This window comes from Enterococcus sp. DIV1368f, assembly GCF_051712245.1.
In the GTDB taxonomy this organism is placed as follows: domain Bacteria; phylum Bacillota; class Bacilli; order Lactobacillales; family Enterococcaceae; genus Enterococcus; species Enterococcus faecalis.
This window is the reverse complement of the sequence record NZ_JBIOON010000001.1, coordinates 2,038,259-2,095,929: the sequence shown is the minus strand read 5'-3', so window position 1 is coordinate 2,095,929 and position 57,671 is coordinate 2,038,259. Positions and strand designations below refer to the sequence as shown.

General features: G+C 35.5%; 54 protein-coding genes, 1 tRNA gene and 2 other annotated features (1 of these 57 cut by a window edge). Of the genes, 45 read left to right on the top strand and 10 right to left on the bottom strand.

What is annotated here, in order from left to right; all coding sequences use genetic code 11:
* Window positions 1-16: 16 nt before the first annotated feature.
* The 10 genes from IGL07_RS10205 (at window position 17) to IGL07_RS10160 (ending at window position 8,920) form a co-directional block, all read left to right on the top strand.
* Entirely contained in the window at window positions 17-712 is a 696-nt protein-coding gene (locus tag IGL07_RS10205) for an ATP-binding protein (RefSeq protein ID WP_195526175.1), read from the top strand.
* A gap of 90 nt (window positions 713-802) precedes the next feature.
* Window positions 803-1,525: a hypothetical protein gene (locus IGL07_RS10200; protein ID WP_195526176.1), complete on the top strand. Its 723-nt coding sequence runs from the start codon at window positions 803-805 to the stop codon at window positions 1,523-1,525.
* Window positions 1,526-1,737: 212 nt separating this feature from the next.
* A complete protein-coding gene (locus tag IGL07_RS10195) occupies window positions 1,738-2,373 on the top strand; it encodes a hypothetical protein (RefSeq protein ID WP_010817539.1) in 636 nt (211 codons plus the stop codon).
* A gap of 532 nt (window positions 2,374-2,905) precedes the next feature.
* The gene (locus IGL07_RS10190; RefSeq protein WP_002356618.1) at window positions 2,906-3,490 is read left to right on the top strand and encodes a thymidine kinase; all 585 of its coding nucleotides are present in this window, start codon (window positions 2,906-2,908) and stop codon (window positions 3,488-3,490) included.
* Between the two features lie 11 nt (window positions 3,491-3,501).
* Window positions 3,502-4,575 carry a peptide chain release factor 1 gene (prfA, locus tag IGL07_RS10185; RefSeq protein WP_002356619.1) on the top strand — a complete coding sequence of 358 codons (1,074 nt, stop codon included), beginning with the start codon at window positions 3,502-3,504 and terminating at the stop codon, window positions 4,573-4,575.
* A complete protein-coding gene (gene prmC, locus IGL07_RS10180; protein WP_010817538.1) occupies window positions 4,568-5,401 on the top strand; it encodes a peptide chain release factor N(5)-glutamine methyltransferase in 834 nt (277 codons plus the stop codon). The genes prfA and prmC overlap by 8 nt, the downstream gene beginning before the upstream one ends.
* A gap of 43 nt (window positions 5,402-5,444) precedes the next feature.
* Complete coding sequence (locus tag IGL07_RS10175) at window positions 5,445-6,467, top strand: L-threonylcarbamoyladenylate synthase (RefSeq protein ID WP_010817537.1); 1,023 nt, start codon at window positions 5,445-5,447, stop codon at window positions 6,465-6,467.
* Between the two features lie 75 nt (window positions 6,468-6,542).
* On the top strand, window positions 6,543-7,781 hold the full coding sequence (glyA, locus tag IGL07_RS10170) for a serine hydroxymethyltransferase (protein WP_002356623.1): 1,239 nt from the start codon (window positions 6,543-6,545) through the stop codon (window positions 7,779-7,781).
* A 131-nt stretch (window positions 7,782-7,912) separates the two neighbouring features.
* The gene (gene upp / locus IGL07_RS10165) at window positions 7,913-8,542 is read left to right on the top strand and encodes a uracil phosphoribosyltransferase (protein ID WP_002356624.1); all 630 of its coding nucleotides are present in this window, start codon (window positions 7,913-7,915) and stop codon (window positions 8,540-8,542) included.
* Window positions 8,543-8,647: 105 nt separating this feature from the next.
* The gene (locus IGL07_RS10160; RefSeq protein WP_002356625.1) at window positions 8,648-8,920 is read left to right on the top strand and encodes a membrane protein; all 273 of its coding nucleotides are present in this window, start codon (window positions 8,648-8,650) and stop codon (window positions 8,918-8,920) included.
* Between the two features lie 73 nt (window positions 8,921-8,993).
* Here the strand turns inward: IGL07_RS10160 and IGL07_RS10155 are convergent, their stop codons facing one another.
* Complete coding sequence (locus IGL07_RS10155) at window positions 8,994-9,230, bottom strand: hypothetical protein (RefSeq protein WP_002381528.1); 237 nt, start codon at window positions 9,228-9,230, stop codon at window positions 8,994-8,996.
* A gap of 158 nt (window positions 9,231-9,388) precedes the next feature.
* On the opposite strand from IGL07_RS10155, the gene IGL07_RS10150 reads away from it, so the two are divergent.
* Window positions 9,389-9,461 (top strand) — tRNA-Thr (locus IGL07_RS10150).
* A gap of 49 nt (window positions 9,462-9,510) precedes the next feature.
* On the opposite strand, the gene IGL07_RS10145 is transcribed toward IGL07_RS10150, so the two are convergent.
* Both IGL07_RS10145 and IGL07_RS10140 read right to left on the bottom strand, forming a co-directional pair.
* Window positions 9,511-9,837 carry an AzlD domain-containing protein gene (locus tag IGL07_RS10145; protein ID WP_010817536.1) on the bottom strand — a complete coding sequence of 109 codons (327 nt, stop codon included), beginning with the start codon at window positions 9,835-9,837 and terminating at the stop codon, window positions 9,511-9,513.
* On the bottom strand, window positions 9,824-10,531 hold the full coding sequence (locus tag IGL07_RS10140) for an AzlC family ABC transporter permease (protein WP_010817535.1): 708 nt from the start codon (window positions 10,529-10,531) through the stop codon (window positions 9,824-9,826). Before IGL07_RS10140 ends, IGL07_RS10145 begins: the two co-directional genes overlap by 14 nt.
* A gap of 213 nt (window positions 10,532-10,744) precedes the next feature.
* Between IGL07_RS10140 and IGL07_RS10135 the strand changes: the two genes are divergently transcribed.
* The 25 genes from IGL07_RS10135 (at window position 10,745) to IGL07_RS10015 (ending at window position 42,625) form a co-directional block, all read left to right on the top strand.
* Complete coding sequence (locus IGL07_RS10135; protein ID WP_002376638.1) at window positions 10,745-11,296, top strand: helix-turn-helix domain-containing protein; 552 nt, start codon at window positions 10,745-10,747, stop codon at window positions 11,294-11,296.
* Window positions 11,297-11,408: 112 nt separating this feature from the next.
* Window positions 11,409-12,740, top strand: a complete 1,332-nt coding sequence (locus IGL07_RS10130) for a hypothetical protein (protein ID WP_002376639.1) — start codon at window positions 11,409-11,411, stop codon at window positions 12,738-12,740.
* A gap of 175 nt (window positions 12,741-12,915) precedes the next feature.
* Window positions 12,916-17,871 carry a fibrinogen-binding MSCRAMM adhesin Fss2 gene (gene fss2, locus IGL07_RS10125; protein ID WP_075575408.1) on the top strand — a complete coding sequence of 1,652 codons (4,956 nt, stop codon included), beginning with the start codon at window positions 12,916-12,918 and terminating at the stop codon, window positions 17,869-17,871.
* A 196-nt stretch (window positions 17,872-18,067) separates the two neighbouring features.
* Entirely contained in the window at window positions 18,068-18,769 is a 702-nt protein-coding gene (locus IGL07_RS10120; protein ID WP_010712705.1) for a bacterial Ig-like domain-containing protein, read from the top strand.
* Complete coding sequence (locus tag IGL07_RS10115) at window positions 18,770-20,206, top strand: helix-turn-helix domain-containing protein (RefSeq protein WP_010817531.1); 1,437 nt, start codon at window positions 18,770-18,772, stop codon at window positions 20,204-20,206.
* A 243-nt stretch (window positions 20,207-20,449) separates the two neighbouring features.
* Complete coding sequence (locus IGL07_RS10110) at window positions 20,450-21,637, top strand: FtsW/RodA/SpoVE family cell cycle protein (protein ID WP_002356636.1); 1,188 nt, start codon at window positions 20,450-20,452, stop codon at window positions 21,635-21,637.
* 24 nt (window positions 21,638-21,661) lie between these two features.
* Window positions 21,662-22,021, top strand: a complete 360-nt coding sequence (locus IGL07_RS10105) for an arsenate reductase family protein (protein WP_010712703.1) — start codon at window positions 21,662-21,664, stop codon at window positions 22,019-22,021.
* 5 nt (window positions 22,022-22,026) lie between these two features.
* A complete protein-coding gene (locus tag IGL07_RS10100) occupies window positions 22,027-22,341 on the top strand; it encodes a glycine cleavage system protein H (RefSeq protein WP_011109554.1) in 315 nt (104 codons plus the stop codon).
* Window positions 22,342-22,394: 53 nt separating this feature from the next.
* Window positions 22,395-22,642 (top strand) — a binding site (T-box leader).
* A gap of 113 nt (window positions 22,643-22,755) precedes the next feature.
* Window positions 22,756-23,793, top strand: a complete 1,038-nt coding sequence (locus tag IGL07_RS10095; protein WP_002356639.1) for a methionine ABC transporter ATP-binding protein — start codon at window positions 22,756-22,758, stop codon at window positions 23,791-23,793.
* A complete protein-coding gene (locus IGL07_RS10090; RefSeq protein WP_002356640.1) occupies window positions 23,786-24,472 on the top strand; it encodes a methionine ABC transporter permease in 687 nt (228 codons plus the stop codon). Before IGL07_RS10095 ends, IGL07_RS10090 begins: the two co-directional genes overlap by 8 nt.
* A gap of 14 nt (window positions 24,473-24,486) precedes the next feature.
* A complete protein-coding gene (locus IGL07_RS10085; protein ID WP_010712702.1) occupies window positions 24,487-25,305 on the top strand; it encodes a MetQ/NlpA family ABC transporter substrate-binding protein in 819 nt (272 codons plus the stop codon).
* A gap of 347 nt (window positions 25,306-25,652) precedes the next feature.
* A complete protein-coding gene (locus IGL07_RS10080) occupies window positions 25,653-26,468 on the top strand; it encodes an isoprenyl transferase (RefSeq protein ID WP_002376655.1) in 816 nt (271 codons plus the stop codon).
* Window positions 26,465-27,265, top strand: coding sequence for a phosphatidate cytidylyltransferase (locus tag IGL07_RS10075; protein ID WP_002376658.1), 801 nt, complete (start codon window positions 26,465-26,467; stop codon window positions 27,263-27,265). The genes IGL07_RS10080 and IGL07_RS10075 overlap by 4 nt, the downstream gene beginning before the upstream one ends.
* A 472-nt stretch (window positions 27,266-27,737) precedes the next feature.
* On the top strand, window positions 27,738-28,907 hold the full coding sequence (locus IGL07_RS10070; RefSeq protein ID WP_010817530.1) for a CDP-glycerol glycerophosphotransferase family protein: 1,170 nt from the start codon (window positions 27,738-27,740) through the stop codon (window positions 28,905-28,907).
* A gap of 18 nt (window positions 28,908-28,925) precedes the next feature.
* Window positions 28,926-30,392, top strand: a complete 1,467-nt coding sequence (locus tag IGL07_RS10065) for a glycosyltransferase family A protein (protein WP_438747363.1) — start codon at window positions 28,926-28,928, stop codon at window positions 30,390-30,392.
* A gap of 69 nt (window positions 30,393-30,461) precedes the next feature.
* A complete protein-coding gene (locus IGL07_RS10060) occupies window positions 30,462-32,972 on the top strand; it encodes a glycosyltransferase family 2 protein (protein ID WP_438747361.1) in 2,511 nt (836 codons plus the stop codon).
* A 23-nt stretch (window positions 32,973-32,995) separates the two neighbouring features.
* Entirely contained in the window at window positions 32,996-33,847 is an 852-nt protein-coding gene (gene cpsF, locus IGL07_RS10055) for a casular polysaccharide biosynthesis protein CpsF (RefSeq protein ID WP_002367100.1), read from the top strand.
* Between the two features lie 26 nt (window positions 33,848-33,873).
* Complete coding sequence (gene murB, locus IGL07_RS10050; RefSeq protein ID WP_010817528.1) at window positions 33,874-36,327, top strand: UDP-N-acetylmuramate dehydrogenase; 2,454 nt, start codon at window positions 33,874-33,876, stop codon at window positions 36,325-36,327.
* Between the two features lie 17 nt (window positions 36,328-36,344).
* Complete coding sequence (gene cpsH, locus IGL07_RS10045) at window positions 36,345-36,743, top strand: lipoprotein CpsH (RefSeq protein WP_002387128.1); 399 nt, start codon at window positions 36,345-36,347, stop codon at window positions 36,741-36,743.
* A 58-nt stretch (window positions 36,744-36,801) separates the two neighbouring features.
* On the top strand, window positions 36,802-37,941 hold the full coding sequence (glf, locus tag IGL07_RS10040; protein ID WP_002376666.1) for a UDP-galactopyranose mutase: 1,140 nt from the start codon (window positions 36,802-36,804) through the stop codon (window positions 37,939-37,941).
* A complete protein-coding gene (locus IGL07_RS10035) occupies window positions 37,925-39,310 on the top strand; it encodes an ATP-binding cassette domain-containing protein (RefSeq protein WP_025189573.1) in 1,386 nt (461 codons plus the stop codon). Before glf ends, IGL07_RS10035 begins: the two co-directional genes overlap by 17 nt.
* Window positions 39,310-40,122, top strand: coding sequence for an ABC transporter permease (locus IGL07_RS10030; RefSeq protein WP_002362627.1), 813 nt, complete (start codon window positions 39,310-39,312; stop codon window positions 40,120-40,122). The genes IGL07_RS10035 and IGL07_RS10030 overlap by 1 nt, the downstream gene beginning before the upstream one ends.
* 663 nt (window positions 40,123-40,785) lie before the next feature.
* Entirely contained in the window at window positions 40,786-41,436 is a 651-nt protein-coding gene (locus IGL07_RS10025; protein ID WP_010817527.1) for a diphthine--ammonia ligase, read from the top strand.
* An 87-nt stretch (window positions 41,437-41,523) separates the two neighbouring features.
* Window positions 41,524-41,751, top strand: a complete 228-nt coding sequence (locus IGL07_RS10020; RefSeq protein WP_002362220.1) for a hypothetical protein — start codon at window positions 41,524-41,526, stop codon at window positions 41,749-41,751.
* A 142-nt stretch (window positions 41,752-41,893) separates the two neighbouring features.
* Window positions 41,894-42,625: an HAD family hydrolase gene (locus tag IGL07_RS10015; protein ID WP_010817526.1), complete on the top strand. Its 732-nt coding sequence runs from the start codon at window positions 41,894-41,896 to the stop codon at window positions 42,623-42,625.
* 23 nt (window positions 42,626-42,648) lie between these two features.
* Here the strand turns inward: IGL07_RS10015 and IGL07_RS10010 are convergent, their stop codons facing one another.
* From IGL07_RS10010 to IGL07_RS09985, 6 genes are all read right to left on the bottom strand, one after another.
* Window positions 42,649-42,867, bottom strand: a complete 219-nt coding sequence (locus IGL07_RS10010) for an SHOCT domain-containing protein (RefSeq protein WP_438747459.1) — start codon at window positions 42,865-42,867, stop codon at window positions 42,649-42,651.
* Window positions 42,818-43,762 (bottom strand): SHOCT domain-containing protein, encoded by a 945-nt coding sequence (locus IGL07_RS10005; protein WP_438747357.1) that lies wholly within the window; start codon window positions 43,760-43,762, stop codon window positions 42,818-42,820. Before IGL07_RS10005 ends, IGL07_RS10010 begins: the two co-directional genes overlap by 50 nt.
* A gap of 120 nt (window positions 43,763-43,882) precedes the next feature.
* Window positions 43,883-44,545 carry an Ltp family lipoprotein gene (locus tag IGL07_RS10000; protein WP_010817524.1) on the bottom strand — a complete coding sequence of 221 codons (663 nt, stop codon included), beginning with the start codon at window positions 44,543-44,545 and terminating at the stop codon, window positions 43,883-43,885.
* Between the two features lie 195 nt (window positions 44,546-44,740).
* Window positions 44,741-45,550, bottom strand: a complete 810-nt coding sequence (locus IGL07_RS09995) for a TPM domain-containing protein (protein ID WP_010817523.1) — start codon at window positions 45,548-45,550, stop codon at window positions 44,741-44,743.
* Window positions 45,547-46,692: a hypothetical protein gene (locus IGL07_RS09990; protein ID WP_010817522.1), complete on the bottom strand. Its 1,146-nt coding sequence runs from the start codon at window positions 46,690-46,692 to the stop codon at window positions 45,547-45,549. Before IGL07_RS09990 ends, IGL07_RS09995 begins: the two co-directional genes overlap by 4 nt.
* A 103-nt stretch (window positions 46,693-46,795) precedes the next feature.
* Window positions 46,796-48,028, bottom strand: coding sequence for an SPFH domain-containing protein (locus tag IGL07_RS09985; RefSeq protein WP_002356656.1), 1,233 nt, complete (start codon window positions 48,026-48,028; stop codon window positions 46,796-46,798).
* 207 nt (window positions 48,029-48,235) lie between these two features.
* Here IGL07_RS09985 and pbp4 point away from each other — a divergent pair, with 207 nt between their 5' ends.
* The 7 genes from pbp4 to IGL07_RS09950 all read left to right on the top strand — a co-directional run bounded on the left by pbp4 (window position 48,236) and on the right by IGL07_RS09950 (window position 55,821).
* Complete coding sequence (gene pbp4 / locus IGL07_RS09980; protein ID WP_002356658.1) at window positions 48,236-50,278, top strand: penicillin-binding protein PBP4(5); 2,043 nt, start codon at window positions 48,236-48,238, stop codon at window positions 50,276-50,278.
* A 115-nt stretch (window positions 50,279-50,393) separates the two neighbouring features.
* The gene (gene tsaB, locus IGL07_RS09975) at window positions 50,394-51,113 is read left to right on the top strand and encodes a tRNA (adenosine(37)-N6)-threonylcarbamoyltransferase complex dimerization subunit type 1 TsaB (protein ID WP_002356660.1); all 720 of its coding nucleotides are present in this window, start codon (window positions 50,394-50,396) and stop codon (window positions 51,111-51,113) included.
* Window positions 51,085-51,639: a ribosomal protein S18-alanine N-acetyltransferase gene (rimI, locus tag IGL07_RS09970; RefSeq protein ID WP_002384199.1), complete on the top strand. Its 555-nt coding sequence runs from the start codon at window positions 51,085-51,087 to the stop codon at window positions 51,637-51,639. Before tsaB ends, rimI (IGL07_RS09970) begins: the two co-directional genes overlap by 29 nt.
* 7 nt (window positions 51,640-51,646) lie before the next feature.
* Window positions 51,647-52,111, top strand: a complete 465-nt coding sequence (rimI, locus tag IGL07_RS09965; protein WP_010817520.1) for a ribosomal protein S18-alanine N-acetyltransferase — start codon at window positions 51,647-51,649, stop codon at window positions 52,109-52,111.
* Window positions 52,108-53,154: a tRNA (adenosine(37)-N6)-threonylcarbamoyltransferase complex transferase subunit TsaD gene (gene tsaD, locus IGL07_RS09960; protein ID WP_002362640.1), complete on the top strand. Its 1,047-nt coding sequence runs from the start codon at window positions 52,108-52,110 to the stop codon at window positions 53,152-53,154. The genes rimI (IGL07_RS09965) and tsaD overlap by 4 nt, the downstream gene beginning before the upstream one ends.
* Before the next feature lie 42 nt (window positions 53,155-53,196).
* Window positions 53,197-53,400 (top strand) — a binding site (T-box leader).
* A 73-nt stretch (window positions 53,401-53,473) separates the two neighbouring features.
* Window positions 53,474-55,165: an arginine--tRNA ligase gene (argS, locus tag IGL07_RS09955; RefSeq protein WP_195526178.1), complete on the top strand. Its 1,692-nt coding sequence runs from the start codon at window positions 53,474-53,476 to the stop codon at window positions 55,163-55,165.
* A gap of 155 nt (window positions 55,166-55,320) precedes the next feature.
* On the top strand, window positions 55,321-55,821 hold the full coding sequence (locus IGL07_RS09950) for an HD domain-containing protein (RefSeq protein ID WP_002356666.1): 501 nt from the start codon (window positions 55,321-55,323) through the stop codon (window positions 55,819-55,821).
* An 81-nt stretch (window positions 55,822-55,902) separates the two neighbouring features.
* Here the strand turns inward: IGL07_RS09950 and IGL07_RS09945 are convergent, their stop codons facing one another.
* On the bottom strand, window positions 55,903-56,196 hold the full coding sequence (locus tag IGL07_RS09945; RefSeq protein ID WP_048941565.1) for a helix-turn-helix domain-containing protein: 294 nt from the start codon (window positions 56,194-56,196) through the stop codon (window positions 55,903-55,905).
* A 209-nt stretch (window positions 56,197-56,405) separates the two neighbouring features.
* On the opposite strand from IGL07_RS09945, the gene IGL07_RS09940 reads away from it, so the two are divergent.
* Both IGL07_RS09940 and IGL07_RS09935 read left to right on the top strand, forming a co-directional pair.
* On the top strand, window positions 56,406-56,684 hold the full coding sequence (locus IGL07_RS09940) for a hypothetical protein (protein WP_002376690.1): 279 nt from the start codon (window positions 56,406-56,408) through the stop codon (window positions 56,682-56,684).
* Window positions 56,668-57,671, top strand: partial view of a SpaA isopeptide-forming pilin-related protein gene (locus IGL07_RS09935; protein WP_075575407.1) — the beginning only. The gene runs 3,811 nt beyond the window's last position; the window shows 1,004 of its 4,815 coding nt (coding positions 1-1,004); the start codon lies at window positions 56,668-56,670; its stop codon lies off the right edge, out of view. Before IGL07_RS09940 ends, IGL07_RS09935 begins: the two co-directional genes overlap by 17 nt.

Below are 57,671 nucleotides of genomic sequence, written 5' to 3'. Positions count from 1 at the left end.
AAAAAGGAGTGATTTTATGAAAAACTCAAGAAATTTTGACTTGAATATTCAAGATGTATTAGAAGACTGGGTAATTAGTGATGCAATAAGAGAAATCATTTCAAATGCATTAGACGAGTATTTACTAACGAAAAGCAATCCTATAGAAGTTGCGTGGAGTAATGGTACCTTGGCTATCAAAGACTTTGGTAGAGGTATCTCTTATGAACATTTTACTCAAAATGAAAATAGTGAAAAATTAAATAATCCTGAAGTTATAGGAAAGTTTGGGGTTGGACTAAAGGATGCATTAGCAACTTTGTATCGACATAATGTTGAGGTTTCTATAGAATCAAAAAATGCTTTTGTTACTTTAAATCAGTCAAGTAAAAGTGGATTTGAAGATGTTGTTACCCTTCAAGCCGTTATATCTGAGCCAAGAGATCAAAGATTTATTGGTACAGAGTTCATTTTAAAAGGAATATCAAAAAATGATTTAGAATTAGCAAAGCAAAATTTTCTTTATTTTAATAAACCTACTTTGCTAGAGAAAAATGAATATGGAGAAGTCTATGAAAGAAGTGATGACAAATCATACATTTATATTAATGGAGTTAGAGTATCCGAAGAAGAAAATTTTCTTTTTTCATATAACATTACCAAAAAAAATGCTGCAATCAATAAGGCCTTGAATAGAGAAAGAACTAATGTTGGACGCAGCGCATATACCTAATCTATCAAGAATATACTTCTCAATTCTAAAAGTAAAAGTACCATAAATAGAATTGTCAGTAATTTAAAAGAAAATCAGCAAAAGGATGAGTTGGGTTGGAAAGAAATTGAAAGATATGCAGTTTTAAAAGCAAATGAACTTTTAAATGTTACATTTATCAGTCATTCTTCATATTTTGAAATGCCTACCTCCCAAAGAGAAGAACTAGAGCGTAATAATAAGGAACTAATCTTTGTAAAAGATTCAACTTATGATTCTTTGCCTGATACTGATAGTAGTGGAACACCAATAATGACTGCTCACGAAGTTTTTCGACAAGATAGTAAAAAATATGAGTACAGCTTTATTGATTACAGTGACTTATTGCCAAAAGAAAAGCACCTACTTTCATTAATACCCAAAATAATCCAATACTTGGGTTATGATAAATATTATGTAGATAGGATTAGAATATCTGAAAGTATTAATCCGTATGATGCATTAACACATGCTGCTGGTTTATATAGGTCACATCCGTTTGATGATATTATTATAAAGAGGAGCCAATTAGCTAACCTTGATGATTTTTTAGGTACTGTTATTCATGAATTAGTACATGCAAATCTAGGTTTAGATGATGTGACCAGAGAATTCGAGAGTGAGCTAACCAATATTATCGGAAAACTTGCTAAAAGTAAATTTGGAAAATATGAAAAAAGCAATATGAATAAAATTGATAATAGTAAAAGAACTTCTAACAATGATAAAAATGTAACCAGTACAAGTCAAATAAAAAAAGATAGAAAAGGTCTTTTTTCAAAATGGTGGAAATAATTTTTTCTCAATATGATTATATTGACTTACCAGTATTTTAAATGGAAATAAAAAAGACGAGTTGGATATTTAGCAAGCAGAGAGTTAATTAACAAAAGTTTGTATAAGTGGACATAAATCAGAAGTTAAAGATACTGAAACGTAAACCCTTTGTAATAATATTTAAAATAGCAAGGAGTTTAATTAAATAAAAGGATTGGAGGCCGTTTGATATGAGCAATGTTTGGTTGAAAAATGCAAAAAAGAATTTACTTCCTCTTAGTGAAGAACAAAACAATTTCATAATTGCAACAAAAGAATGGAATTATAGAGGGTTAGAAGATAATAGTGATTCTGAGATGGATTGTGAATTGTGTGAACATGAGCATATTAGGTACGAGTATACCATCATCAACAAGTACAATAAGAATAAAATGATTGTTGGTAGCTCTTGCATTGAAAAATTTATTGAACATGTTGAAGACAATAACTCTGTTTTATTAGATACAGAAGGCAATATTGTCAAAAAAGAACGTATGGGTAAAGAAAAACAAGAATTTTGGAAAAAACGCACTATAGAGATTATAGAAGAAAAATTTTTTTCTTCACCTAACAGTGACTTTAAAGAAAATCTGATAGAAGCTATAAGGATTGATGTTGGTTTGACATGTAATCAAGCAAAATGCTTGAAGAGTGTTTATAACAAACTAAAAGATAATAGTATTGATAAAACTGCTATGCGCAATTCGATAAAAGTAAGACTTAGAAGAATTACACATAAAAATCAATATTATGATTTAAATCATAGAGATAAAGAGTTTGTTAGGATATTTCTATCTCCTGATCAAATTCAAAGAATGGAAGAATAGTTGTAATAATCATGGAATTTCCAACTTTTTATTCTTCATAATTGGATTTGCTAATCCTAATTTTTCATGCTGACATCTGACAATATTAATTAAGCTGCCAATTAATATATTGACTCTCTAAATTTAATGGTCTTTTTCAAATTAGAAATAGGTATTTCAGTCATAATAAAAAAGTTTTAGAGTAATTCGATTAGCTAAAAATAAGTTGAATATTACACAAATTGAGTGCTCAATAGCTCTTTTATTTTGATACAATTAGATTAGCAAAAAATAAGGCAGATATTGAGTGCAAAGAGCAAAAAATCCTTTATCAGCTGTATAAATCTAATAGAAATAGCAAGTAAAGCAGATAAGGTAATTGTTCCACTAATTCAAGTGGGGAATTATCTTTTTTATGTTCTAAAAATGGAGCAGGGATGAAAAAAATCATGTTGCTGAAAGTCTTTGATGCGTAAGACTTGAATTTACCACTATAAAAAACTTCGAAAATATAGTAAAATACGTAAGGAACTAACGGAAAGGTGTAGTGAACATGGCTCAATTATTTTTCAAGTATGGCGCAATGAACAGTGGTAAAACCATTGAAATCTTAAAAGTAGCACACAATTACGAAGAACAAGACAAACCAGTTGTTTTGATGACCAGTGGACTAGATACACGTGATGGTGTTGGGAAAGTATCCAGTCGCATCGGATTACGCAGAGATGCTATTCCAATTTTTGAAGAAACCAATGTCTTTGACTTGATTAATGATTTGTCTTACAAACCTTTTTGCGTATTAGTCGATGAATGTCAATTTTTAAACAAGCATCATGTCATTGAATTTGCACGAATTGTTGACGAATTAGATATTCCAGTAATGGCATTTGGGCTAAAGAATGATTTTAGAAATGAATTATTTGAAGGCTCAAAGTATTTACTTTTATATGCAGACAAATTAGAAGAATTAAAAACGATTTGCTGGTTCTGTCATAAAAAAGCAACTATGAACTTGCACTATATTGATGGCAAACCCGTTTATGAAGGGGATCAAGTCCAAATTGGTGGGAATGAAGCCTACTATCCTGTTTGTCGCAAACATTATTTTCATCCAAAAACAGTGAATGAAGAACAGTAAGGAGAGACACTATGTACGATCAATTACAATCTATTGAAGATCGCTATGAGGAATTGGGGGAATTATTAAGTGACCCAGCAGTCATTAGTGATACAAAACGTTTCATGGAATTATCGAAGGAAGAAGCTAATACACGTGAGACGGTTGAGGTTTATCGCCGATATAAACAAGTTGTTGAAGGGATTAGCGATGCCGAAGAACTTTTAAGTGAAAACTTAGATGCGGAAATGGCCGAAATGGCGAAAGAAGAACTTTCTGATTTGAAAAAAGAAAAAGAAGTGTTAGAAGACCGCATTAAAATTTTATTATTACCAAAAGACCCAAATGATGATAAAAATATCATCATGGAAATCCGTGGTGCAGCTGGTGGCGATGAAGCCGCACTTTTTGCTGGCGACTTATTTAATATGTACCAAAAATATGCAGAAGCACAAGGGTGGAAAGCGGAAGTTTTAGAAGCGAACGTCACTGGAATCGGTGGATATAAAGAAGTAATTATGATGATTTCAGGAGATAACGTCTTTTCAAAATTAAAATACGAAAGTGGCGCTCACCGCGTGCAACGAGTTCCTTCAACAGAATCACAAGGACGGATTCATACATCGACAGCAACCGTTGTAGTTATGCCAGAAGCCGAAGAAGTCGAAATCGAATTAGCTGATAAAGATATCCGTGTCGATATTTATCATGCAAGTGGCGCTGGTGGACAGCACGTTAATAAAACCGCTTCGGCTGTTCGTTTAACCCATTTACCAACAGGAATCGTGGTCGCAATGCAAGATGAACGTTCACAGCTAAAAAACCGTGAAAAAGCAATGAAAGTTTTGCGTGCTCGTGTGTATGACCAAATTCAACAAGAAGCACAAAGTGAATATGATGCTAACCGTAAATCGGCGGTGGGGACCGGAGATCGTTCAGAACGAATCAGAACGTATAACTTCCCACAAAATCGAGTAACGGATCATCGTATTGGTTTAACCATCCAAAAACTAGACCAGATTCTTGCTGGTAAATTAGACGAAATCATTGATGCATTAGTCTTATATGATCAAACATCGAAATTAGAAGAGATGCAAAATGGCTAAACGTTACTTTGAAGTCCTTAACTGGGCTTCTTCTTTTTTAGAGGCGCAAGGCAAAGAAGGCTATGCTATTCACTATGTTTTCTTAGAACGTAAAGGTTGGGATAAAACGCAGTGGCTCTTGCATATGCAAGAAGAAATGCCCAAAGAAGAAGAGGAACAATTAAAAACGGATTTAGCCCAATTATTGACAGATTACCCAGCACAATATTTACTAGGACAAGCTGAATTTTATGGACATTCCTTTATTGTTAATGAACATACTTTGATTCCTAGGCCAGAAACAGAAGAATTAGTCGAGCGTTGCTTAAAAGCCAATCCAGATACTCCTTTGACGGTCGTGGATGTCGGAACAGGGACAGGTGCCATTGCGGTTAGCTTGAAACTGGCACGGCCCAACTGGCGAGTTATTGCTATTGACCTTTCAGAGGAAGCGTTGACTGTCGCTAAACAAAACGCGCAAGCATTAGGTGCTGGCATCGAATTTTATCACGGGAATGGCTTACAGCCAGTTGCTTCTGAAAAAATTGATCTGCTTATTTCTAATCCGCCCTATATTAGTGAACAAGAATGGCATTTAATGGATGCAAGTGTCCGAACGTATGAACCTAAAACCGCTTTATTCGCTGAAAATAACGGTTTGGCTTTATACCAACAATTAATTCATGAAAGTCAAACGATGCTTAAAGCAGACGGTAAAATTTATTTTGAAATAGGGTTTCAACAAGGCGCGGCCCTCCAAGAATTATTGAGAGCCGCCTATCCACAAAAAACAATTAAAATTGAAAAAGATTTATCTGGCAACGATCGCCTCGCGATAGCCGAGTAACTAAGGTTCTTCGTCGCCACTTTTCTAGAAGGAGCGATTTGCAATGGAAACAAAAAAATTAACCAAACAAGAAATAGCCCAAGCAGCAGCAGCCATTCAAGCAGGCGAGCTAGTGGCTTTTCCAACAGAAACTGTTTATGGCTTAGGTGCCGATGCCTTAAATGAAGCGGCAGTAAAAAAAGTTTACCAAGTAAAAGGCCGCCCCAGTGATAATCCATTGATTGTTCATGTGAACAACGTTGAGATGGTCAAAAAATACGTAGCGACCTTACCAGAAGTCGCTACAAAATTGGTGTCTGCCTTTTGGCCGGGACCATTAACTTTAATTTTTAATGTGCCTAGCGATACATTTTCTAAAACAGTAACAGGTGGTTTAGAGACAGTCGCTTTTCGTATGCCAGATAACCAAGCGACCTTAGCTTTGATTGAACAAGCCAATGTTCCGTTGGTCGGACCAAGTGCGAACACTTCTGGCAAGCCTAGTCCAACATCTGCAGAGCATGTTTATCATGATTTGCAGGGGAAAATTGCTGCCATATTAGATGATGGCCCAACGCAGATTGGGGTGGAGTCAACGGTCTTAGATTTAACGGCGGAAGATGGTGTGCCAGTTATTTTACGACCAGGAGCAATTACCAAAGAGCAGTTGGAAAGCATTATTCCCCAAGTGAAAATCGATACACATTTAATTAGCGAAAATGCAGCACCCAAAGCGCCAGGGATGAAATACAAACACTATTCTCCTGATGCGGAAGTTTGGATTATAAGCGGTCAAACAGCAGAATGGCAAGCGGCGATTCAGCAAGCAAAAGAACAACAGGAAAAAATCGGCTTATTTTTAAGTGATGAACAGGCAGCACAACTAGATACAGAAAATGCGTTTGTTTATTCTTATGGTGCAGAAACAGTTGAAAATGCCACAAAAGAACTATTTGCAGGGTTAAGAGCGTTAGATGAGCAAGGAGCTACCACGATTTTTGCACAAGGATTTGCAGAAACTGGTTTAGGCATTGCTTACATGAATCGCTTGAAAAAATCAGCCAATCAAAAATTTTTTGAAAAATAAGAGGTATTTGTAACGAAGCTGACACAGAAGTATGATACAATCAGACAAAAGAAAACAAAATGGAGTGTTGTTTGAATGGATTACAAAACGTATGACCCAGATTTATGGAATGCAATTGCAAGAGAAGAAGAGCGCCAAGAAAATAACTTGGAACTAATCGCATCTGAGAATGTCGTGTCAAAAGCGGTTATGGCTGCCCAAGGAAGTATTTTAACGAATAAATACGCAGAAGGTTACCCTGGCAAACGGTACTATGGTGGTTGTGAATTTATCGATATCGTAGAAAATTTAGCTATCGATCGTGCCAAAGAATTATTTGGTGCAAAATTCGCGAATGTACAAGCCCATTCAGGTTCTCAAGCCAATACAGCGGCATACCTTTCATTGGTTGAACCAGGTGATACCATTTTGGGGATGGATTTATCAGCTGGTGGTCACTTAACACATGGTTCGCCCGTTAACTTTAGTGGAAAAACCTATAATTTTGTCAGTTATGGAGTGGATCCTTCAACAGAAGTAATCGATTACGATGTCGTGCGAATTTTAGCAAGAGAACATCGTCCAAAACTAATCGTTGCAGGCGCAAGTGCGTATTCACGAACGATTGACTTCAAACGTTTCCGTGAAATCGCTGATGAAGTAGATGCCAAGTTAATGGTTGATATGGCGCATATTGCAGGCTTGGTAGCTTCAGGGTTGCACCCAAATCCAGTTCCGTATGCTGATATCGTAACAAGTACGACCCATAAAACATTGCGTGGTCCTCGTGGCGGTTTAATTTTGACAAATAGCGAAGAATTGGCGAAAAAAGTAAATAGTAGTATTTTCCCAGGCATTCAAGGTGGCCCATTGGAACATGTGATTGCTGGAAAAGCCGCAGCTTTTAAAGAAGCTTTGGATCCAAGTTTTGCTGAATATAGTCAGCAAGTGATTGCAAATGCACAAGCGATGACGAAAGTTTTCAATCAAGCGCCAGAAGCTCGTTTAATTAGTGGGGCAACAGACAACCACTTATTACTGATTGAAGTGACAGGTTTTGGTTTAAATGGAAAAGAAGCAGAAGCTATTTTAGATAGTGTAAATATTACTGTCAATAAAAATTCAATTCCGTTTGAACAATTAAGTCCATTTAAAACAAGTGGTATCCGTATTGGAACGCCTGCGATTACTTCACGTGGTTTTAAAGAAGAAGATGCAGTAGAAGTTGCTAAATTAATCGTTCAAGTTTTAAAAGATCCAGAAAATACAGCAGTTCATGATGAAGTCAAAGCAGCTGTAGCAGCGCTAACTAAAAAATATCCATTATATAACTAACATCAGGGATAGCTGAAGCGCGATTCTCTGTACAAATAAGAGTCGGAGCTTAGGATTTAAGGAATTCAACTTGTGTCCTAGGCTCTTTTGTTTTACAATAAGAAAGAATAAAATAATGAAGGAGAATAGATATGGGAAAATTTCAAGTAATTGATCATCCGCTAATTCAACACAAACTAACAATGATTCGCGAAAAGAACTGTGGGACAAAGGTTTTCCGCGAAGTTGTCAACGAAATTGCTATGTTAATGGCTTATGAAGTATCACGGGATATGCCTTTAGAGGATGTTGTCATCGAAACACCGATGGGTAAATCAACACAAAAAACACTTTCAGGGAAAAAAGTAGCAATCATTCCTATTTTACGTGCCGGCATTGGCATGGTTGATGGGATTTTAGAATTAATTCCAGCAGCGAAAGTTGGACACGTTGGACTTTACCGTGATGAAGAAACATTGCAACCACATGAATACTTCGTGAAATTACCTGAAGACATTGCAAGTCGTCAATTATTTGTTGTTGACCCAATGCTAGCAACAGGTGGTTCCGCAATTATGGCCATCGATTCATTAAAAGAACGTGGTGCTAGCAACATTAAATTTGTATGTCTAGTGGCCGTTCCAGAAGGTGTGAAAGCTTTACAAGAAGCGCACCCAGATGTAGATATTTATACAGCAGCTTTAGATGAGCGCTTAAACGAAGACGGCTATATCGTTCCTGGTTTAGGGGATGCTGGTGACCGTTTATTTGGAACAAAATAATAACAAAAAACCGTTAGATAACCGATTATGGTTACTAACGGTTTTCTTTTGCTTAAAGAACTTTTCTAGGTGTATAATAAAAAATAAAAAAACAAAGGAGGAGCTATGAAAAAGAATAAAAAAGTCTTACACGCTATCGCTGTGATTGCTAGTGTGATGTCAGTTTTGATGTATGTTTCATATATTCCACAAATTTATGGAAATTTACATGGGGAAAAAGGCAATCCGACGCAACCATTAGTGGCAATGATTAATTGTATTTTTTGGACGATTCATGGTTTATATGGAGACGATGGAGAAACACGAGATAAGTCCATTATTTTTGCTAATGTTCCCGGAATTATTTTTGGTTTTTTTGCGTTTATTACAGCATTATAGTTTCCGACGAATTGGAAAGTATTCCAATTCTGTACATAAAAAAGAGCGGGGGAAATTTCCCACGCTTGAAGAATTAAATCTTTTTCAATTGTTTGTAATTAATAACAATCACACCATTGCTGTGCACCATTAAGTGATTGTTTTTTTGCGTTTCGTCAATTTCGACGACAGCGGCATTTTTTAATTGTTTCGTAACAACGCCTGTTTGTGGCTGTCCGTGAACAAGAAAAGTAACATGGGTGTCAACGGCGAAATCCTTACCAGCATCCGATGGAACAACAGGAGTAACCATACCATTAAAATTTGACATACAAAAAACCATCCTTTCTTGATATCTCTATTATACCACATTTTCAGAAAAAAGTTTGTAAAGTCGCTATTTGGCTTATTTTAAAGAGATTTTGCATAAATAAATAACAAACAGACTTTACAAATAAAGTAGAAAGTCCTATAATAGATTTGTTTCAGGCCAGCTTAGCTCAGTTGGTAGAGCAACGCACTCGTAACGCGTAGGTCACAGGTTCGATCCCTGCAGCTGGCATCTAAAAAAACAGACAGGCACTACCAGATGGTAGTGCCTGTCTGTTTTTTTAGATAAAATTTTGGATTAGTGCAAATGAAGCAATGCCTACCAGTACAATAAGCAATAAGTTTTTAGTAAGTATTGCGGCTACAATGGTAGGGAATGAAGCGAATAAATAAGGAAGATTGAGGCTTGGTAAATGCCCAATTCTTTGTTCAAATAAGCTACTAAACCATAAGGCGGACATAATCACAATGGGAACAAAACTTAGATATTCTAATAATTTCTGTGGCAGACTGATCTTTTTTAAAAGTAAAAATGGCAGTATTCTTGAAAGCCAGGTTGCAACGGTACAGCCTAAAATTGTTAAAAAGAGATACTCAGAAGAAGGCATGTTTTATCATCACTCCTATTCCACAACCGATTAACGTGACAACTAAGACAATTAAATTACTGGGAATAAAAATTAGACCAATAGACATCAACCCAAAAGTAATCAGGACCATGATGAGTTGTAAAGCAATTTTCATGGAACGATCACTAATTATCTGCAGATAAAGTAAACCAATGAACATAGCCACGACCGCAAACTCAAGACCTAATGCTTGAGGATTTGCAATAAAGCGTCCTAGATAGGCACCGATGATCGTCGAAAAAACCCAAGTCGCATAGGAAATCAAATTGGCAGCATTAAACCACTCAAAACTTAAACGTCCTTTGGTGTGGTTTAATTTATTCATTCCTAGTGCAAAACTTTCATCCGTCAGTAAGGTTCCCAACCAGAGATTTTTACCGAGAGATTCGGCTTTAAAGTAAGGCGCAATGGTCATTCCCATAAGAATCATACGCGCATTTACTAAGAAAGTCGCTAACACAATGGATAAAATAGGGCTGCCACCAGTCAACATACTAACTGTTACAAACTGAGCAGATCCTGCAAAAATAAAAAACGACATCGCACTAACAATAAGAGGGGGAAAACCTGCTGCTTGTCCTACGATACCAAAAGCAATGCCAATACCAATATAGCCAAAAACCGTTGGCAAGGCTTCACGAATGCCAGTACGTGCATCTAATTGGGGGTTCATTCTCTTTTTTTCCTTCTTTCTGTATAAAATTTAAACACGTGTGTCTGAAAATCTAGACCTTCGATAATAAGACACAACGAGCGAATGAGCGTTTTCATTATTAACCACTCCTTTTGAACAACTAAGATATATATTGTATAATACAATAAAGAATACTTTTGTTCAATATATTAAACTTTTGGATGATAAAAAGAAACAGAAGGAGCAACTATTTTGGAGATTAATACAATTATTGGCAATAATTTAAAAAAAATTAGACAAGAAAAAAAACTTACGTTAGATGAACTAGCTGGGATAACCGGAGTGAGTAAAGGGATGCTTTCGCAGATTGAAAAAGGAACCACCAATCCTACCATAAATACAATTTGGAAAATAAGTAATGGACTCAATGTTCCATATACGTATTTATTAGAAGATGACTATGTTAAAGAAAATCCCGTGGTTAAAAAAACTGAGACGGTAACACAACATTCTGAAGATCACTCCTATCGAGTCTTTAATTACTACTCAGACAACCAGGAAAGAAACTTTGAACTCTTTCAGTTTGAATTAGATCCAGGGAAAAAGTATCAAGCTGTTGGGCATTCAAAACGTTCGACAGAATATGTCATGGTTATTCAAGGAACATTAGCTATTGAAGTGGGCGGTCAGAGATATCTTCTTCCAAAAGACGCGGCTATGTATTTTGATGCTAATCAAGTACACACGTATATAAATGACGGAACAGAGAAAGTCCAAGCAGTCGTCATTAACTATTATACGTAACAGTGGAAAATAGACATTAGGAAATTGCTACATCTGTTATTTTATGGACAAAAAAAGTAAACAATGCTACCCTAAAAATAATAGAAAATGAAAGATAAAAGAAGAGGTCAAAATGAATAAAAAAATTGAAAGTCTTGGTAATACAGCATTAAGTTTACTAAGTAATACGATTATTGTTGTGCCTTATTTACTTTACATTCAATTGAGTGATGGACACAACCTTTTAACAATTTTACCATTTGTCTTATTTTATACATTGCGTATGACAGGCATTTTTCTAGTTCGAGGAATTAATTTGTCTTTAACTAGTCTAGGTCTACTAAAGATTTCTCTATTGTTAGGCTTGGCAGGCTCCTTAATTGGGATTGCCGGCGCTTATTCTTTCCCGCTTTATAGTATTTCAGGAATGTTGTTAGGACTTAGTGGGGCGTTGTTGCCACCAAGTAATCAATCAATTCGCTTTTTCTTAAAAGAAGAAGGTCAAAAAATCAGTCATAGCAATCTTTTAACGACAGTCTTATTGACCGCTGTTTTATTTGGCGCTTTATTTTTTAAAGCGACTGAGATTGGACTGGCGTTATTGGTGTACGCGCTCTATTTTCTGGTTGCTTTAGTAGCAATCAAGAGCTATCCTGTTTCATTAAACGAGCTAGAAGAAGAATCAGCAGAAGTTTCACGAAAAGAATTAATTCTGTTTGTTATCTTTTTTGTGTTATTGCTTTTATTAAGAAGTGGTCGCTTATTAACGAATGCGGTGGAATTTGATTATGCGATTGTTGGCGCCTGCTGTTTCTTTGTGGTGGCTGTCCTTTTCGTTAGTCATTATGGCAAACGCGGCGCGTATAAAGTATCATTAGAAATGAATCTTGCGACCTTGATTAACGGGATTGTCGGGAACTATTTATTTTTATTTGGTTCCATTTATGTTGCAGGGGTTTATGGCAGAGCTCATATGGGCATCTATCTCTATTTACCTTATGTTTTAGGGATGATTTTTGCAATGATTGCAGCTAGTAAAACGAAACAATGGTCAAACAACATACCAATGGTTGGTCTGGCGGGAAGTTTGGGAATATTACTTCTTACCTCGTGGACTATTTTAGGCCTGTTTCTCTTGAGTTTTTTCAAAAGCACATTGAACAGCTTTTTAGCTAGGCGATATTATCAAGAGACAGATTTGCCAAAAGATAGTCGCATCCTTATCAAATATACAACACAAACAAAAGGGAGTTTATTCCATCAATTTATTTTGATGGCGCTTATGTTAGTCACTGTAGTAGGCAAAGGTGGTACGACACAATTTTTATTAGAATTGACTGGCGGCAAAGGTATTTCAACGCAAACAAGTCAATTTTTAACTTTCATTAAAAATAGTAACTCGCTCTTAGTGTTATTGTTTATTGCAGTTTATTTCGTGGTCGTTTTTCGTCAAAAGAAACGATAATTTACAAATATTAATAAAAAAATACTTGGAAAAACAGTGATTGTGGCTGATTTTCCAAGTATTTTTTTATGAAAAGCTGTTTTTTTTTTTCGAAGATTCAAAAAAAATTAATCAATTGTTTCATTTTTAACAAGCTATTATTAGGTTATATGAATTTTATTGAAAGGGGATTAGTATGAAGAAAAAAACTTTTTCTTTTGTGATGTTGAGTATACTTCTCGCACAAAATTTCGGGTTTGCCGTAAATGCCTATGCTGTAACAACGACAGAAGCACAAACAGAGACCACTGATACAGCAAAAAAAGAGGCAGAGTTATCGAGCACAACACCAGCTTTACCTTTAGCAACAACGACTACTTCAGAAATGAATCAGCCAACTGCAACAACTGAATCGCAAACCACAGAGGCGAGCACAACAGCTTCCAGTGATGCTGCTACACCATCTGAACAACAAACAACGGAGGACAAGGATACCTCACTTAATGAAAAAGCCCTACCAGATGTTCAAGCGCCAATTACAGATGAACTACTTGACAGTATGAGTCTTGCGCCGATTGGTGGAACAGAATACAGCCAAACAGAGGTTCATCGCGAATTAAATACAACACCGGTAACCGCTACGTTCCAATTTGCTGTTGGAAACACAGGTTATGCACCTGGATCAGTTTATACAGTTCAATTACCAGAACATTTAGGTTATTCAACTGTTAGTGGAGAAGTGACAGGCATTGGCGCAACTTGGGCAGTCGATGCGGCAACCAAAATATTAAGTATTACGTTTAATCAGCGAGTTTCGGATACCTCCTTTAAAGTAGAACTAAAAAGTTATCTAACAACAGAGGCGGAACCATTAATCAAAATTGAAACTCCAGGAAAAAATAAAAAAAACTACTCGTTTGATTTATATGAACAAGTGGAACCAATTCAATATAACGAACGAACCAGAACGACAGGGTTAGATGGCGAAATTTTTTATAATTTAGACCGGACGTTAACTGGCAATCAAACATTAGAATTATTGACAACAGAGACGCCAGGCGCTGTCTTTGGAAAACAAGATAACTTGGAACCTCAAGTTTTCAGTTACGATGTCGACATTAATGGTCAAATTTTACCAGAAACGCAAACCCTGTTAACACCTGGCAAAGATTATACATTAAGCGATAATTCACTCGGGCGGATTGCTGTAACTGTTCCAAACATGAATCAACAAAAAGCCTATTCTTTATCGATTAATCGAACAATTTATTTAGAGAGTGCTTCGGACTACAGTTATTCATTTTATCAGCAATATCCAACAACCAAGTTAGGTTCTCTTTCGTTAAAAAATACGACAGGAACGAATAAAACAACCGATTTTACTGCTAAGACGAGTCAAACAAGTAAAGTAATTGCTGATCGTGAAATGCGTAGTATGTCCTATATCAGTTTTCAAAGCAAAGGGAAATATTATGTAACAATTTATGGCACATTAACAGAAACAAAAGTAGGTCAACAAATCGTATTAGAGAGTACAAATGGTCAAGAAATTAAGAATCCTAAATTTACGGCGTATGGTCCTTTATATGAAAATGTAAAATTGGAAGACTATTTTGATATTAAAACTGAAGGTGGCAAGCTTACCTTAACGGCCACAAAAGATAGCTATTTAAGAATAAATATTTCTGATTTAACAATGGATTTTGACAAGAAGGACATTAATCTATCATTAAGTACACCTGTAATTGGTCCTAATAAAGCCATTCAATTAGTATCTGATCAATATATTGAACCAATTAGTGTTGTTAATCCTTTGAATGCTGAAACTGCTTGGGGTAATTATGATCAAAATGGTGCCTATTCATCAAGAACAACTGTCTCAGTTATGGGAAGCAAAGAGACACCGATTCAAAATTTAGAAATTAAAGTAAAGCATCCTAATTATCTTTCATTACGAGCTACAAAAGAAATTTATTTTTATTACAAGTTAGGAACGGATTATATAGTAACGCCAACGTCAGATGGCTCAGTTATTAAGTTCACTACGCCAATAACCAATGAAATCCAAATTCCAATTGGTTTTAATTATGTGCCAGATAGTTTGCCAAAAGATAAAAGTATCCCAGTCGATACGATACCGATAACAATGAGTGCTGAAGGTTTAACTCCAGTTGATACGACAGTAACTACTAATAGTAAGCGTGGTTCAGAACGAACACTTCAAAGTAGTAAAAATCAATTCCTTGTCAATGCACGAAATGATTCTTTTGACTCACTAAGTGTCCGTACAAAAATTCCAGCTGGCGCCGATGTTCTTTTTGACATTTATGATGTTTCAAACGATCAGGTAGATTCAATTTATCCACAATACTGGGATCGTGGCTATTATTTTGATAAACCAATGTCACCAGACAGTCCTGGATACCCAACAATTACTTTTGACGAAAATACCAATAGTTACACGTTTGATTTTGGAAAAACCAACAAACGTTACATTATTGAGTATAAAAATGCCAATGGCTGGATCGACGTGCCGACTCTTTATATAACAGGGACAGCTAAAGAACCACAATCGAATAATAATGAAGGCTCTGCTTCGGTTTCTGTTCAAAATGAAGCGTTAGACATTTTGAGTGCAACACAAGCGGCGAATCCAACATTAAAAAATGTAACAAAAACGACAGTAACAACAAAAAATATTGATAATAAAACACATCGTGTGAAAAATCCAACGATTGAATTAACACCAAAAGGCACAACCAATGCTCAAATCGATGTGAATTCTATTACCGTGAAAGGCGTGCCAGAAGATGCTTATTCATTAGAGAAGACTACAAACGGTGCGAAAATTATTTTTAAAGACTATACATTGACAGAAAATATTACGATTGAATACAATACTGTCTCTGCAAACGCTGGCCAAATCTATACAGAAACAACAATCGACTCTGAAACATTGGACCAGATGTCTGCTAACAAGAAAAAAGTCGCCACTGCGCCAATCACATTGAAATTCTCAGAAGGCGATGCGGAAGGTATTGTTTATTTAGCAACTGCCACATTCTATACGCATAACATAGAGGATGAAAACCAAGCAATTGCGAAGGTTTCTTTTGAACTAATTGATAATGTCACACATACAGCAACCGAATTTACAACAGATGAAAAAGGTCAATACTCCTTTGATGCCATCATGACAGGTGATTATACTTTGCGAGTAACGAATGTACCGCAGGAATATTCCGTGGATGAAGAGTATTTGACAGGCAAAGCCATTAAGCTGGTCAAAGGAGACAACCAACTAAAAATTCCATTAACTAAAACAATTGATCACAGTCGTTTACAAGTCAAAGATACAACGATTTATGTCGGCGATTCATGGAAACCAGAAGAGAACTTTGTTTCAGCAACAGATAAAACAGGTCAAGATGTCCCATTTGAAAAAATCACTGTTTCAGGTCAAGTTGATAACACCAAAGCGGGCATTTATCCAATCGTATACAGTTACGAAGGTAAAGAAGAAACAGCCCATGTGACCGTCAAACCCGACCAATCTAAGTTAGAGGTCAAAGATTCAACGATTTATGTTGGTGATTCGTGGAAACCAGAAGATAATTTCGTTTCAGCAACAGATAAAACAGGTCAAAACGTTCCTTTTGAAAAAATTGACGTTCAGGGAACAGTGAATGTTGATAAAATAGGCGATTATGAAATTGTCTATAAAAATGGCAAAAAAGAAGCGAAAGCAATCGTTCATGTCCGTGATGACAGTCGCTTACAGGTCAAAGATACAACGATTTATGTGGGTGATTCATGGAAACCAGAAGATAATTTCGTTTCAGCAACAGATAAAACAGGTCAAGACGTTCCTTTTGAAAAAATTGACGTTCAGGGAACAGTGAATGTCGATAAAATAGGCGATTATGAAATTGTCTATAAAAATGGCACAAAAGAAGCAAAAGCAATCGTTCATGTTCGTGATGACAGTCGTTTACAAGTCAAAGATTCAACGATTTATGTGGGCGATAAATGGAAACCAGAAGATAATTTCGTTTCGGCAACAGATAAAACAGGCCAAGATGTCCCATTCGAAAAAATCACTGTTTCAGGTCAAGTTGATAACACCAAAGCAGGCGTTTATCAAATCGTTTACAGTTACGAAGGTAAAGAAGAAACAGCTAATGTGACTGTCAAACCCGACCAATCTAAGTTAGAAGTCAAAGATTCAACGATTTATGTTGGTGATTCGTGGAAACCAGAAGATAATTTCGTTTCAGCAACAGATAAAACAGGTCAAAATGTTCCTTTTGAAAAAATTGATGTTCAGGGAACAGTGAATGTTGATAAAATAGGCGATTATGAAATTGTCTATAAAAATGGCAAAAAAGAAGCGAAAGCAATCGTTCATGTCCGTGATGACAGTCGCTTACAGGTCAAAGATACAACGATTTATGTGGGTGATTCATGGAAACCAGAAGAGAACTTTGTTTCATCGACAGATAAAACAGGTCAAGATGTCCCCTTCGAAAAAATCACTGTTTCAGGTCAAGTTGATAACACCAAAGCGGGCATTTACCCAATCATTTACAGTTACGAAGGTAAAGAAGAAACAGCTAATGTGACTGTCAAACCCGACCAATCTAAGTTAGAAGTCAAAGATTCAACGATTTATGTTGGTGATTCGTGGAAACCAGAAGATAATTTCGTTTCAGCGACAGATCGTGATGGTCATGCTATATCCTTTGATAAGGTTCAAGTAAAAGGGGAAGTTGATACAAAGAAAACTGGAGAGTACCAGATTTCCTATACCACTGAGCCAGTTAATGAAACCAAACCAGCTGTGCAGTCACGACTTTTCTCAATGTTTTCAAACGAAACACCTCGTCAATTAACGACAGTAGCAACTGTTCATGTGATTGATCGTAATCCTACACCACTACCAGATAAAAATGAGAACAACCAGACTAGTTCTTCAACGAATCAAACCACGATAAAAAGTAGTCAGTATGTCACACACATTGTGAAACCTGACAAGCAAGGACGTTATCCAAAAATGGGAGAACAAACTAATGGTCTCTATCGTGTGCTAGGACTTGTTGTGTTACTTATTGTGATTATTAGTGGTATAGTCATCAAGAAGAAACGAAAATAATTAAATGAGCGTGGGGCAAAAGTTTAAAGTGACTTTTGTTCCACGCTTAAAAGATGAATAAGTGCATGAATGAGGGTAGCTGTTTCCTTGGAAAATAGGAAGTTTTACAAGTTACTTATTTTAAGAACACTTATTAGCAGGTTTTTCTGTTAAGATAGTTGTTTTTATGAAATAGTTTGGAGGAATAATAAACGAGATGAACCAGCGAACTATTTATTATGGTAGTATCGGCACAGCCTTATTTCTTTCTTCAGGAATGTTAATTGCTTCAGTGAATAGCTATGCAAACGAAGCGACAACACCAGGCAAATACACCGTGACTTATGAAGTGGATGGCAAAATTGAAACAGCAACCATTACGGTCAAAGAAAATCAAACGGAACTTAAATTAAAAGACACGTTTTTAGGAGTTAATCAAGCATGGTCGCCATTAGACAATGTCGTTTTTCTAAAAGATAAAGAGGGACGCCCGCTAAATTTAGAAAATGTAATTATAGAAAATAATGTAAATACTCAAAAAGTAGGCCTTTATTTTGTAACCTTCCGTTACGAGTCATACCTTTCTATTGCGAAGGTGTATGTCAACCCTACTAATTTTGCTGCAGAGGGGAATATGCTTGCAGAGCTTCCTTATAGTCATGCAATGATTGGGCCAGAAAGACCAATTATTGCCTCGAGACAGGACAAGGAGCAACCAACAAAACAGGAGAAAAAGAAAAATAAAATTGAACAGGAACGAGTAAATAAAAAGGTGCTGTTAAATGATGAGTTGTTGAAAAAAATAGATACGATAGCCCCAGTGGAAATTACTGGAGGAGCGGCAAGTGGGGCCTCTCAATTTGGCACCACTTTAAGCTTCCTGTCAGGCTCACTTTTGTATGGAACAAGGAGAGTTTAAATGGAATTCTTGTTATTAGATGATCGGGAAAATTTAAAATTAGCGATTATTAGAAAGTTAGAGCAACAATATTCATTTTCTGAACGAAAAGATCGTTTATGTAAGCAATTAGCTATTTCTCCTTATTTGCTAGAACGGAACATAACAGAAATCAATGCAGATTTGCAACGCTTTGGTCTGATTAATGAGATGGAAATCAGTGAAAAAAATAATGAAATTTTGTTATCTCAAAGCCTTCGTATTTCTTCAAGTATTATTGAAGAATATTATTTAAAAGACTCGTTAGAATTTAATCTATTAAAAACGATTTTCTTTCATCAGTTTACCTCAATCAAAAAATACGGTGAAAAGCACGGGATGAGTCGAACGGTTGTATACAAAATTGTTGACCATATCCGGAAAGAATTAGGTCAATACGGTATTAAGTTATCCAAAAATTTACAACTTAGCGGCAATGAAATGGCGATTAGACAATATTTTACTATGCTCTATTACCGAATTTACAAAGATTCTGAAGAATTATATAATCAAACAGATCTTCGCGCAGTGAACCAATTATTGGCTCAATTGAAAGGCTCTTATGAAAATATCACTAATTTTCATTTATTTAAACATTATGTATTGGTGGCGTTAGAACGAACGCAAAGAAAAGCTAATTATTTTTTATCCCAAGAAGAAAATCCATTCGTTTTTGACGAAGAAAGTTCGATTTATCAAGAAATTCAATGTTGGATCAACGAAGTAATGAAGGCGACTCATGCAGAGAAAAACGCAGAAATTCAAGGAATTATCGGCAATTTATCGGTCTATCAAAGTGAACTTATTTCGGAACATTTGCTGAGTTCTCACAATGAGGCAATTACGGCTACGAAAACATTATTCTTTTCTTATATGCCGTTTACAATTTCGGAAGAAGAATTTTATCAAGAAATTGTTCCGATTATTTATCAACATCGTTTTATTACGCCTTTTATCGATATCACCTTACGAATTATGGATTTAGAATTTTTTCAGGAACGCTACCCAATTGTTTTTGATAGCTGTCGTCAGTTTTTATTTGCGTTGGATTGTTCGACGTTTGAGTTTAGTAAGCTTTCTTTATTTTTTGATTTGCTATTAGTGTTATCCCGTCTTTATGACCAAAGGAATGAAAAAAGCACGATCAATCTTTATGTGAATTTTACGCAAGGAGAAAAATATACTCAGTTTATCAAAGAACAAATCAAAATATTCGAATCTTTCAGCATTCACTTTCATTCAGCGATTCGACCAGATACTGATTTAGTAGTTTCGGATTATTTACCAAAAACGTTATTTTCAGTAAAATGTTTAATTTGGCTAGCGCCCCCGCGAGCCAGTGACTGGCAAAATTTTGGCAACGAAATTGTCCGAATTAATAAAGAGCTACAACAAACGAAACAAAGAAAAAGCGAATAAAAACAGTCGCAACGTGTTTTAGTTGCGACTGTTTTTTGTTACTGAATGTTTATAGTAAACTTTCTCATTATCACTGATGTGAAAAATTTTAAATAAAAGCAAAATAGGATTGAAGAAAAAGAAAAAATTGCTAGTGAAGGACCAATTCTCTAAAGTTTTTCTCAAATATAGTAGAATTCCTTTCTTTTCTTCTGTGAGAAAGATATAATAAAAAACGTATGAACAAAGGAAAAGGGATGACGAATGAATAGAAAAGAGAAAACAAATTTAGATAGTCGAATTGATTACGGCGTGATATTACCAGTTTTTCTTTTATCACTAATTGGTATGCTATCGCTTTACGTAGCGCTTTACAATGATCCAAGCAAACCTAAAATTGGTAGCTTGTTAATGAAACAAGGACTGTGGTATTTAGTCGGAGGATTAAGTATTGTCATTATTATGCATTTTAGCTCAAAATTACTCTGGCGGTTAACGCCCGTTTTTTATGCACTTGGATTAGTATTAATGGGATTACTACTAAAATTCTATGATCCCGTGCTAGCAGAGCAAACAGGTTCTAAAAACTGGATTCGCTTTGGTGGCACCACATTCCAACCATCGGAATTGATGAAGATTGCGTTTATTTTGATGCTGGCCTATATAGTGACCATGCATAATGTTAAATATGTAGACCGAACACTCAAAAGCGACTTTTGGCTAATCGCTAAAATGCTATTAGTCGCGATTCCGGTAATTGTTTTAGTCCTTTTACAAAAAGACTTCGGGACGATGTTAGTTTTCTTAGCCATTTTTGGGGGAGTTTTCTTAATGTCTGGCATTACTTGGAAAATTATTGTGCCAGTTTTTATTTTAGCTGCTCTAGTCGGAGCTGGAACCATTTACTTGATTACAACAGAAACAGGTAGAGATTTATTGTCTAAGTTAGGGGTCGAAGCCTATAAATTTGATCGGATTGATTTATGGCTAAATCCTTTCCATACAGATCCAGATCGCTCATTCCAACCAGCGCTAGCATTAACAGCAATTGGTTCTGGGGGCCTTTTCGGAAAAGGCTTTAACGTGAGTGATGTGTATGTCCCTGTTCGTGAGTCAGATATGATTTTTACAGTTGTTGGTGAAAACTTTGGCTTTATTGGTGGCTGTTTCATTATTTTGTTGTATTTTATTTTAATCTACCGCATGATTCGCGTTTGTTTTGATACAAATAATGAATTCTATGCCTACATTGCCACAGGAATTATCATGATGATTTTGTTCCATGTTTTTGAAAACATTGGAGCGAATATTGGTTTACTACCATTAACTGGGATTCCATTACCGTTTATTAGTCAAGGTGGTTCTTCCATTTTAGGTAACATGATTGGGGTGGGCTTAATTATGTCCATGCGTTACCAACAAGAAACGGTTCGTACCAGAAGTGGTCGTTAAAGAAAGAAGAAAGAAGGGGTAGAAATGTACACACTTTATGAATATCCTAAATGCTCAACTTGTAAAAAAGCGAAAGCGTGGTTAGACCAACAAGGCGTTAAATACCAAGCAATTGATATTAAAACAACACCGCCTAGTAGTGAACAACTAGCAAAATGGATGAAAGAAACCGGCTTGCCTGTTCGTCGTTTTTTTAACACAAGTGGGGTTTTATATAGAGAACAAGGCTTAAAAGATCTGGTTGACAGTTTTTCTATTGAAGAAGCAAGTCAGCGTTTAGCTGCGGATGGCATGTTGATTAAGCGTCCAATTCTCTTAAAAGACAATACATTTCTAACGAATGGTTTTAAAGAAACAGATTACGAAGGAGTGCTTGGAAAATGAGTGAAATGAAACAAATCGATCAATTATGGATCTTACCAACAGAAGCAGGTTATAAAATTGGTTTAACCGCCGAAGCCCAAGAGGATTTAGGGAAGATTACTTTTGCAACGTTTCCAAAAGTCGGACAAACATTAGCTAAAGGTGACTCTTTAATTGAATTAGAAGCAGAAAAAGCAGTCAGTGAATTCAGTAGTCCATTATCTGGTAAGGTAGTCGCGATTAATGAAGCGGCTGATCAAGAGCCAAGTGCGTTAGATGAAGAAAATGCCTGGATTGCTGTTTTAGCAGATGTTGAACCAACAGAATTTGAAAATCTTTAGTCTTACGTTGACAAGGCCAATGTTTATTGCTATAATTTTCTCAATCTAATCAAAAGAAAGCTTTGAAAAGAAGAGTACATGTTAAGGACGTTTGAAGAGAGCCCTGTTTGCTGAGAATGGGTAACAGATTTAAGATGGAAGATGGTCTTTGAGCAGAGTAAGTGAGCGAAGCAGTGAACTTACTACGGGGCGCCCGTTACAGCCAACGGTATGCGAAGAATCAAGTACCGTATGAGGTTATTATTGAGAAATAATAGCGAATTAAGGTGGTATCACGAAATGACAAACTTTCGTCCTTTTTGCTGTAATAGCAAAAGGATGGAAGTTTTTTTGTTTTTATTAAGCAAATTCGTTTCATAAAAAGTGCGAAACCTTCAAAATAAGAAAGTAGAACAGAAAGAAGAGGAGAACAAAATGGCATTAATTGAATTACGTCATGTAAAAAAAGAGTTTTCCGGTAAAGCGGGTAAAGTCACGGCTTTAAAAGATATTGATTTAACGGTTGAATCTGGTGATATTTATGGCATTATTGGCTATTCAGGTGCAGGAAAAAGTACGTTGGTTCGCTTATTGAATGGACTTGAAACACCTACAGAAGGTGAAGTAGAAATTCAAGGACAAGATATTGCATTGTTGCCAAATAAAGAACTACGAAACTTCCGTAAAAAAATTGGGATGATCTTTCAACATTTTAATTTATTATGGTCACGGACGGTCCTAGAAAATATCATGCTCCCATTGGAAATTGCTGGCGTTCCAAAACAAAATCGGAAAAGCCGCGCAGAAGAGTTAATCAAGTTGGTTGGTTTAGAAGGACGGGAAACCGCCTACCCAAGTCAACTCTCTGGTGGACAAAAGCAACGAGTGGGGATTGCCCGTGCCTTAGCTAACAATCCTGACATTTTGCTTTGTGATGAAGCAACGAGTGCTTTGGATCCGCAGACAACCGATGAAGTGCTAGAATTACTACTAAAAATCAACCAAGAATTAAATTTAACGGTTGTATTAATTACCCACGAAATGCACGTGATTCGTAAAATTTGTAATCGCGTAGCCGTGATGGAATATGGTGAAATTGTTGAAGAAGGTAAAGTAATCGATATTTTCAAAAAGCCTCAAACAGAAATTGCGAAACGCTTTATCCAACAAGAAGCGGATAAAAACATTGAAGAAACGGAACTGGTTGTCGAAGAAATGTTGGAACAATATCCGAATGGAAAAATTGTTCGCCTACTTTTCCACGGCGAACAAGCGAAATTGCCAATTATCTCGCATATTGTCCAAGAATATCAAGTAGAAGTCAGCATTATTCAAGGGAACATTCAGCAAACGAAACAAGGCGCAGTGGGTTCTCTTTATATTCAATTATTAGGCGAAGAGCAAAATATTCTAGCAGCCATTGAAGGATTACGTAAACTTCGTGTAGAAACAGAGGTGATTGGAAATGAATAATCGTGGCTTAGCAAGTTTCTTTGATTTTTCGCAAATTGATATAAGTAAACTACAAGAAAAAACGATTGAAACACTCTATATGACAGGGATTTCAATCATAGTGGTCGCCATTTTAGGGCTGATTTTAGGACTACTGCTTTTTGAAACGTCAGGCAGAAAAGGAATTTTGAGCCGATTACTGTATTGGCTAGTGGCCATTTTTGTAAATATTTTCCGTTCGATTCCGTTTATTATCTTAATCGTTTTGTTAATTCCTTTTACAAAAATTATTTTAGGGAGTATGTCTGGTGTCAAAGGCTCCTTACCAGCATTGATTATTTCCGCAGCACCTTTTTATGCTCGCATGGTCGAAATTGCTTTTCGTGAAGTCGATAAAGGCGTGATTGAAGCAGCCAAAGCAATGGGGGCCAATCGTTTCCAAATAATTTGGAAAGTTCTATTACCAGAAAGTCTGCCAGCGCTTGTTTCTGGCTTAACCGTTACAACCATTTCTTTAGTGGGCTACACTGCAATGGCAGCTGCTATTGGAGCGGGTGGTTTAGGAAGTTTGGCGTATCAAGATGGCTTCCAACGTGGTCAAAATACAGTTACCTTAGTAGCAACGATTTGTATCTTAATTATTGTCTTTGCGATTCAATGGCTTGGGGATACAGTCGCTAAAAAAATAGATAAACGATAAATGGAGGGAATAAGATGAAAAAACGTACATTATGGTCAGTAATTACTGTAGCAATAGCTATCTTAATTTTAGGGGCGTGCGGCAATAAAAAGAGTGATGACTCGGTCTTGAAAGTTGGGGCTTCGCCAGTTCCACATGCAGAGATTTTAGAACATGTAAAACCTTTATTAGAAAAAGAAGGCGTAAAACTAGAAGTGACGACTTATACAGATTACGTGCTACCTAACAAGGCGTTGGAAAGTGGCGATATCGATGCCAACTATTTCCAACATGTGCCGTTCTTTAATGAAGCGGTTAAAGAAAATGATTATGACTTTGCGAATGCAGGTGCGATTCATTTAGAACCAGTTGGGCTTTACTCGAAAAAATACAAATCGTTACAAGAAATTCCTGATGGTTCAACGATTTACGTTAGCTCTTCCGTTTCAGATTGGCCACGCGTATTAACTATCTTAGAAGATGCTGGTTTAATCACGCTGAAAGAAGGGGTAGACCGGACAACTGCTACTTTCGATGATATTGATAAAAATACTAAAAAGTTGAAATTCAATCATGAAAGTGATCCAGCAATCATGACTACTCTTTATGACAATGAAGAAGGGGCTGCGGTTTTAATTAACTCAAACTTTGCCGTGGATCAAGGATTAAATCCGAAAAAAGATGCGATTGCCTTAGAAAAAGAAAGTTCACCTTATGCTAATATTATTGCGGTTCGTAAAGAAGACGAAAACAATGAAAATGTAAAAAAATTAGTCAAAGTGTTACGTAGCAAAGAAGTTCAAGATTGGATTACAAAAAAATGGAACGGTGCCATTGTTCCAGTCAATGAATAAAAAGAAAATGACAATAGAATAAAAACTTGAGGTCGGGACAGGCGTGTTAAGCTTCAAGAAATAAGAAGAAAGTTCTGAAAGATGCTTTTTGTCTCTCAAGGACGTTCAGCTTATTTCCGAAGAAGCTGCTCCTGTCCCGTTGTTTATTTAAAATTTTAGGGCTAGACAGATACATCATGTTGATTTACCTGCCAAGTCTAAGTCTTTTTCTTTAAAAAAAGGACCATAAATGATAAAGTTACAAGGAATTTCTTAATTATCAGGAAAATTCAGGGACTATGCATAGGCATTTGTATTAGTTATTGTTATAATAATTAAGATAGATTTTTTGGAATGGAGGGAAAAAGATGTTACGTTTTTTTCCGCAAAAAAATAAATATGTAGAAGAAGCAAGCCAGTACGCCTTTGATAAAGAAGGCCAAATTCCTCAGCACATTGCCATTATTATGGACGGAAATGGCCGGTGGGCACAGAATCGAAGACTGCCGAGAATTGCTGGACATAAAGAAGGCATGGATACGGTCAAAAAAATAACGAAGCATGCTAGTCATTTAGGCGTTAAAGTTTTAACACTTTATGCATTTTCAACGGAAAATTGGAAGAGACCAACAGATGAAGTCAATTTCTTAATGCAATTGCCTGTTGATTTTTTTGATACATTCGTGCCTGAATTAATTAAGGAAAATGTTAAAGTCAATGTAATGGGCTACCAAGAGTTTCTACCAAGCCATACGCAAGATGCTGTTAAGCGGGCCATTGAGCAAACCAAGGACAATACGGGCATGGTTTTGAACTTTGCTTTAAATTATGGGGCGCGTGCGGAGCTACTAACTGCCATGAAACAGATTGCTGCAGAGGTTTCAGAAAAAACATATACGTCAGATGAGATTACAGAAGAAACGATCGCAGATCACTTAATGACTGGCTTTTTACCCACGGAACTTCGCGATCCAGAATTGTTGATTCGAACAAGTGGGGAAGAGAGAATTAGTAATTTCTTGCTATGGCAAATTGCTTATAGCGAGTTGTTTTTTACAAAAGCATTATGGCCTGATTTTTCAGGGGACACTTTAGAAACCGCGATTGCTTCTTTCCAAAATCGTAATCGTCGTTTTGGAGGTCTAAAAGAAACTACAGAAACAGAAGGGAGCGATCCGCAGTGAGACAACGTGTCATCACAGCTATCGTCGCATTAATCATCTTTATTCCAATTATCTGGTATGGTGGTTTTGCAATTGAGATTGCCGCTGTTGCTTTGGCAGTAGTCGGCGTGTACGAGTTATTCCGTATGAAAGGATTAACGTTATTAAGTTTTGAAGGTGTTTTATCAGCATTAGGGGCCGTTTTTTTAGTTATCCCAACAATTAAATGGTTAAACTTTTTGCCGGAAATGCAAACAAATTTCATTTTATTTTATGTCACTGTAATGTTGTTGTTAGGTGCTTCGGTAATTTCTAAAAATACATATACGATTGAAGAAGCTGGCTTTCCAGTTATTGTCAGTTTATATGTAGGGATGGGGTTCCAGAACTTTATTAGTGCCCGTTCCGCAGGTTTTGAAGTCTTGTTATTTGCTTTATTCATTGTCTGGGCAACGGATATTGGTGCATATCTATTTGGACGCCGATTTGGTCGTCATAAATTGATGCCAGATGTTTCACCCAACAAGACAATAGAAGGTGCACTTGGTGGTATTTTATCAGCCGTCGTTGTAGCAGCGTTGTTTTTAGTTTTCACAGCTAATAAAGGGCTATTTCCTTATCCGATGTCGGTGATGCTCGTATTGACGGTTCTATTTTCTATAGTAGGGCAATTCGGTGATTTGGTTGAATCTTCTATCAAACGTCATTATGGCGTGAAAGACTCTGGTAACATCTTGCCAGGACATGGCGGTATTTTAGATCGTTTTGATAGTTTATTATTTGTTTTCCCAATTATGCACTTATGTGGATTATTTTAAATTGATTAACAAAATTTAAAAAAGTATCGTCAAATAAGCAAAAATCCAGAAGAGAGACTCTTCTGGATTTTTGCTGTTTATTGGGTTAGTTTAGGTAACTTTTGAGTTATTTAATTTCTAAGAGTAATTGTATAACGATGGCTAAAGTTTCGAAAAATTAAATAGGTGATCGGATGTTAAATACCTGAACATTCAGAGGGAAATCCGATTGTTAAAAATTAAATTATAACAATCGAATAACACTGGAATGTTTATTTCAATAAAGCCATTGACGTTTAGCATAGATAAATTTATACTTAAAAGAAGAAAAGCAAAATAATGTATTTTATATGCTTGTTCAATCGTAGTGAGAGTTATTCATAAATTTAAACAAGTAAAGAGAAGATAAATTAAAGATTTGTGAACGCGTTCTTCATACAAAGTTATAGATTAGGATTATATTTTTGATAATCTAATGTAAAGGATTAATTCAATGAAAAAATTTTTAGAGGATAGTATACATCAAGCCATAAAAGCTTGTTTTTTCTTTTTAGGTAAACTACCTAAAAAGAAGTTATTTATTTTTGAAAGTTTTCATGGAAGACAGTATAGTGATAATCCACGTGCAATTTTTGAGTACATAAGAGATAACTATCCTGAATATCAATGTATCTGGACAGTCAAAAAAGGATATGAGATGCCTTTTTTGGAAGAGAATGTTCCTTTCGTCAAACGATTAAGTTGGAAATGGCTATGGTTGATGCCAAGAGCTCAGTATTGGGTTTTTAACACACGGATGCCAGCTTGGATGTATAAGAATCAAACAACAATCTATATACAGACGTGGCATGGGACCCCTCTAAAGAAACTGGGCTTAGATATTGAAACAGTCAAAATGCCAGAGCATGAAACAGAGAGCTATAAACTAGAAGTTATTCAAGAAGCAAAGCGTTGGGATTACCTCATCTCACCTAATGCATACAGTACGAGAGTGTTTCGACAGGCTTTCCATTATGAAGGGGAAATATTAGAAATAGGTTATCCGAGAAATGATCTGCTAGTTTGTGAAAATAAAGATAAAATAGCTTTTTCTGTTCGCAATCAGTTAGGCCTTTCAGCTAATCAAAAAATTATTCTTTATGCGCCAACGTGGCGCGACGATGAGTCTATCCGAAAAGGAGCCTATCGTTTTACCAATCATTTGCCAGTTGAACAACTTTTAGAAATAGATCCTTCTATTGTAATACTTACACGTTTACATTATTTAATTGCAGAAAGTTTTGATGTAAGTGAATTTGGTTCACGTGTAATCGATGTTTCTTCTTATCCAGATATCAATCAACTTTATTTAATCGCTGACTTATTAATTACAGATTATTCATCGGTTATGTTTGATTTTGCATTAACAAAAAAACCGATGCTATTTTTTATGTATGATAAGGAAAAGTATCAAAATAGTACAAGGGGGTTCTATTTTGATCCAACAGCAATTTTACCTGGAAAAATTGTGACAGATACGGATAGCCTAGTAACGTCTGTAAAAAACGTATTTTTTTATAAAATGGAACAGGAACAACGTTTATATGTGCAGTTTTTTCGTGAATTTTGCCTTGAAAATCAGGATGCCACTAGACAGCTGATTTCAGAAATTTTAAAGAGATAAAAAGCCGGAGGGTGTAGGTTGGAAAAACAAAAAGAAGTCCAAAAAGAATATGAAGAGTATCAATATATGTTAGATAATGAAACGTGGAAAAAGGAGTTAAGTCAATTTAAGCTGTTTTCTTCAGAAAAAATATCAAAAAATCCTAAAGTCTCAATCATTATTGCTAATTACAATAATGCACCATATCTTAAAAAGATGATGGATTCTCTTGTTCAACAAACCATTGGGATTGAGCAATTGCAAGTGATGTTTATTGATGATTGTTCCACAGACCATTCGTTAAAAGTAATAGAGCCGTATCTTGAAAGATATCCAAATATTGAAATTTATCAGCTACTTGAAAACACTGGAGGTGCTCACGGTCCAAGAAATGTAGGGATTATAAATGCACGTGGTGAGTATAGTGTCTTCTTAGATGCAGATGATTGGTATGATTTAAATGCATTGAAATATTTATCAGACCTACTAGATGATTCTCATGATGATTTTGCTGTTTCTGGTCTAATACAGAGTACGGATGGCTACTTAATGTTAAAAAGTAAGCCATATTATATGGATGGGTCATTTAAAAATCGGTCTATCCAAGAATTGCCAGCTGAATTTTATGGTTGGTTAGGACCGCAAGCTATCATGTTAAGAACTTCACTGATACACAATAATAATTTACACTTTGTTAATCAACGGGTGGCAGATGATGTGTTGTTCTTTTATGAAGCCATGCGATTTTCAAAAACCATTACACAAGGGGAAAGGTTAACGACTTATTTAAATCGAGATGCAGATAATGAAAGTTTAAGCAAATCAATTAATCGGACATTTATGCTTTCCTGGTTGCGTGCGTTAAGTTATATCAATCAACAGTTTCCAGATGATTTGTCTAAAGAGCGGATGTTAGCCCGCCGTTTAGAATGGCTAATTTATGACTTTTGTATTCGGAGGGATACTGGGTATCCATTCAGTAAAAAACGATTACAAGACTTTAAAGTACAGATGGATCAGTATTTAGGTGAATTGAGTTTTGATCCTAGTCCGTATTTTAGAAGTGATGTGCGCCAAATCATTTGGACATTTTTACAAACTAACGATATTGATGGTTTGTATTGGTTTATTCAATGTCAGTCCATTCGTTGGGTGTTAGTCAATCGCTTTGGTTATGTTTCAAAAACAGAGAAAAGTTATTATTATCCGAGATTATTGAAACGATTCCCAGCAGTTCGCATGAATGCTTATGCAGAAGCAACGCAACGTGAAGGCAATACGCTTTCTTTAAATGTGTATACACACCAAAAAATTACAGGATTTGAAATAAAAGAGCTGAAAAATCCTTTTGAGACAAGACAAAGACTGGCGTTTAAAAAAATTAGTGAAACTAGCTATCAGGTAGAGTTGCCAGAAAAATTTTCAAATAAAGAAAGTAGATTTACGATAGTTTTTGATAATTATTTAGAAATTGGGGTTAAAGATTTTAGTAAGTTTTTTGCTTAAATTTTGTCCGTTTAAATCAGGATATTTTGAGTATACAACTATAAATGATAAGTGAGGGAAATTTGTTTTATGGAAAATGTGAAAGTGTCAGTCATTGTACCCGTCTATAACGTAGAAACCTATTTAGAAGAGGCATTAATGAGTTTGAAAAACCAAACATTAAAAGAAATTGAATTCTTAATTATTAATGATGGCTCTACTGATAATAGTCAAAAAATTATTGAAGAAATTGCACAAGACGATCCACGTTTTCGCGTTTTCAATGTTAAAAATGGGGGAATTGGAAAAGCTTTTAACTTGGGTGTTTCAGAAGCAAAAGGTGAGTATATTGCTGAATTTGAAAGTGATGATTATGTAGCGTTGCATGCCTATGAGCGTTTATACAATACGGCTAAAAGTCATCATGCAGATGTTGTCCGTTGCAATTGGGTTGAATTTTCTTCTGAAGAAGAGGTTGAGCGAGATATATTATGGCAATATCCTGATAAATACAATCAATTGATTGACTTAAAAACGACAGATTTAACTGTACAAGTTTATCCTTGGAATGCTATTTATAAAAAAAGTATGATTGAGAAAGAAAACGTAACTTGGGATGAGGAAATTAAAAGTTATGGGGACACTGGTCTATTTTGGAAAATCAATTCAGCATCTCAGAATGTTATTTTTATTAAAGATTGTTTGTATTTTTATAGACAAGACAACCCAAATTCGACAGTAAATAATGTGGCAACAAAGGTTCCTTTCTTGTTCCAACAATTTAAACTAATTCGTTCAAACTTAATTGAACAAAATAAATTTGAACGTTACAAAGGTTATTTTTATAAACAAATGTTCGAAAAATACTTTTGGGCGATTGAAAAATTAACCCATTTACGTGACGAGTCGGTTTATGAAGTGATTCAAGAAGTGGCAGTAGATTTTAAACAAGCTATAGAAATAGACCAGCTGAATGATATCGATTTTGAATACATCAAACAATTTTATCAAATTGCGAATGATCCAGTAGCTTATTATGAGGACTACTTGAAAAATCTGTATAAAGTTAGTGTTGTCATGCCGATTCACAATGCATCCAAATATTTAAGACAAACCTTAGAAAATGTTTGTGGGCAGTCGTTACGTGAGATTGAAATCATTTTGGTAGAGAATGGCTCTACGGATAATACTATGGATATCATTAACGAATTTGCAGTAAAAGATCCGAGAATTATGGGGATTTCTATTGGTAAAAGTAATCCTGGACATGCAAGAAATGTGGGCATTTCGATGGCACGAGGACGGTATTTGCAATTTCTAGATGCAGATGATCATTTTGAAGTGAATCTATTACAAGACGCTTATTATCGTGCATATGATAGTGCAACAGATATTCTGTTATTTGGCATGAAAGAAAAGTTACCAAATGGAGAAGTGCACGTTGTTCACAATCCATTACTAACTAATGGCGGACGTATGTCTGGTGAAGAAATTTCATTGGATGAAGTAACCCCTTATTTATATGATAAATTATTTTTATTAGAATACATCAAAGAAAATAACTTGGTAAACTTAGAACAATTTGTTGGCGAGGATGCTTATTTCACTTATACAGCATTATTAGGTACCGAAAAAATTGTTGCACTAAATAAATATTTGCTGACACGAATCGTTAGACAAGATGGCTTGATGTCTACGTATGGAATGAATTATCGTGATGAGTTCAATTTACATGACAAAATGTTGGAGTACTTAAAACAACATGCTCCAAATCGAATTGAAGCATATCGGTTAAAAATTATTAATACATTAAACTGGTTTATTTTTGACATGAATCGTGTTGATCAAGCATTTAAAGAACGTTTCTATCAAGAATTAAAAGAGAAATACATCCAACAACTAGGGCTAGACTTAGTGAAAAAAGAAAAATATTCTAATGATCCAGAACAAGTAGAGCGTATCACCCGAATCCAAAATATTTTACAATACAATCTAGAAATATATCAAAATATTTATAAAGATTTTGGGATGAAAAAAACCTTCATTATTCCGAATGTTCATATTCAAGAGCGTGGAGGTAAAGTAATTTTTGGACAAGAGAAGACCCAGGGGAATGGGACGGCAATTGAAATGTTTTCAATTATTATTGCAGATAACGATACAAGCAATGCCAGCGGAGTGATTGATTTCGTTTATATGGGTGACAATACAAAAATAATTCATGATAGTTTATTAGTATCTTTATTAATTAAAAAAGAAGGTACTACTTTAAAATCGATTGTTTTACAAGCCGAGTGGGAAAAAGGCTATACCTTACTACAAGAAAATATGTATTATACTTTCGTAGACAATGTTTTTACAATTTGGGCGGGCTATACTCAAAAATATGCAGCATTTGATTACAATGTTCGAATTTTGACTTCTCGAGAAGGGGAAACACATTTTAGTGTCGTTCGACAAAACCAAGGCTATATCCAAGATACAATGACAAGTATTGGTAACGAATTAACACCTATCAATAAAATTGAAGGAAATGAACCTACAACAATTAAAAAAGCTGTATCAAAAAGTCTTAAAAAAGCAAAAGGGTTGTTGAAATAGAAAGATTTTAAAGGAGATTAAAAATGAACGATTTATGGAATTTTTTAGATAATCATCCTGAAGAGAAAGAATTGATAAAGGCAAAAGCATTACAAGGTTATACAGTTGATGGAATTTTAAATGATCAACTTAATTTTGTTGCTCTAGATACTCTGTCTATTGGTCTGGAAAAATTTGGAAATATTCATTATAGTATCCAAATCCCAGAATTTAATGAATTACTAAGTAAGAAGATGGTAGTACTTTTTGTTCCTGCAGATGGAGTGGGACACTCTGGTGCCAAAGAAAGATATTTTGGATTGAGACAATGGAATACCCTGTCTCAATCTGTTCGAAAAAATACCATCATTCTTAGAATAGCTGATGTTGGCTTTGTGTCAGGATCCTATTACACATTATTTGAGCAAGAAATTTTGGATTTAATTGAAGCAAAGAAAACAGAATTTGGACTGAAGCATCAAGATATAATCTTCTATGGAAACTCTAGAGGCGGAACGGGAGCGTTATTATTAGGTATTACAGGTAATTACAAAACAGTTAGTGTAGATCCAGTAATTGATCGAGAGCCTTGGGTAAACAGTGCGGATGGTAGAATAGATCGTCAGTTAATGTTTGATTTCGTAGAAATGGATTTTTCAAATCGAATAAAAGATAAGATGGAACAGTCAAACTATGAATTAGAAAACATTACGGTGATTGCTTCTGAAGCAAATAAAAAAATGTATGAGAAAATTTACCCCTTATCTAATGGTTTTACCTTGAAAAAATTAGAATTAATGATTGATTCTGAAAATACAATTGGTATACACGGCCTTACGATAATGGAAAGTATTCATTTACAATTAGCATTAATAAATAATTATTTATTTGATTAAGTAACAGAGAAAGTAGGAGCGGAAAAATGAAAAAAGCAGCAATTATGGGCTGGTGGTATAACCAAAATTATGGATCAATCTTAACATACTATGCTCTAAACAAATATGTACAGAATAAAGGGTACGAGACGGTAATGATTGATGGACCACTAGGTTATAAAAACAGAAGTAACTTTCGAGCATGGATGCCTTTAGCGTATAATTTTTTTAAGAAAAATAATATGCCCTATACTGAGCAATTAACAAAAGAAACATTACCGACATTGAACGATTTAGAAAATCTAGATACCTTTATTTTAGGCTCTGATCAAATGTGGAATCCGTGGAATGGTTGGGTAGACGACGATGATTTCTTAGATTTTGTTTATCCTCGTAATAAAACAATTGCCTATTCTGTTTCATTAGGAAAAGCAGATACAAGTAAATATGATCCCAAATGGGTTGCAAATCGCAAAAAAGATATTACACAGTTTAATCATGTTTCTATGAGAGAAGATTTTTCTGTACAAATTATGAAGGATATTTTTCAAGAAGAAGTTATTCAAGCTCTGGATCCAACCTATCTTGTTGAAAAAAATGAATATGATTCTTTAGCTGATCAAGCTACGTTTAAACGACAAGAATCAGGAGATTATATGGCTGTCTTTTTCTTGGATATTAACAAGGAAAAAGTTCGCGTAGCATTAGCAATTGCAGAAAAATTGGGACTGAAATTAGTGGTCTTGCCTAATCCTTTAAAAGGACGTGAACTAGCGAAAAAAACATTCCCTAATACAGTAGAATATGTTTCTGAAGATACACCAGAAAATTTCTTAGCTGTTTATCGAGAAGCAAAATATATTATTACTGATTCGTTTCATGGCACTGTTTTTGCGACTATTTTCCAAAAACCGTTTTCAATTTTTTATAATGAACAACGTGGAATTGACCGCTTTAACAGCTTGATGAACCTGTTTGAGCTTGGCGAAACTAGACGTGTCTATGAGCAAAACACAAAACAAGAAATTGAAGAAAATAAAAATATTAGTTTAGCACTTGACTATCAAAAGACCGCTGGAAAGATTGCTAGAGAAAAAGAGATTTCAGATAAGTGGTTAACCGATGCGTTGACAAGTAAATTTAGCCCAGATGAAGACGAAGTATATGATGAATTTAGACAATATATTATCAATAAACCTTTGGATTTTTATCGAGCTAAAACAACTGTTCCGATTTCCGCAGCAATTGTTTTATCGCCAAATGGTACGATAAAAAATTCCAACCCTAATGAAAGCTTCTGGAAGCTAACAGATAAAGAATTAATTTTTATGAATAATCATCGTGAAGTCACTACAAGATTTAATCGTGAAAAGTTTAAGGGAAAGGAAACGTTCAGTCCTTTTAGAATCGTCGGTAAATATGTGAAAGATGAAAAAATCGAACATGTTATGTATTTGCATCCGATACAAAAACCTAAGCCTAAACCGAAACAAGGTACAGAAAAGAAAGCACTAGCAATTCCCGAGAATCTTTTAACAAGAAAACAATTAATAATGAAAATTGTGCAAAATGAGAGAATTCGTTCGTGGAAACAAGATCTTTTAGAAGAATTACCAGATTTAGAGTTATTTGTAGGTCGTGAATTAAAAGAATATGCTTCGAATTTTGTTGGTGGTCCAGCAGACCTTTTAATTTTTCCAAAAACGATAGAAGAAGTTGCTTTAATTGTAAAATATGCTAAAAATAATCAGATTCCTTTAACTGTTATCGGTAAAGGTTCAAATATTTTAGTTCGTGATGGTGGTATCCGCGGGATTACTTTAAATATGACTGCGTTGAATTATCGTAAAATTACGGGGAATGTTTTAACAGTTTCGGCAGGTGCAAGTTTAATTGAAACATCTTATTATCTACTAGAACACTTGAAATGCGGTTTAGAATGGGCAGATAATATTCCAGGAACCATTGGTGGCGCAGTTTATATGAATGCTGGGACAGTCAAGGATATTAATAGTATGTTTCTTGAAGCTACGATTGTAGATGAAAATGGAGAAATTAAAGTTTTAAATAAAGAAGATGTTCAATTTAGTCATCGCTATAGTTCATTTATGGATCATCCTGAGTGGATTATTCTAGAAACTAAATTACAGATTTCAGAAGGTAATTTAGAAAACATGGTAAATGACATGGTAGGAACTGTCGAAATTAGAGAAAGGATGCACCCACTAACACATCCAAATCATGGATCAACTTTTACTTGGGGACGGGCGCCTCGATTAATTCAACAAGCTGGCTTAGTTGGTACTAGAATTGGCGGAGTAAAAGTATCTGAAAAACATCCAGGTTTCTTTATCAATGTTGAACAAGCTTCTGCTCAAGACTATGAAGCATTAATTTATTTAATTATTGCAAAAGTTTATGAATTTTCTGGATTTTTATTAAAACCAGAAGTGAGAATTTTAGGTGCAAATATGTGGGAAGCAAGTTTAACTTTTAAATAAACAGAGGAGTGTGTGACATGAAGAAAATAATCACGATAATTGTGTCTTTAGCAATTGGTATCGGTTGTGGTTTTTGGTCAGGATATTACATCAGTAAAAAATATTCAGAAAACCAAGAGACAACTATTTCCAAAAGTACTAACTCAGAACAACCTTTGATTACAAATGGAGAGTATCAAGTAACAGCTAATTGGGATTGGAAAACATTAGTTGTTAAAGATAATGTGTGGACATTGGATGGCAAACGTATTTATGACGTTTCCACTACAAATGATAATATTGTGATTTTAAAGGGAAAAAATTTGAAATCACTTGTAGTTTATAAAATAGAAAAAGATAACGAAAAAATCAACTTATATTCTTACACCAAAGAAGGCGTTGGGAAAAAGGTATTGGCTACTCTAGTGAAAAAATAAATAATGCATTTGGTGTTTGAAATAAATTGAAAGTAACTTTGTTAGGAGAAGTTAGTAAATGAAATACAATACGAAAAATTATGACTATTTAATTGTTGGTTCGGGACCTTTTGGGGCAACGTTTGCTTGTGAAGCAGCTAAACGAGGAAAAAAAGTATTAGTGATTGAGAAACGTGCTCATATTGGTGGCAATATGTATACACATAAAGAAAATGGGATTAATGTCCATGACTATGGTGCCCATATTTTTCATACTGACAATAAAGAAGTATGGTCTTATGTCAACCAATTGACGGAATTCAATGGCTACATCAATCAAGTAGTTGCTAATTACAAAGGAGAGCTCTACAACCTACCATTCAATATGAATACGTTCTACCAAATGTGGGGGGTAAAAACGCCAGCTGAAGCACAAGCAAAAATTTCAGAGCAGCGGGAGGCAGCTGGAATTAAAGGAGCTCCAAAAAATTTAGAAGAACAAGCAATTCGTTTGATAGGAACAGACATCTATGAAAAATTAATTAAAGGCTATACAGAAAAACAGTGGGGACGTAAGGCTACGGAATTACCAAGTTTTATTATTCGCCGTTTGCCAACTCGTTTTACTTTTGATAATAATTACTTTAACCATCGCTATCAAGGCGTACCTGTCGACGGTTACACAGCTATGTTTGATAAATTGTTAGAGAGTGAATTAATTGATATTCAATTGAATAAAGACTTTTTAGCAGAGAAAGAAACTTACTTATCAGAGTTTCCAAAAATTGTTTATACAGGGATGATTGATGCATTCTTTGATTATTCTTATGGTGAATTAGAATATCGTTCAGTACGTTTTGAAAATGAAACAGTAGATTCAAACAATGCACAAGGCAATGCCGTAATTAATTATACAGATGCAGAAACCCCTTATACACGGATAATGGAATGGCGACATTTTGATCAAAAGGCCGATGAAAACAAAACGATTTTGACGAAAGAATACCCACAAGATTGGGATCGTTCAAAAGAAGCCTATTATCCTGTTAATGATGAGAAAAATTCACTTTTGTTTAGAAAATACAAAGAAAAAGCAAACGCTCAAGAAAAAGTTATTTTTGGTGGACGTTTAGCCAATTATCAATACTATGATATGGACCAAGTTTTCGGAGCAGCTTTGAAAGCAGTCGCTAAAGAATTTGGTGAAATGGCCAACTAGTGAAGGGTTAGACTCGGAGGAACAAATGGAAAAAGAACTGAAAGTTAGAACAAAATTACTTACCAAAGAATACAGTTTAGCGCAAACACGTATTGACAAATTGAAGACACTTTTTAGTATTTTTCAAAACAAAGTTCCCACATTTTGGGCGTTAAAAGGTGTTAGCCTCGACGTATATTCTGGAGAAACAATTGGTATTATTGGTTTAAATGGTTCAGGCAAATCCACTTTATCAAATATTATTTCAGGCATCACCCCTCAAACGTCAGGAGAACTTGAAATAAATGGTGAAGTTTCAATTATTTCGATTGGTGCAGGACTAAATAATAATTTAACAGGACGAGAAAACATTCGAATGAAATGTTTAATGTTGGGGGAAAAGAATAAAGAAATTGATGCCAAAATCGATGATATTATTGAATTCTCAGAATTAGGCGTTTTTATCGACCAGCCTGTTAAAACTTATTCTAGCGGTATGCGTGCTAAGCTTGGTTTTTCAATTGCGGTTCATCAAAATCCAGATATTTTAGTAATCGATGAAGCGTTATCTGTAGGAGATCAAACCTTCTATAATAAAGGCTTAAAAAAAATGCTTGCATTTAAAGAGCAAGGCAAAACTATCTTTTTTGTCTCTCATTCTATTCAACAAGTAGAGCAAATTTGTGATCGTGTAGCTTGGATGCATTATGGTGACCTACGTGCATTTGGTGAAACTAAGCATATTTTAAAGGAATATCGTGCTTTCTTGCACCGTTATAATCATTTCACTGAACCGCAAAAAGAATCGTATCAGAGAGATGGCAAGGCCAAACAGAGAAATTTTTCTTTGGAACAACTTCAAGAAACAATTCTTGAAAAAGCCAATCAACAAGTAGGCAGTCGCCGGACGACTAAAGAAGTCATAAAATTTACTACTAAAAATAAAATTGGAGATAAAATGACTCTTGGTACGAAGAGCTTGTTAATTTTGCTACTTTGTATGATTTTTTATGTAAGTCTTACCTTTGTAAAAGGTATTTCATTAACAACAGCTTTTATTCATCCAGCAGAAACAATTCAACGTATATTTGTTCCTGAGAAAGTAGCAGGTAAGGATTCAAGCGCTGTGAAAACGTCTAAAACTAAACCAACTTCAACAAAAGAATCTATCCAGCAGGAGGAAGTACAGTCTAGTTCAACGAACGTACCAGAAAATAATAATAGTGAACAAGCTGTGTCGACATATACAGTGGAAGTTGGAGATTCAGTCAGTTTGATTGCTGAAAATCACGGACTCACTATAGAACAACTTCAAACTTTGAATCCAGAAATCATTGAGGTACCTATTTATCCTGGACAAGTGTTGAAATTGAAAGAGGTGACTGAATAATGCGCGAGGTAAAATTAATTTTAGCTGAACAGTTTTCATATTTAGGCGTTGCACAACGAATTGCTAAATACAGTAATAAAGCATTATATCAAAGCCACATCTTAGGAAATTTATGGCAAATTTTAAGTCCTTTAATTCAGTTAGGTGTCTATTATTTTGCTTTTGGTATTGCCCTTGGTGGTGCTCGAACCGTAAAAGGAGGAGTATCCTATATCGCTTGGTTGATGGTAGGATTAAGTACATGGATTTTTTTAAGTACAGTAACGAAACAAGCTTCTAGTTCTGTTTATATGCAAGTTGGCATGGTTTCTAGAATGAAGTTTCCAATAAGTATTTTGCCAATGGTTAAAATATTTTCTGAGTTACCAAGTTATTTTGCGTTCACTACGTTAGCAGCAATTGTGTCAATCTCGACAGGCGAAAAGATTTCTATTTATTGGATTCAGCTACCTTACTATATTGTAGCGATGATTATCTTTTTATATAGTTTTAGTCTGATTAATTCAACGATTGCTGCATTAATTAGGGATTATCAAATTTTCTTGAATTCTATTATCCAAGTATTAATGTATATGTCAGGGGTCTTTTGGGATTTAAGTACAAAGAATTTACCGTCTTGGTTATCAAAAATTCTTATGTTGAATCCTTACGCATATATTATTAATGGATTTCGAGATACATTTTTCTATAAAAGATGGTTTTTTGAAGATAAGCCCCAACTTGTTGTTTTTTGGCTAACAACATTAGTAATATTTATCGTAGGGGCTCATTTACATGTCAAGTTCAGAAGTAAATTTGTTGATTATATGTAACATGTGAAGAAGTAAAACCACCGTATACTGACAAGAATACGGTGGTTTTACTCTTTAATTGACAATAGCCTTCTCTTTAAAGAGAAGGCTATCTAACGAATCAATATTATTATTTTAAAGTTGGATCAGACTATTTCTAGTATTCAAGTATTTTTCATTTAAGCGATGTATTCCCTACCTCTAATACATCCTTGTATCTCTCTAGACACGCCAGTTTTGAATAAAATCATCAAAACAATTGAATGGTTCGTTTAAAAATATTTTTCGTGTTCTAATTATTATAACATAAAACTCGTCAACTGACCACTAGCTGACGAGTTCATAATTTTTCCAGATAAATAGACAGCCGTTTTCCGCCGACTGTCTAAGATTAAGATAGATTTGTAAAGAAGTGAATAAATGCTTCCTACTATCTCTTTATAACATGAGGAAAAGAAAACTGCAAAAGATAGCTGTGTTTTTTGAAAAAAAAGATCAGCTGGTTTCCGCCAGCTGATCATCCGTTGAAAAGAGATATAAAGAAGTGAATAAAGCTTGCTTTACCTCTATTTTATACCATGTTTTGATTCAAATAACTATTCAGTATTAGTTATACTTAAATAATAAATATGTATACGGATGTATTGTTTTGGGGTATAGTCATAGAGAAAAGAGGGAACGTTTATGAAAAAATTTTGTTTAAGTTATAGCTCTGGTAAAGATTGTTTATTGGCGATGGATCGATTGATACAAGCAGGAAATCAGCCAGTAGCGTTAGTGACAACACTAAGTGAAGAAATTAATCGTTCTTGGTTTCACGGGATACCAATCTCCGTCTTAGAAGCAGCAGCCGAAGCGTTAGATTTACCACTTGTTATATCACATAACAATGAAACAAATTACACAGAAAAAGTGGTTGAGGCACTGCAGGAAACCAAAAAATTAGGTGCAGAAACGGTTTGTTTTGGTGATATAGATATTGAACAAAATGGTGCTTGGGATCGCCAAGTTGCATTAAGTGCTGGGCTTGAGCCACAATTACCTCTTTGGCAGGAAAATCGCGAAGCACTTGTGAAAGAATTCTTGGCAAAAGGGTACACAGCAATTATCAAAACGGTCAGCAAAGAGGCAGGTATTCCAATAAAATTTTTAGGAGAACCGTTAGATGAAACATTTATCACGTACCTTAAAGAGCATCAATTAGATATTTGCGGAGAAAACGGGGAGTACCATACATTGGTAATTGACGGCCCGCTATTTAAAAAGAGGCTCAATTATTATACTTCAGGAATTTATGAAAGTCCTTATGCTTATTCCTTGATTATTGATGCTTAAATGAAAGTAAAAGGACACAAGCTGCCACTTTTTCTAGGGATATGCTATAATTAACTTAAGAAAAGTAGAGAAAGTGAGTGGTTAATTATGGAAGAAACTGTCTTTTTTAATTTAGGAAATGCCCTTGCTTCAAAAAGAGATCAAAAAGAATTAATTAAAGAAGCCCAAATTGCGAAAGATACTCGAAAGATTCCAGGAAAACTGATTATCGTTGAAGATGAAGAAAATGGTACCCATATTTTATTTGAATTAGCTGATCAAACAGAACCGTCTGCTGAAACAAAAGAATTCAAAGTGAAAAAAGTAATCGATTAATATAAAAGCAACGAATTTTTCTAAATTCGTTGCTTTTATATATTTTTTTACACAAATGATACAAAAAGCATATCAAAATCAAATAAATGATTAGTATACTTGAAGCAACAAATAGGAATCAAACGTTTTGAGGTGTTCTTTCATGGGAAATCGAGGAATTTTATTTGATAAAGATGGTACGTGTATTCGTTTTGACACTCTTTGGCAAGCAGGTTTGAAAGCTTGTTTTGAAACACTAAGTATGTTAGCCCCTCATCATTCAGCAGAAATAAAAAAGATATTAGCTATTCAGGAGCAACGTTTTTTGCAAAAACATTTACTTGATGAAGTCCTTTATCAGGAACTGTATCAGGAATTGGCGCAATTTGAGGAATTAGTCGAACAGGGAATCAGCAGTCGATGGCTGGAGCAATTTTTTTATGATTATTTACGAAAAAATCTGAAAAAGATTGAACCAATTGGTGATTTAAAACAGTTATTCCTTGAGCTGAAACGGGAGAACTATAAAATTGGATTAGCAACTTCAGATACTTTGCCAGCAACTATGTTGATTATGGAATATCTTGGTTTAACAGAAATGTTTGATTTTATTGCGACAGGAGATCGTTACTTACCGAAACCAGATGCGGACATGCTCCAAGCCTTTTGTCAGTCATGTCAATTGAAGGCGACAGAAGTAATTATGGTGGGGGATTCGCTCGTGGATGTTTTCATGGGAACTTGTCATGGTAAAGCAGGAATTGGTGTTTTAACCGGCAACTGCCAGTCAACTGATTTTGAAAAGTTTGAAGTAGCCTATTTCCGTGATATTCATGAAATACCTTATCAAGAATTATGGGAAAATACCAAGAAGAAAAAAATCCTGAAAAGGTGACGAGTCTTTTCAGGATTTTTTTATTAATCCAATTGAAGCAATTGCCGTTTCTTTTGTTGAAATTCTTCTTCTGTTAGAATTCCTTCATCTACTAACAGTTTTAAATTTCTTAACTCAGCCATTACGTCTTCAATAGCGCTAGATATGTTTTTTTGTGAATCAGATAGCTTTGGTTCAATCGGTTGGTTTTCATCATTCTTTATAGGAGTTGGTATTTCTTTTTCTTTTATTCGACGAACAATAGTGTCTAATGATGGAAAGGGCTCGTTCGGCGTTGAAACGGGCTCTATCGATCGCTAATTGACGATCAAATTCAGTAGTTTGCTCACTAAGTGTCTTTAAAAAGGAAATAGTGATGGTTGGACGTTGCAAATCATCTAGATTAATCAAAATATAGACACTACTAACGCGATCATAAGGTACGTTTTCTTCTGTAAAATGGGTATTTTTTTTCTCTAAAATTTTGTAATCAGCGATAATGCTTACGGGCAAAATTTTTGATGAACCAACCAGTCGGAATTTTTTTTCAGGTTCATCGAATTCAATCGAGCCAGCAATAGTTGTTGTAGGGTTGAACAGCCGGTTGTCTTCTTGGACATTTCTTAAATCCGTCAATGTCCAAGTTTGGGTATATCCTTGTCCCTGGACACCGAGTTGACCTGCACATTTCTTACAGATTTGGTAATTATCTGAAGTTAAATATTTTCCTTTATTATCCTGACAAAGAGCACATAGATTTCCATAAACTTCAGCATTTTTTTCATTTGCTTTTGCGATTTCAGACTGCTTGTTTATTAACTCTTGTATTTGTTGTAAATCAGCTAAACTTTTTTTATCAACGGACCAAGTGGATACTTTAAGTTTTTTTAAACAGCTTTTTCCTACGCGATAAAAATCACTCGTAAAGTACTTACCAGTTTCCTCTTCGCAAAGATAACATAAATTACCCTTTGCTTGCATTGCTTGATCTTTTTTTATAATCTCTTCTTGACGTTTTATAATACTTTCCATTGTTCGATCTTTAATTTCTTTCGGTTTTAATTCTAAATGTTCTGCACAATGTTTACAGATACTGTGATTATCAAAGGTGATGATTTTACCAGGATTAAGATCACACAATTCGCACATACTTTTCATGGGATGACTCCTTTTTGTTAAGATAAATTAATTTTACCATTCAGAAAACATAGTAACAAGAATCCACGGTAAATAAAAAGCCCAAATTGGGCTTTAATGGAAGGGGATGTCCTTCAAAATTTAGTTTAAATTTTGAATAGCGTATTCTGCTTCTTCAGGAGTAAATTTTTCACCATATTCAGATGTTAATTGATCACGAATTGCATCTGGTGACATATCCATATTTTCTTGATAATCTTTCGCTTTTTTCAAAGCATTGGCATTCCAATCGGCTTCTAAATGATCGATTGCGTATTGTCCAGCTTCAGGAGTGAATTTCTCACCATATTCAGATGTCAGCTGATCATAAATACCTGCTTTTGACATAGACATAATTTTTGCATATGATTGCGCTTTTTTTAATGCTGATTTGTATTCTCTTGGTACATCAGGAGCCGCTTCTTCAGAAGGTTTTGTTTCTGGTGTTTCTGCTTTCTTTTTATCTGCTTCGGATGCTGCTTCAGACATTTTTTCTTTTACTTTAGAGACGAAAGAATTTTCTTTACTTTGTGATGTTTTGATTTCTTTCGTAGAGGTTGAAGTTTTCACTTCTTTACTACTTGAAGAGGAGCTATTTTTAGTAGATTGACTCGTTTCTTTTGTAGGCAAAGAAGTAGCTTTTTTCTCTTCTTTTCCCATGCCACTGCCCCCAATGGCTAAAACTACAACTACAACAACCCAGAACCAAACTTTTTTATAAAACGGTTTTTTTATAGATGAATTACCAGATATGTTTTTTTTCATTCACTAACTCTCTCTTTCTTGTTATTTTTTGTAGCGCTTACTAAAAAGACAATCCCCAAAATGATAGTAAGTCTATTCATGAAAATAAGTATACCGCCATGTGTAAAAATAACACACCACAGTATACTTATTTTATCATTATTCCATAAAAATAACACCATTATTTTTATGAAATAATTAAAAAAGATAAAAAATCTAAAAACTTCGACCGCCGCCACCGAATGTGCCGCCGCCAGTTGAGTGGGTGGTGCTACCACCACCGCCCATTCCGCCACTGCCGCCATTGTTTTTAGGAATACGACGCGTAGTGATAAAAGAATTGGTTAACTGATCTGTGCGGGAGGTTAAGTTTAAAGTTGTTTTTTCCCTAAAAGGATATTGATAACTTGAAAATTTTAATTGGTATTTAGAAATATTGATGCCTAAGAAGACCAAACTGAGTATCAGCGCAGCAGCAAAAGCAATTACCATTTCCAGCGGGGTAATGACTTTATAACGGGTAATTTTACCTGTTTCGCTATCCACACGATAGTGCCCCCCAGGAACCCCTTTATCAACAAATGCTTGAGTTTCCTGAACAAAGGTTTGAGCAGCCGCGAAATAATTTCCTTGACTCATACTATCCCATATTTTATCTAAGGTATCATCAATTCGCGCATCTGTCATATAATCAATCATGTTTCCAGAAGTAGAGATGTAGATTTTCCGTAAGTCCATATCAATGAGAAAAAGAATCGCATTTTGGTCCTTGCCAACTTTATTTAAAAGATAATGGTCTGCATATTCTTGTTCATCGCCATAGGTATTATTATTTGTGGTCACAATAAAGACAGAGGCTTTTGTTTTTTCTTCTAAAGGTTGTATCTCTTGCTTTAGTTGGTTGATTTGATCAGGTGTCAGTAATTGTGCACCATCATCAATTGAATTTTCAGCCGCCGAAACGGGTAGGGCAAGGCCAAAGGCAAGAAGTATTAGGAAAAAAATAGGTAAAAGTCGTTTTTTCATAGGAAATAACCTCCTAATAAAAAGAGTGCTAAGAGTCCAGCGAAAATGCCTAACGTTGCTAGTCCTAAACGAGTGTAACTAATTGGAAGCACACCGCTTACTTTACCTGTTTGTCCATTCATGGCGTAATAATAAACTTTTTTTGATTGTTCCTGACTGCGATAGGTGACTAACCAAATTGGCAAAAGCATATAGTGATTATTTTCTTGGTTTAGAGAAATATCCGTGCGAACATTTGTCAACGTAGTATAACCAGAAGCAGAGTCCCGTAACAATGATTCCGAATAATCTTGTAATTCTTGTTGGACGTGTTTTTTGATTGATTCATATTCAATATCGCGTTTTTCTGCTTGAAAACCTGCTAGGTATTGGCTTTTGAAAGGCACTGCTTGATCAATTAAAAATGGTTGAACGCCTTCCACCATTTTTTGTTGGACGTTTTTTGACAAGGCATTTTTAACTAATTCTTTAAACGATAATTTTCCTGAACGTCCCACATTGAAACGTTTTGTTTCGGTGTATTCAATATCACCTACGCGCCAAATGCGAATACTTGTGCCAGTAGCTTGGAGTTGTCCGTCGACTTCTGCATCAACGACCCAATAGGGGAAGTAAACCCCAGTTAATTTATCGATTTGATTTTTGCTGAAAAAATCTCGAGGAATGAACCATTTTTTCTTGGTCCAAGCGAGAAATTTTTCAATCGCTTCGTCTTTTTCAATTGTAAAGGGTAAGACGTTTTCTGGTAAAAATTCGCCACTTAATCGACCAGCCAAGACAACTGGATTATGGCAATAATAACAGTATGTGGCTGCCGTTGTTGCATCGGTGACAATTTGAGCGCCACAGCTTGGACAATTAAAAATTTCCATTGTACCTGCATTTGCAGTTGTCTCATTCTCAGTGGTCTCTGTTTGTTGCGTAGCGGAGGATTCTTCTTCCGCCGTGAAAGTCAAATTTTCCTCGGCAGTCGTTGTTGAGGGATTCTCTAAATGCGCCTCATGTTGCTGTTGCTCATAACGAGTCACTTCTTCTTCCGTGTAAATATTTAAACAATATTCACAATGAAATTTTTGATCTTTGGGATTAAATAAGAGCGGGCCGCCACAGTTGGGGCATTTATGGGTAAATGTTGTTTCCATTGCAACCGTCCTTTCTAATAGAGTGAGTAAATAACAGGAATCTGATTCAAAGAAAAAGGGTAGACTTGTGCCTGACCCTTTTCTTTAATTGTTCACTACTTGCTTATAAAGGAACCCCTTGGAATGGTTTACCACAATGTGGACAGAACTTAGGAATACCATTACTTAAGTCAACAATTTCGCTACATTCACTACATTTCATTTCTAATTTTGGTTTTTCGTTTGTTGGTTTTGGTGTACCACAGTTTGAACAAAACTTCCCAGTGTTTTCAGTCCCACATTGTGGGCAAGTCCAAGTGTCTGTAGCCCCTTGTGCGTTTTGCTGGTTTTGTTTTTCTTGCATTTGTTGTTGGTTTGTTTGAGACGCTTGCGCAAAGTAGTTGCCATTCGCATTCATGCCCATACCAACGCCCATAAAGCCGCTCATAGCGCCACCTTCATTTTTACCAGCAGCCTCCATACCACGAGCCAAGGAACCTTGAACATAGCCTTCGCGAACACCTGGATCGCTGAGCATAGCACCTTCATTTCGCATGTTGATTAATTTAGTTGAATCATCTGTATAAGAAATGCTTGCAACTGCTACAGAAACAATTTCCATGCCGCGATTGGTGCGCCAATCCTCGTCAAGCGCAGTTTGCATATATTTGCTTAATTCAACACTTTTTGAGGGAACGTAAGAAATACGTTGCCCATCAGCAGACATTTGATTGATTGCTGCTTGCAATGCTGTAATGAACTCTGCCAAATATTGTTCATTAATATCATTAATATCTACTTGCGTTTGGTTTTTAGGAATCGCATTAGTATAAAATAGCAAAGGATCTGTAATTTTAATTGAGTAATTTCCGTGTGCACGTAAGAAAAGTTCGGCATTATAAAAATTATCAAAATAGTTTAATGGCGCAGGTGTTCCAAATTTAATGCCCTTAATTTCTTGCAAATTAATATAAAAAACTTGTTGTTTTTGTGGAGTTACGCCACCAAATTTGAAACGACTGAAGGTCTCTGCAATCGCATCTTTTAAAGAACCGTTAAACATTGAAGGCGCAGAATCATTTTTGACTGTATAATAGCCTTCTTCAGCAGTGTAATCGATGATTTTGCCACCATCGACAAGAAGCATCATCATGTTGGGATAGACATGTACAACAGATCCATCTGTTAAAACATCGTCCGTTCCTTTACGATTAGAACCACGTTTATCATCTTTACGTACAAAAACACCTTTTGTCATGACGGTTGTGTCCCCCATATTATCAGGTTCAATAACCTCTAGCCATTGATCGGCCAAGCCACCGCCAACTGAACTTGTTGCTGCTTTAATAAGTCCCATGTTCATTCCTCCTAATAAAAAACTAATTGTTACAGCTAGTATACCATACAATGAATGCAGAGAAATCCAACGAAAGCCTGATGAAATGGAAAAATTTGATCAAACTTTATTAAGAAATTAAAAAAAGTATAGGTGAAACACAAGCATTTTAAAAAAAGTTACGTATAATAGAAGAAAAGACATATTATATAGTTAGGGGATTATTGAATGGAACGAAGCAATCGTAATAAAAAATCTTCAAAAAAACCACTTATTCTTGGTGTTTCTGCCTTGGTTCTAATCGCTGCTGCCGGTGGCGGGTATTATGCTTATAGTCAATGGCAAGCCAAACAAGAATTAGCCGAAGCGAAGAAAACAGCTACTACATTTTTAAACGTATTGTCAAAACAGGAATTTGATAAGTTACCGTCCGTTGTTCAAGAAGCTAGCTTAAAGAAAAATGGCTATGATACTAAATCTGTTGTTGAAAAATACCAAGCAATTTATTCAGGGATTCAAGCAGAAGGAGTCAAAGCTAGTGATGTTCAAGTCAAAAAGGCGAAAGACAATCAATACACATTTACCTATAAATTATCGATGAGCACTCCTTTAGGCGAAATGAAAGATTTGTCTTATCAATCAAGTATCGCCAAGAAAGGTGATACCTACCAAATCGCTTGGAAGCCGTCTTTAATTTTTCCAGATATGTCAGGAAATGATAAAATTTCGATTCAAGTAGATAATGCCAAACGTGGAGAAATTGTCGATCGTAATGGTAGTGGGCTAGCAATTAACAAAGTGTTTGACGAAGTGGGCGTAGTGCCTGGCAAACTCGGTTCTGGCGCAGAAAAAACAGCCAATATCAAAGCTTTTAGTGATAAGTTCGGCGTTTCTGTTGATGAAATCAATCAAAAGTTAAGCCAAGGATGGGTCCAAGCAGACTCCTTTGTACCAATCACAGTTGCTTCTGAACCAGTGACAGAATTACCAACAGGGGCTGCGACAAAAGACACAGAGTCACGTTATTATCCGCTGGGGGAAGCAGCTGCGCAATTAATCGGGTATACGGGCACCATTACTGCAGAAGATATTGAAAAAAATCCAGAGTTAAGTAGTACGGGCGTAATTGGTAAAACTGGCTTAGAACGAGCGTTTGATAAAGAATTAAGAGGGCAAGATGGTGGCTCACTAGTTATTTTAGATGACAAAGAGAATGTCAAAAAAGCTTTACAAACCAAAGAGAAAAAAGATGGTCAAACGATTAAATTAACGATTGACAGTGGCGTACAACAACAAGCCTTCGCTATATTTGACAAACGCCCTGGTAGTGCGGTCATTACCGATCCTCAAAAAGGCGATTTATTAGCAACGGTTAGTTCACCTTCGTATGATCCTAATAAAATGGCCAATGGCATTTCTCAAAAAGAATATGATGCTTACAATAACAACAAAGATTTACCATTCACAGCACGTTTTGCGACAGGCTATGCACCAGGCTCTACCTTTAAAACAATTACCGGTGCCATTGGTTTAGATGCAGGGACATTGAAGCCAGATGAAGAGCTAGAAATTAATGGCTTGAAATGGCAAAAAGATAAATCTTGGGGCGGCTATTTTGCGACACGTGTAAAAGAAGCAAGTCCAGTCAATCTGCGTACCGCTTTAGTTAATTCAGATAATATTTATTTTGCCCAACAAACATTACGTATGGGGGAAGACAAATTTAGAGCGGGTCTTAATAAATTCATTTTCGGTGAGGAACTAGATTTACCAATTGCCATGACGCCTGCTCAAATTTCAAATGAAGATAAATTTAATTCTGAAATTCTTTTAGCAGATACGGGCTACGGTCAAGGCCAATTGTTAATTTCGCCAATCCAGCAAGCTACCATGTATAGTGTTTTCCAAAATAATGGAACATTAGTCTATCCAAAATTAGTTTTAGACAAAGAAACAAAGAAAAAAGACAATGTAATCAGCGCCAACGCAGCGAATACAATTGCCACAGATCTTTTAGGTAGTGTGGAAGATCCTTCAGGTTATGTTTATAATATGTACAATCCGAACTTCTCATTGGCTGCTAAAACAGGAACAGCTGAAATAAAAGATAAACAAGATACAGATGGCAAAGAAAACAGTTTCCTTCTAACGTTAGATCGTAGTAACAATAAATTCTTAACAATGATTATGGTTGAAAATTCAGGAGAAAATGGTTCTGCAACAGATATCAGTAAACCATTAATTGATTACTTAGAAGCAACCATTAAATAAAAAGAGAAAATGAACGAAACGAGGTTTCTGTAAAAAGAAACCTCGTTTTCCCTTTTTAGAAAAAGGAAAGTGTGCTACAATGAAGCGACTAAATTGTAGAAGGAAAGGGATTCGTGTGCGAATTTTAGCAATAGATACATCTAACCAAACATTGAGTATTGCTGTGTGTGAAAATCAAAAAATTCTGGGAAGTTATACAGCAACGGTTAAAAGAAATCATAGCTTAACATTAATGCCGGCAATTGACTATTTGATGAGTCAATTGAACTTGGCGCCAACGGCAATTGATCGTTTTGTCGTAGCAGAAGGACCTGGATCATACACTGGCTTACGTTTAGGCGTGACGACTGCCAAAACATTGGCCTATACTTTAAAGAAAGAGCTAGTAGGCATTTCCAGTCTACAAACGTTAGCTGCCAATTGTGTTGGACAAACTGGTTTAATTGTGCCTCTTTTTGATGCGCGTCGTAAAAACGTCTATGCTGGTGCTTATCGGTTTGTCAATGGCGTGTGGCAAAATGAGTTACCGGACCAACATATTTCCCTGCGGGAGTTATTAGAACAACTAAAAAATGAACCAAATCTTTTTTTTGTTGGTGAAGATGTTGAAAAATTCACTGAAGAAATAGCTCAAATCATTCCTCATGGGGAAATTTGTGATGTCCCGCAATGGCAAATTCCTAATGCCGCAGTTTTGGCTGCGTTAGGTAGTGTGGCTGAACCTGTTGAAAATGTTCATGGGTTCTTACCTGCGTATTTGAAAAAAGTAGAAGCGGAAGAAAATTGGTTGAAGACACACACGCCTAATGGAGAAAGCTATGTGGAAAAACTTTAATTTTGTGACAAAATACTTTACAAAAAGACGGCAACGGTATATAACTAAAACCATTGCAATGAACCAGCAAGAATTTCAATTGCGTGAAATCACCTACCAAGATATTAAGGATTTACTAGCAATTGAACGTGAAGTTTATGCTGGGGAACTTCCTTGGACGATGTCTGCTTTCATGGCAGAACTTGGCTCAAAAGCGCCGCATCTCTATTTGTTAGCGGCAATTAACGGAAAAACAGTTGGCTTTATTGGTTGTCGGATTCAAGGAACGGATGCACACATTACGAATGTCGCTGTCCATACAGCATACCAAGGCTTAGGTTTAGGTCGTTCTTTAATAGAAGAAACGCGAATTTTTGCCAAGAAAAATCGTTGTGAAACCTTATCGCTAGAAGTACGAATGAGTAATGTTAAAGCCCAACGTTTGTATCGGAAAATTGGCTTTGCCTCACAAACAGTGAAAAAAGGCTATTATGACGAAAATAATGAAGACGCACTAGAAATGATAATTGATTTAAAAGAAGAGTGAAGAAAAAATGTTAGTAACAAAAAAAGAAATATCTGTAGCAAATATTGGTGAAGAATTATGGCGTTTCAGTAATTCTTCTTATACAACTGGCTCCCCTTGGACAGAAACACAATTCGCGGAAGATTTTGCTCAGGAAAATAGCGAATATCTTTTTTTAGTTGAAAATGGCCAGTGGTTAGGCTATATTGCCTATCATTTTATTTTAGATGAAGCAGAAATTAGTCACGTTGTTGTGAATGGTCAGAGACAACACCAAGGAATTGGTTGTCAATTAATGAAAGCTTTTAAAGAATATGTTAGAAGTCGTAACATTACACAAATTTTCTTAGAGGTCAGAGAATCGAATACATTAGCTCAAAAACTTTATGAGAAAACAGGTTTTCGGAAAGTAGCTGTTCGAAAAAATTATTATAAAGAACCTCAAGAAAATGCCTTTGTAATGTGTGCGAAATTAAGGAAGGAAGCCCAATGACAATTTTTACAAAAGAACGTAAATTATTATTAGCTGTGGAAAGTAGCTGTGATGAAACAAGTGTGGCTGTCATTGAAGATGGCGACAAAATTCTTTCCAATATCGTAGCTTCGCAAATTAAGAGCCATCAACGTTTTGGCGGAGTCGTTCCAGAAGTTGCGAGTCGTCATCATGTTGAACAAGTGACGATCTGTATTGAAGAAGCATTAACAGAAGCAAAAGTCACACCTGAAGAGCTTAGTGGCGTTGCTGTGACCTATGGGCCTGGGTTAGTCGGTGCTTTATTAATAGGACTTTCTGCAGCAAAAGCATTTGCTTGGGCGCACCAATTACCACTTATTCCGGTCAATCATATGGCTGGACACATTTATGCTGCCCGTTTTGTAGCACCGCTCGAATTTCCATTGATGGCCTTACTTGTTAGTGGGGGACATACGGAATTGGTCTACATGAAAGAAGATGGCTCTTTCGAAATTGTTGGTGAAACACGTGATGATGCAGCTGGTGAAGCGTATGATAAAGTCGGACGGGTGTTAGGGCTGCCTTATCCTAGTGGCAAAGAGATTGATGCTTTGGCCCATGAAGGCACAGATACCTATCAATTTCCACGGGCGATGCTAAAAGAGGATAACTATGACTTTAGTTTTAGTGGCTTAAAAAGTGCGTTTATTAACACGGTTCATAATGCAGAGCAACGTGGTGAAGTACTGTCTACAAAGGATTTAGCCGCAAGTTTTCAGGCGAGTGTGGTGGAAGTATTAGTGGCTAAAACCATTCGTGCTTGTCAAGAATATCCTGTTAAGCAATTGCTAATCGCTGGGGGCGTTGCTGCGAATCAAGGATTACGAGAAGCAATGAGACATGCAATCAGTGAACAATTACCAGCAGTAACATTACTTATTCCGCCATTAAAACTTTGTGGGGATAACGCGGCGATGATTGGCGCTGCCGCTTTTATCGAAGCTGAAAAGAATCATTTTGCTTCGTATAACTTAAATGCAGAACCTGGCGTTAGTTTTATGACAATTAGTGAAGAAGGCTAGCCAGCTAGACAAAAATTTGCTATAATGAAGCCAGTTTAACAATGACATTCGATGATAAAGAGAGTACTTATTTCAACGTCAGCTTAGCGATCTTGGGAAGGTGGGAGCCAAGAGTGATCGGAATGAGGAAGCGCACTTTTAGAATTCTGCTGAAAGCAGACGGCAATCACCGTTATCGATGAAGCAGGTCTATCCAAGTAGTATAGACAATTAGAGTGGTACCGCGGGTAAATTCTCGTCTCTGACAAAACAAAATATTTTGTTTTGTCAGAGACGTTTTTATTTTTTTAATACTTACAAATTAATCAGGAGGGTTCTTATGAACAACAAAGAAATCGTAGCAAAAGCGTTACATGATGTTTTAAATGAAGAATTAACGATGGATCAAATCGAACAATTATTGGAAAATCCTAAATCTGTTGATCATGGAGATGTGGCTTTTCCAGCCTTTTCATTAGCTAAAATTTATCGTAAAGCACCACAACAAATTGCAGCAGAATTAGCAGAAAAAATTGATGGCACGAATTTTGAAAAAATTGAAGTGGTAGGACCTTATTTAAACTTCTTCATGAATAAAAAAGCAGTCAGTCAAGCTGTTATTGGCGAAGTAGTCAAAGAAAAAAATAACTACGGAAACAGTACCTTTGGCAATAATGGCAATGTTCCTATTGATATGTCTTCACCAAACATTGCTAAACCAATTTCTATGGGACACTTACGTTCTACGGTAATCGGGAATTCAATTGCCTTTATTTTAGAAAAAATTGGGTATCAGCCAATTCGGATTAACCACTTAGGTGACTGGGGTACACAGTTTGGTAAGTTAATTGTAGCTTATAAAAAATGGGGTTCTGAAGAAGCAGTCCGCCAACAGCCAATTAATGAATTATTGCGCTTATATGTGCAATTTCATGAAGAAGCAGAAGAAAAACCAGAATTAGAAGACGAAGCACGTGCTTGGTTTAAAAAATTAGAAGAAGGAGACCAAGAAGCCAATGAATTATGGAAATGGTTCCGTAGCGAGTCTCTAAAAGAATTTGATAAAATCTATTCCATGTTAGAAGTTGAATTTGATTCATACAATGGCGAAGCCTTTTATAATGATAAAATGGATGAAATTGTTACTTTATTAGAAGAAAAACATTTATTAACAGAAAATCAAGGTGCAGAAATTGTTGATTTGACAGAATATAATTTAAATCCAGCACTTATTCGTAAATCAGATGGTGCGACGTTATATATCACACGGGATTTAGCTGCTGCGCTTTACCGTAAACGGACGTATGATTTTGCCAAATCACTTTATGTAGTCGGCAATGAACAAAGCAATCACTTCAAACAATTAAAAGCAGTCTTGAAAGAACTAGGGTTTAACTGGTCAGATGATATGGAACACATTCCGTTTGGTTTAATTACTCAAGGCGGTAAAAAATTATCCACACGTAAAGGGAAAATTGTTTTATTAGAAGAAGTATTGAATGAAGCTGTTACTTTAGCAGGAAATCAAATTAACGAGAAAAACCCAGACTTAGCAAATCGTGAAGAAGTGGCGAAACAAGTAGGTGTAGGTGCAGTTATTTTCCATGACCTTAAAAATGATCGTCTAAATAATTTCGATTTTGTATTAGATGAAGTTGTTCGTTTTGAAGGTGAAACTGGGCCATATGTTCAATATACGCATGCTCGTGCGATGAGTATTTTACGTAAAGCAAACTTTACACCAGACGCTACACAACGTTATGCACTAAATGACAAGGACAGCTGGGAAGTCGTGAAGTTGTTACAAAAATTCCCTGAAACTGTGATGCAAGCTGCTGAAAAATATGAACCATCTGTTATTGCGAAACATAGCATTCATTTAGCACAAGCGTTCAATAAATATTATGCCCATGTTCGGATTTTGGATGAAGATGCTCAAAAAGAGGCACGCTTAGCGTTAGTTTATGCAGTAGCTACTGTTCTAAAAGAAGATTTACGTTTACTAGGGTTACATGCACCAGAAGAAATGTAGAAGTTTTTGTGAAAATTTTACTGCGTTGAACGCTAAACTTATTAAGCAAATATTAAAGTTAAGTTACAGATTGAGAAATTCATAGTAATTAAATAGCTGGGGTGCTATACTCGAGTCAAGTTATAAAAGGATTAGAAAAGGTGGCACCCAATTATATGACAGAAAAATGGCGTGAAGACGAAGAATATCTTTCTTATGTAGAAGATTTATTAGCAACCGAAGAAGTCCAAAAATTAGCAGAATACACACAACATATGCATTCAACTCGTTTAGAACATTCAATTAGTGTTTCCTATCATAGCTATAAATTAGCAAAGCGTTGGAACGGCAATGCTCGTGCAACAGCTCGTGCTGGTTTATTACATGATTTGTTTTACTATGATTGGCGCACAACAAAGTTTGACGAAGGCTCTCATGCCTATGTTCATCCACGAATTGCAGCCAAAAATGCTGAAAAAATTACAGAGTTGTCTGATTTAGAACGAGACATTATTATTAAACATATGTGGGGCGCAACTATTGCACCACCAAAATACAAAGAAAGTTACATTGTAACCTTTGTTGACAAATATTGTGCTGTGAAAGAAGCGGCGTTGCCGATGACGACAGCCATGAAAACCAAATGGCGTCAGTATTTTGGCCAACAGTCAATCTAATAAAAAGCTTATCCGTAAGGATAAGCTTTTTTTGTTTGACGTTGACTAAAAAGTCTAGCATTCATCTATTTAAAATAAATATTAAAAGTAATTTTGTTCTGTTAATTTCTTTTGAGCATATCGATAGACTGCTTCTTGATTTTCAGTTGTCAATTGTTTGTAAACATTCATAATATTGGTCGGGACAACAAATGGCGTTTCTTCCGTTTCAGGAATACCTAAGATTTCAAGAGGTGATACATCTAAAACTTTAGATAAGGCGACAATTTTATCCCTCCCCATATTTTCAATCATTCCAGTTTCCCATTTCCTGACGGTACTTTTTCCAACACCAACAAAATTTCCAACTTGTTCTAATGTAAGATTTTTCTCCATCCGTTTTTGCTTCAAAAAATTCTCTTTCAAAAAACCACCTCCGTAAAAACATTCTAGCACAAAAAGTGTCGCAAAAGAAACATGTTTTTTTCAAAATGAAAGTAACGAATATAATAAAAAAATCAGTATTTTTTAATGATATTGACGTTTTTTTCACAAAATGATATAATTTCAGTGTCTTATTAGACACTGAAAAGGGGGAGAGTAAAATGGAATCTAATTTAATTCACTCAAAATTGAAAATGAAAGGGAAAAATGTTGAGTGGTTGGCAAATGAAATGACTGCATACGGACAGCCCATATCTGCTTCAACGATTTACAAAAAATTAAAAGGAGAAGTTGTTTTCAAAGCATCGGATATTAAATTGATTTCACAATTGTTGGATTTGAAGAATGAAGAAATTATGACTATTTTTTTTAGTGAATTAGTGTCTAAAAAGACACATATTGGTATTGGAAGGATTGTGATGAATGAAAAAAATTATTAATAAGTTATTTTCGATTTGCTTAATTATTTTTACTATTATAGGGTCTAATACAAGTATTGTTTCTTATGCGATGAATAATGAAAGTGGCACGCAAATTCGGTCCATAGCTGTTGAATATCCTGAGGAAAAAACGGAAATTGTTGCCACAAAAGATTGGGCAACTGTTTCCTTGGCGTTATCAATTTCCGAATTAACCAAGGGCGAGGTCCTTACGTTAAAAATGGCTAGTGAAAAATATTCCTATTCAATGACGCCTTTTGAAATTGGAGATGCACTCCAAGTGATTCCAAATGATGATGGTACTTGGACGATTAAAGCCTTACAAACAATCACAGATTACTCTGCTAACTTACAACTGAAGTTGCGATATAATCAAAATTTATCAGAAGATTTTGAAGATCAAGTCGTTTTTACTTTTGGTGATTCACAAAAAATTGTCAAAATTAATATCGGGCAATACGTGGAGAAAGTTCCGCCAACTGAACTGGTTCGAAAAGTCCCGTTAGGATTTACCTCAGAGGGAAGAATTGCCTGGGTCATTTACTTTAACTATAATCAAGCAGGACTTTCAGGTTCAGAAAAAACAACCTTTAAATTTTTAGATAATGTAGGTCCAAACCAAACTTTAGCTGTTGACAGTATTGCCGCGTATCTCACCAAGCAGCCTATTTTAGAAGTAAATGGTGAAATGATTCGGAATTTAGAGCATGATGAATACAGTTATGATGCCAGTCAATTTTTCCAAAAATATGCTTCTGAATCTGGATTTAATTATGAAGCGGAGAAATTTGAAGGAATACCAACGGCCACAGGCAGTTATCTTTCTAATAAAAACGCCTATTATATTTATTTAGAAACAATTCCAAATGAAAATATTCCAAGTGATGCCTTGCTATCAAATTACACCTATATGCGTATTTCTAACGAGGGATTCGATGCTTGGGAAGATGAAGACATCGCTTATATCACGGCTGATGAAAATAGTGG

What these genes read in the sequence shown, in the direction of transcription:
- IGL07_RS10205 (WP_195526175.1), top strand. Translation starts at nt 17, where the DNA reads ATGAAAAACTCAAGAAATTTTGACTTGAATATTCAAGATGTATTAGAA.
- IGL07_RS10195 (WP_010817539.1), top strand. Translation starts at nt 1,738, where the DNA reads ATGAGCAATGTTTGGTTGAAAAATGCAAAAAAGAATTTACTTCCTCTT.
- IGL07_RS10190 (WP_002356618.1), top strand. Translation starts at nt 2,906, where the DNA reads ATGGCTCAATTATTTTTCAAGTATGGCGCAATGAACAGTGGTAAAACC.
- prfA (WP_002356619.1), top strand. Translation starts at nt 3,502, where the DNA reads ATGTACGATCAATTACAATCTATTGAAGATCGCTATGAGGAATTGGGG.
- prmC (WP_010817538.1), top strand. Translation starts at nt 4,568, where the DNA reads ATGGCTAAACGTTACTTTGAAGTCCTTAACTGGGCTTCTTCTTTTTTA.
- IGL07_RS10175 (WP_010817537.1), top strand. Translation starts at nt 5,445, where the DNA reads ATGGAAACAAAAAAATTAACCAAACAAGAAATAGCCCAAGCAGCAGCA.
- glyA (WP_002356623.1), top strand. Translation starts at nt 6,543, where the DNA reads ATGGATTACAAAACGTATGACCCAGATTTATGGAATGCAATTGCAAGA.
- upp (WP_002356624.1), top strand. Translation starts at nt 7,913, where the DNA reads ATGGGAAAATTTCAAGTAATTGATCATCCGCTAATTCAACACAAACTA.
- IGL07_RS10160 (WP_002356625.1), top strand. Translation starts at nt 8,648, where the DNA reads ATGAAAAAGAATAAAAAAGTCTTACACGCTATCGCTGTGATTGCTAGT.
- IGL07_RS10155 (WP_002381528.1), bottom strand. Translation starts at nt 9,230, where the DNA reads ATGTCAAATTTTAATGGTATGGTTACTCCTGTTGTTCCATCGGATGCT.
- IGL07_RS10145 (WP_010817536.1), bottom strand. Translation starts at nt 9,837, where the DNA reads ATGCCTTCTTCTGAGTATCTCTTTTTAACAATTTTAGGCTGTACCGTT.
- IGL07_RS10140 (WP_010817535.1), bottom strand. Translation starts at nt 10,531, where the DNA reads ATGAACCCCCAATTAGATGCACGTACTGGCATTCGTGAAGCCTTGCCA.
- IGL07_RS10130 (WP_002376639.1), top strand. Translation starts at nt 11,409, where the DNA reads ATGAATAAAAAAATTGAAAGTCTTGGTAATACAGCATTAAGTTTACTA.
- fss2 (WP_075575408.1), top strand. Translation starts at nt 12,916, where the DNA reads ATGAAGAAAAAAACTTTTTCTTTTGTGATGTTGAGTATACTTCTCGCA.
- IGL07_RS10120 (WP_010712705.1), top strand. Translation starts at nt 18,068, where the DNA reads ATGAACCAGCGAACTATTTATTATGGTAGTATCGGCACAGCCTTATTT.
- IGL07_RS10115 (WP_010817531.1), top strand. Translation starts at nt 18,770, where the DNA reads ATGGAATTCTTGTTATTAGATGATCGGGAAAATTTAAAATTAGCGATT.
- IGL07_RS10110 (WP_002356636.1), top strand. Translation starts at nt 20,450, where the DNA reads ATGAATAGAAAAGAGAAAACAAATTTAGATAGTCGAATTGATTACGGC.
- IGL07_RS10105 (WP_010712703.1), top strand. Translation starts at nt 21,662, where the DNA reads ATGTACACACTTTATGAATATCCTAAATGCTCAACTTGTAAAAAAGCG.
- IGL07_RS10100 (WP_011109554.1), top strand. Translation starts at nt 22,027, where the DNA reads ATGAAACAAATCGATCAATTATGGATCTTACCAACAGAAGCAGGTTAT.
- IGL07_RS10095 (WP_002356639.1), top strand. Translation starts at nt 22,756, where the DNA reads ATGGCATTAATTGAATTACGTCATGTAAAAAAAGAGTTTTCCGGTAAA.
- IGL07_RS10090 (WP_002356640.1), top strand. Translation starts at nt 23,786, where the DNA reads ATGAATAATCGTGGCTTAGCAAGTTTCTTTGATTTTTCGCAAATTGAT.
- IGL07_RS10085 (WP_010712702.1), top strand. Translation starts at nt 24,487, where the DNA reads ATGAAAAAACGTACATTATGGTCAGTAATTACTGTAGCAATAGCTATC.
- IGL07_RS10080 (WP_002376655.1), top strand. Translation starts at nt 25,653, where the DNA reads ATGTTACGTTTTTTTCCGCAAAAAAATAAATATGTAGAAGAAGCAAGC.
- IGL07_RS10070 (WP_010817530.1), top strand. Translation starts at nt 27,738, where the DNA reads ATGAAAAAATTTTTAGAGGATAGTATACATCAAGCCATAAAAGCTTGT.
- IGL07_RS10060 (WP_438747361.1), top strand. Translation starts at nt 30,462, where the DNA reads ATGGAAAATGTGAAAGTGTCAGTCATTGTACCCGTCTATAACGTAGAA.
- cpsF (WP_002367100.1), top strand. Translation starts at nt 32,996, where the DNA reads ATGAACGATTTATGGAATTTTTTAGATAATCATCCTGAAGAGAAAGAA.
- murB (WP_010817528.1), top strand. Translation starts at nt 33,874, where the DNA reads ATGAAAAAAGCAGCAATTATGGGCTGGTGGTATAACCAAAATTATGGA.
- cpsH (WP_002387128.1), top strand. Translation starts at nt 36,345, where the DNA reads ATGAAGAAAATAATCACGATAATTGTGTCTTTAGCAATTGGTATCGGT.
- glf (WP_002376666.1), top strand. Translation starts at nt 36,802, where the DNA reads ATGAAATACAATACGAAAAATTATGACTATTTAATTGTTGGTTCGGGA.
- IGL07_RS10030 (WP_002362627.1), top strand. Translation starts at nt 39,310, where the DNA reads ATGCGCGAGGTAAAATTAATTTTAGCTGAACAGTTTTCATATTTAGGC.
- IGL07_RS10025 (WP_010817527.1), top strand. Translation starts at nt 40,786, where the DNA reads ATGAAAAAATTTTGTTTAAGTTATAGCTCTGGTAAAGATTGTTTATTG.
- IGL07_RS10020 (WP_002362220.1), top strand. Translation starts at nt 41,524, where the DNA reads ATGGAAGAAACTGTCTTTTTTAATTTAGGAAATGCCCTTGCTTCAAAA.
- IGL07_RS10015 (WP_010817526.1), top strand. Translation starts at nt 41,894, where the DNA reads ATGGGAAATCGAGGAATTTTATTTGATAAAGATGGTACGTGTATTCGT.
- IGL07_RS10005 (WP_438747357.1), bottom strand. Translation starts at nt 43,762, where the DNA reads ATGAAAAGTATGTGCGAATTGTGTGATCTTAATCCTGGTAAAATCATC.
- IGL07_RS10000 (WP_010817524.1), bottom strand. Translation starts at nt 44,545, where the DNA reads ATGAAAAAAAACATATCTGGTAATTCATCTATAAAAAAACCGTTTTAT.
- IGL07_RS09995 (WP_010817523.1), bottom strand. Translation starts at nt 45,550, where the DNA reads ATGAAAAAACGACTTTTACCTATTTTTTTCCTAATACTTCTTGCCTTT.
- IGL07_RS09990 (WP_010817522.1), bottom strand. Translation starts at nt 46,692, where the DNA reads ATGGAAACAACATTTACCCATAAATGCCCCAACTGTGGCGGCCCGCTC.
- IGL07_RS09985 (WP_002356656.1), bottom strand. Translation starts at nt 48,028, where the DNA reads ATGGGACTTATTAAAGCAGCAACAAGTTCAGTTGGCGGTGGCTTGGCC.
- pbp4 (WP_002356658.1), top strand. Translation starts at nt 48,236, where the DNA reads ATGGAACGAAGCAATCGTAATAAAAAATCTTCAAAAAAACCACTTATT.
- rimI (WP_002384199.1), top strand. Translation starts at nt 51,085, where the DNA reads ATGGAGAAAGCTATGTGGAAAAACTTTAATTTTGTGACAAAATACTTT.
- rimI (WP_010817520.1), top strand. Translation starts at nt 51,647, where the DNA reads ATGTTAGTAACAAAAAAAGAAATATCTGTAGCAAATATTGGTGAAGAA.
- tsaD (WP_002362640.1), top strand. Translation starts at nt 52,108, where the DNA reads ATGACAATTTTTACAAAAGAACGTAAATTATTATTAGCTGTGGAAAGT.
- argS (WP_195526178.1), top strand. Translation starts at nt 53,474, where the DNA reads ATGAACAACAAAGAAATCGTAGCAAAAGCGTTACATGATGTTTTAAAT.
- IGL07_RS09950 (WP_002356666.1), top strand. Translation starts at nt 55,321, where the DNA reads ATGACAGAAAAATGGCGTGAAGACGAAGAATATCTTTCTTATGTAGAA.
- IGL07_RS09945 (WP_048941565.1), bottom strand. Translation starts at nt 56,196, where the DNA reads ATGGAGAAAAATCTTACATTAGAACAAGTTGGAAATTTTGTTGGTGTT.
- IGL07_RS09940 (WP_002376690.1), top strand. Translation starts at nt 56,406, where the DNA reads ATGGAATCTAATTTAATTCACTCAAAATTGAAAATGAAAGGGAAAAAT.